Annotated in this window: 42 protein-coding genes and 4 pseudogenes; 20 read left to right on the plus strand and 26 right to left on the minus strand. The window is 44.3% G+C overall.

All coding sequences use genetic code 11. From position 1 onward, the window contains the following. Positions 1-182: 182 nt before the first annotated feature. The 4 genes from tcbA to metB form a co-directional block, all read right to left on the minus strand. A complete protein-coding gene (tcbA, locus tag BA1DRAFT_RS13630) occupies positions 183-7700 on the minus strand; it encodes an insecticidal toxin complex protein TcbA (RefSeq protein ID WP_051560790.1) in 7518 nt (2505 codons plus the stop codon). Between the two features lie 639 nt (positions 7701-8339). Continuing rightward, positions 8340-9224: a methylenetetrahydrofolate reductase gene (metF, locus tag BA1DRAFT_RS13635; protein ID WP_036780106.1), complete on the minus strand. Its 885-nt coding sequence runs from the start codon at positions 9222-9224 to the stop codon at positions 8340-8342. A gap of 341 nt (positions 9225-9565) precedes the next feature. After that, complete coding sequence (locus BA1DRAFT_RS13640) at positions 9566-12001, minus strand: bifunctional aspartate kinase/homoserine dehydrogenase II (protein WP_036780107.1); 2436 nt, start codon at positions 11999-12001, stop codon at positions 9566-9568. A gap of 2 nt (positions 12002-12003) precedes the next feature. Further along, positions 12004-13164, minus strand: coding sequence for a cystathionine gamma-synthase (metB, locus tag BA1DRAFT_RS13645; protein WP_036780110.1), 1161 nt, complete (start codon positions 13162-13164; stop codon positions 12004-12006). 298 nt (positions 13165-13462) lie between these two features. Between metB and metJ the strand changes: the two genes are divergently transcribed. Next, positions 13463-13780, plus strand: coding sequence for a met regulon transcriptional regulator MetJ (gene metJ, locus BA1DRAFT_RS13650; protein ID WP_036780112.1), 318 nt, complete (start codon positions 13463-13465; stop codon positions 13778-13780). A gap of 128 nt (positions 13781-13908) precedes the next feature. On the opposite strand, the gene rpmE is transcribed toward metJ, so the two are convergent. Then, complete coding sequence (gene rpmE, locus BA1DRAFT_RS13655; RefSeq protein ID WP_036780114.1) at positions 13909-14124, minus strand: 50S ribosomal protein L31; 216 nt, start codon at positions 14122-14124, stop codon at positions 13909-13911. A gap of 220 nt (positions 14125-14344) precedes the next feature. On the opposite strand from rpmE, the gene priA reads away from it, so the two are divergent. From priA to rraA, 7 genes are all read left to right on the plus strand, one after another. After that, on the plus strand, positions 14345-16543 hold the full coding sequence (gene priA / locus BA1DRAFT_RS13660) for a primosomal protein N' (protein ID WP_036780116.1): 2199 nt from the start codon (positions 14345-14347) through the stop codon (positions 16541-16543). A 326-nt stretch (positions 16544-16869) separates the two neighbouring features. After that, positions 16870-17898 carry a DNA-binding transcriptional regulator CytR gene (gene cytR / locus BA1DRAFT_RS13665; protein ID WP_036780118.1) on the plus strand — a complete coding sequence of 343 codons (1029 nt, stop codon included), beginning with the start codon at positions 16870-16872 and terminating at the stop codon, positions 17896-17898. Positions 17899-17967: 69 nt separating this feature from the next. Then, positions 17968-18795, plus strand: coding sequence for a cell division protein FtsN (gene ftsN / locus BA1DRAFT_RS13670; RefSeq protein ID WP_036780120.1), 828 nt, complete (start codon positions 17968-17970; stop codon positions 18793-18795). Between the two features lie 124 nt (positions 18796-18919). Beyond that, the gene (gene hslV, locus BA1DRAFT_RS13675) at positions 18920-19450 is read left to right on the plus strand and encodes an ATP-dependent protease subunit HslV (protein ID WP_036780122.1); all 531 of its coding nucleotides are present in this window, start codon (positions 18920-18922) and stop codon (positions 19448-19450) included. 11 nt (positions 19451-19461) lie between these two features. Further along, positions 19462-20793, plus strand: a complete 1332-nt coding sequence (hslU, locus tag BA1DRAFT_RS13680) for an HslU--HslV peptidase ATPase subunit (RefSeq protein ID WP_036780124.1) — start codon at positions 19462-19464, stop codon at positions 20791-20793. A gap of 95 nt (positions 20794-20888) precedes the next feature. Then, positions 20889-21806: a 1,4-dihydroxy-2-naphthoate polyprenyltransferase gene (locus BA1DRAFT_RS13685; RefSeq protein WP_036780182.1), complete on the plus strand. Its 918-nt coding sequence runs from the start codon at positions 20889-20891 to the stop codon at positions 21804-21806. Between the two features lie 150 nt (positions 21807-21956). Beyond that, complete coding sequence (gene rraA, locus BA1DRAFT_RS13690; RefSeq protein WP_036780127.1) at positions 21957-22466, plus strand: ribonuclease E activity regulator RraA; 510 nt, start codon at positions 21957-21959, stop codon at positions 22464-22466. Positions 22467-22533: 67 nt separating this feature from the next. Here the strand turns inward: rraA and zapB are convergent, their stop codons facing one another. Then, positions 22534-22776, minus strand: coding sequence for a septal ring assembly protein ZapB (zapB, locus tag BA1DRAFT_RS13695; protein ID WP_036780129.1), 243 nt, complete (start codon positions 22774-22776; stop codon positions 22534-22536). A 303-nt stretch (positions 22777-23079) separates the two neighbouring features. On the opposite strand from zapB, the gene BA1DRAFT_RS13700 reads away from it, so the two are divergent. Together BA1DRAFT_RS13700 and glpK are read left to right on the plus strand one after the other, a co-directional pair. Continuing rightward, positions 23080-23910 (plus strand): MIP/aquaporin family protein, encoded by an 831-nt coding sequence (locus tag BA1DRAFT_RS13700; RefSeq protein ID WP_036780131.1) that lies wholly within the window; start codon positions 23080-23082, stop codon positions 23908-23910. Between the two features lie 30 nt (positions 23911-23940). Beyond that, the gene (gene glpK, locus BA1DRAFT_RS13705; RefSeq protein ID WP_036780134.1) at positions 23941-25464 is read left to right on the plus strand and encodes a glycerol kinase GlpK; all 1524 of its coding nucleotides are present in this window, start codon (positions 23941-23943) and stop codon (positions 25462-25464) included. Positions 25465-25523: 59 nt separating this feature from the next. Here the strand turns inward: glpK and emrD are convergent. Next, positions 25524-25742 (minus strand): annotated as a pseudogene (gene emrD, locus BA1DRAFT_RS13710) (multidrug efflux MFS transporter EmrD); the annotation flags it as partial. A gap of 257 nt (positions 25743-25999) precedes the next feature. Here emrD and fpr point away from each other — a divergent pair. Further along, positions 26000-26746, plus strand: coding sequence for a ferredoxin--NADP(+) reductase (fpr, locus tag BA1DRAFT_RS13715; RefSeq protein ID WP_036780139.1), 747 nt, complete (start codon positions 26000-26002; stop codon positions 26744-26746). Positions 26747-26748: 2 nt separating this feature from the next. On the opposite strand, the gene BA1DRAFT_RS13720 is transcribed toward fpr, so the two are convergent. After that, positions 26749-27183, minus strand: coding sequence for a DUF805 domain-containing protein (locus BA1DRAFT_RS13720; RefSeq protein ID WP_036780140.1), 435 nt, complete (start codon positions 27181-27183; stop codon positions 26749-26751). Between the two features lie 67 nt (positions 27184-27250). Between BA1DRAFT_RS13720 and BA1DRAFT_RS13725 the strand changes: the two genes are divergently transcribed. Together BA1DRAFT_RS13725 and tpiA are read left to right on the plus strand one after the other, a co-directional pair. Continuing rightward, entirely contained in the window at positions 27251-27853 is a 603-nt protein-coding gene (locus BA1DRAFT_RS13725) for a DUF1454 family protein (RefSeq protein ID WP_200868786.1), read from the plus strand. A gap of 121 nt (positions 27854-27974) precedes the next feature. Next, on the plus strand, positions 27975-28742 hold the full coding sequence (gene tpiA / locus BA1DRAFT_RS13730) for a triose-phosphate isomerase (protein ID WP_036780146.1): 768 nt from the start codon (positions 27975-27977) through the stop codon (positions 28740-28742). 52 nt (positions 28743-28794) lie between these two features. Here tpiA and BA1DRAFT_RS13735 read toward each other — a convergent pair whose 3' ends face one another. The 7 genes from BA1DRAFT_RS13735 to BA1DRAFT_RS24670 all read right to left on the minus strand — a co-directional run bounded on the left by BA1DRAFT_RS13735 (position 28795) and on the right by BA1DRAFT_RS24670 (position 34616). Further along, complete coding sequence (locus tag BA1DRAFT_RS13735) at positions 28795-29790, minus strand: sulfate ABC transporter substrate-binding protein (RefSeq protein WP_036780148.1); 996 nt, start codon at positions 29788-29790, stop codon at positions 28795-28797. Positions 29791-29961: 171 nt separating this feature from the next. Further along, a complete protein-coding gene (pfkA, locus tag BA1DRAFT_RS13740) occupies positions 29962-30933 on the minus strand; it encodes a 6-phosphofructokinase (protein ID WP_036780151.1) in 972 nt (323 codons plus the stop codon). Between the two features lie 427 nt (positions 30934-31360). Then, a complete protein-coding gene (locus BA1DRAFT_RS13745) occupies positions 31361-32305 on the minus strand; it encodes a phosphatidate cytidylyltransferase (protein WP_181148262.1) in 945 nt (314 codons plus the stop codon). Next, entirely contained in the window at positions 32302-32943 is a 642-nt protein-coding gene (locus BA1DRAFT_RS13750; RefSeq protein WP_036780155.1) for a lysophospholipid acyltransferase family protein, read from the minus strand. Before BA1DRAFT_RS13750 ends, BA1DRAFT_RS13745 begins: the two co-directional genes overlap by 4 nt. Further along, on the minus strand, positions 32936-33610 hold the full coding sequence (locus BA1DRAFT_RS13755; RefSeq protein WP_036780157.1) for a CDP-alcohol phosphatidyltransferase family protein: 675 nt from the start codon (positions 33608-33610) through the stop codon (positions 32936-32938). Before BA1DRAFT_RS13755 ends, BA1DRAFT_RS13750 begins: the two co-directional genes overlap by 8 nt. Positions 33611-34035: 425 nt before the next feature. Then, a complete protein-coding gene (locus BA1DRAFT_RS13760) occupies positions 34036-34323 on the minus strand; it encodes a type II toxin-antitoxin system RelE/ParE family toxin (protein ID WP_036780159.1) in 288 nt (95 codons plus the stop codon). A 131-nt stretch (positions 34324-34454) separates the two neighbouring features. Continuing rightward, on the minus strand, positions 34455-34616 hold the full coding sequence (locus tag BA1DRAFT_RS24670) for a hypothetical protein (RefSeq protein ID WP_420865145.1): 162 nt from the start codon (positions 34614-34616) through the stop codon (positions 34455-34457). 593 nt (positions 34617-35209) lie between these two features. Here BA1DRAFT_RS24670 and BA1DRAFT_RS13770 point away from each other — a divergent pair. From BA1DRAFT_RS13770 to BA1DRAFT_RS13785, 4 genes and pseudogenes are all read left to right on the plus strand, one after another. Further along, entirely contained in the window at positions 35210-35452 is a 243-nt protein-coding gene (locus BA1DRAFT_RS13770; RefSeq protein WP_036780161.1) for a type II toxin-antitoxin system ParD family antitoxin, read from the plus strand. Further along, a complete protein-coding gene (locus BA1DRAFT_RS13775) occupies positions 35445-35717 on the plus strand; it encodes a type II toxin-antitoxin system RelE/ParE family toxin (protein WP_036780164.1) in 273 nt (90 codons plus the stop codon). The genes BA1DRAFT_RS13770 and BA1DRAFT_RS13775 overlap by 8 nt, the downstream gene beginning before the upstream one ends. A 628-nt stretch (positions 35718-36345) precedes the next feature. After that, positions 36346-36465 (plus strand): annotated as a pseudogene (locus BA1DRAFT_RS23790) (type II toxin-antitoxin system RelE/ParE family toxin); the annotation flags it as partial. Beyond that, positions 36465-36698: a HigA family addiction module antitoxin gene (locus BA1DRAFT_RS13785; RefSeq protein ID WP_051560791.1), complete on the plus strand. Its 234-nt coding sequence runs from the start codon at positions 36465-36467 to the stop codon at positions 36696-36698. The pseudogene BA1DRAFT_RS23790 and the gene BA1DRAFT_RS13785, both read left to right, overlap by 1 nt. 319 nt (positions 36699-37017) lie before the next feature. Here the strand turns inward: BA1DRAFT_RS13785 and BA1DRAFT_RS13790 are convergent, their stop codons facing one another. Both BA1DRAFT_RS13790 and BA1DRAFT_RS13795 read right to left on the minus strand, forming a co-directional pair. Next, positions 37018-37365 (minus strand): type II toxin-antitoxin system HicB family antitoxin, encoded by a 348-nt coding sequence (locus BA1DRAFT_RS13790; RefSeq protein ID WP_036780168.1) that lies wholly within the window; start codon positions 37363-37365, stop codon positions 37018-37020. Beyond that, the gene (locus tag BA1DRAFT_RS13795; RefSeq protein ID WP_036780170.1) at positions 37358-37636 is read right to left on the minus strand and encodes a type II toxin-antitoxin system HicA family toxin; all 279 of its coding nucleotides are present in this window, start codon (positions 37634-37636) and stop codon (positions 37358-37360) included. The genes BA1DRAFT_RS13790 and BA1DRAFT_RS13795 overlap by 8 nt, the downstream gene beginning before the upstream one ends. Before the next feature lie 139 nt (positions 37637-37775). On the opposite strand from BA1DRAFT_RS13795, the gene BA1DRAFT_RS13800 reads away from it, so the two are divergent. Continuing rightward, positions 37776-38051, plus strand: coding sequence for a helix-turn-helix domain-containing protein (locus tag BA1DRAFT_RS13800; protein WP_036780172.1), 276 nt, complete (start codon positions 37776-37778; stop codon positions 38049-38051). A gap of 145 nt (positions 38052-38196) precedes the next feature. On the opposite strand, the gene BA1DRAFT_RS22090 is transcribed toward BA1DRAFT_RS13800, so the two are convergent. The 9 genes and pseudogenes from BA1DRAFT_RS22090 to BA1DRAFT_RS13830 form a co-directional block, all read right to left on the minus strand. After that, entirely contained in the window at positions 38197-38415 is a 219-nt protein-coding gene (locus BA1DRAFT_RS22090) for an ogr/Delta-like zinc finger family protein (RefSeq protein WP_023045648.1), read from the minus strand. 115 nt (positions 38416-38530) lie between these two features. Then, a complete protein-coding gene (locus tag BA1DRAFT_RS13805; protein ID WP_420865146.1) occupies positions 38531-39337 on the minus strand; it encodes a contractile injection system protein, VgrG/Pvc8 family in 807 nt (268 codons plus the stop codon). Between the two features lie 10 nt (positions 39338-39347). Then, entirely contained in the window at positions 39348-39500 is a 153-nt protein-coding gene (locus BA1DRAFT_RS24675; RefSeq protein ID WP_420865147.1) for a hypothetical protein, read from the minus strand. Further along, on the minus strand, positions 39497-39877 hold the full coding sequence (locus BA1DRAFT_RS13810) for a phage tail protein (protein WP_036780174.1): 381 nt from the start codon (positions 39875-39877) through the stop codon (positions 39497-39499). The genes BA1DRAFT_RS24675 and BA1DRAFT_RS13810 overlap by 4 nt, the downstream gene beginning before the upstream one ends. Beyond that, entirely contained in the window at positions 39874-42285 is a 2412-nt protein-coding gene (locus BA1DRAFT_RS13815) for a phage tail tape measure protein (RefSeq protein ID WP_235201109.1), read from the minus strand. The genes BA1DRAFT_RS13810 and BA1DRAFT_RS13815 overlap by 4 nt, the downstream gene beginning before the upstream one ends. A gap of 89 nt (positions 42286-42374) precedes the next feature. After that, on the minus strand, positions 42375-42512 hold the full coding sequence (locus BA1DRAFT_RS24110; protein ID WP_235201110.1) for a hypothetical protein: 138 nt from the start codon (positions 42510-42512) through the stop codon (positions 42375-42377). After that, entirely contained in the window at positions 42505-42624 is a 120-nt protein-coding gene (locus tag BA1DRAFT_RS13820; protein WP_051560792.1) for a GpE family phage tail protein, read from the minus strand. The genes BA1DRAFT_RS24110 and BA1DRAFT_RS13820 overlap by 8 nt, the downstream gene beginning before the upstream one ends. Positions 42625-42720: 96 nt before the next feature. Continuing rightward, positions 42721-42891 (minus strand): annotated as a pseudogene (locus BA1DRAFT_RS13825) (phage major tail tube protein); the annotation flags it as partial. Positions 42892-42901: 10 nt separating this feature from the next. Further along, a pseudogene (locus BA1DRAFT_RS13830) lies at positions 42902-44073 on the minus strand (phage tail sheath protein). A gap of 236 nt (positions 44074-44309) precedes the next feature. Between BA1DRAFT_RS13830 and BA1DRAFT_RS13835 the strand changes: the two are divergent. Together BA1DRAFT_RS13835 and BA1DRAFT_RS13840 are read left to right on the plus strand one after the other, a co-directional pair. Further along, a complete protein-coding gene (locus BA1DRAFT_RS13835; protein WP_036773167.1) occupies positions 44310-44669 on the plus strand; it encodes a type II toxin-antitoxin system RelE/ParE family toxin in 360 nt (119 codons plus the stop codon). Further along, entirely contained in the window at positions 44666-45004 is a 339-nt protein-coding gene (locus BA1DRAFT_RS13840; RefSeq protein WP_036773169.1) for a helix-turn-helix domain-containing protein, read from the plus strand. The genes BA1DRAFT_RS13835 and BA1DRAFT_RS13840 overlap by 4 nt, the downstream gene beginning before the upstream one ends. Positions 45005-45344: the final 340 nt, after the last annotated feature.

Raw genomic sequence — 45344 nt, forward strand, 5'->3', positions numbered from 1 at the left:
GGCGTTTGGATAATGTGATAACGTTGTAACCGCTAAATTAACGTGACACAGAATTCTGAACGCCCTCAAATAATATAAAAACCTCAAGTTAATTTAAAAAATTATCTTCTATAAATATCTCATAAATTGCTTCTATCAGGCTCCCCCAAAAGAGAGCCTGTATTATATAATCGCGAAATTAATTAACGGATGGTATAACGAATATGCAAAATAATATCGCTCATAGTTTGCAATATTGCTTTCTGCTTGTCGGTAGCATTCGGAAATTGAAGATTCAGTGTACCCTGATCATCAAGAGCAATACCTTCAAATGGCAGGTATTTGCCGTCATTGAAATCCAACTGGAACTGACCACTATCATTGGTACCATGAGACACAGCCAACGCTGAACAACCTTTCGGCAATTGAGTACTGCCACCATAGCTGAGCATAGCCTGAACATCCTGATAAGGCCCAACCAATGCAGGTAGCGAAACACTGATTTGCTTAATACGACGAACCTTGTTGCTACCAACGATACTGTCTGGATAATCCGTTCCCAGTTTCAAGTCGGACAATTTGACCGAAGCTGACAGGATAGCATTAGCCAATGATAACCCATTTTCTTTAGTTCCTGCTGTTCCCTCCCCCTTATCCAATAATGCAGGTATTTGTTCCGCTAAATTAAAACGATCATTACCTTCCAGTGAATCATAAACCACTGCCAATGAAACCGTGCGTTCTACTTCCAAAGCGCGAGATTCCCATTTCAGATATGCCTCTTCCATTTGTGCCAGATTTTGTATCAAAGCTTCTCCACACAATAAGCCGGCGTAAGTTCCTTGCCATGCACCCGGTTTGACAAAGCTAATGGAATTATCATTAGCTTCCCATTGATAGGATTGCTCTGCCATCAGGCAACGTGATACGGCCAAGTCATAGAACTGGAAATAAATACCTGATAAACGCCCTCGTAACCAACTATATAACGCTTGATTACTGAATTTGCTTCTTAAGAAAGTAAGTTGTGCCTGCGCCTGAGCTTGCTGGGTTTTCAGGTACTCTTTTTGCATTTCAGCGGCTTCACGGCGAATAGACAGTGATTCCAGTTGCGCGTTTAACTGGTTAATCTCCGCTTGTGCGTTGTCACGCTGAATTTTCCATTCTTGACGGCGACGGCGATATATTTCCGACTGAGCAACTTTCTCCGCATCAACCATCTTGGCAGAAGCGCTCAACTCAATACCGTCAGCGATGGCATAGGCAATAGCACCATAATGCATGCCGCCATCAGCCAGGCCGAAAATATTTGGCGCCATATCAACACCCGCGCCTGCCATACGGGAAATCTGCGCTCCCTGAGACTCAATAGCAGATTCTGAGCGTAACGCCAGCGCTCGCTGCTCACCTGCGTTGATGTTCTCCTCATACAGTTGGCTATAGCTGTCAAACCGTTGTTGCACTCCAGCTAAAGAGACTTGCAAGGCGGTTTTTTCCGAATCCAGCTCTGCCAATTGGTTATCCTGCATACGAATACTGGTCAGTATTAACTCGCTGGCTTGGGTTTGCAGTAGTTGACTCATAGCTTCCGCATCCTGACGCTCACTGTACCCCAATAGTGAACTACCGAACTGTATAAGCTGGTTAACCAAGCCCCGTGCCCCTTCTAGCATTTGAGGGAAGCGGTGAATAGTCAGCGGCGCCTTCGGCAAGTCGGCTCCCCCTTGAGAAGCTGAAACCGCCGCACTCAGTAAAGCTTTTGGATCAGCCGGTTTAGCATACAGCGGCAAGGAGAGCGGCTGGCCGTCAATCGACAGATTATGACGTAAATTAAACATACGCTGCGCCAGTGTCCGCCAGTAGCCTTTGAGCTTGCTATTTTCCTGCGGCAGGAATAAAGCGGTCAGGGAATTGGCTGTTCCTAGCAACGGGGTTTTTACCCTGCTATTGAGACGCAACTGGGTAAGCACTTGCTGACGAACCTGCTGTGTGGTTTTTGAAGCAGCATTACCCAATGTTGGATTAGCCCAAGTCGTACTCAGCATCACTTGTGGCTCATCACCCAACAGATTAAGCGCCTGTGTATACCACATTTTAGCTTCAGCCAACGTATCACGCTCTAACTGGCGGTAAGCAGCATCACCACGGGCCATTAGCAGATCCAACGTCGCCATAAAGGTAGCCACCTTGTAGTGCATCGGATCATCTTGGGCTACAGCATCTGGATCGGTGGAGTCCAGTTGTTGTGCATTCCAACTGGTGTCTTCTTCCAGCGGTCGCACGTTCCAGTGGTAGATAGCAATTTTACCATCAACGATATAACCGGATGGACTCCAGACATAACGGAACCAATGGTTCGCCGCATCAAAATTCTGTTCCTGCAACAAACGATGAGCCATCATCATCGGCGTGTAATAGAACAGTTCCCAGAAATAGAGAGCATTGGCGCCAGAGAAATCCATCGGTTCACTGTCGTTCTTTAATGCCTGTGCGGAAGAGAGACCACTAAAGGTCTTGTGATCGTCGCTGAGAAACCAACCGTGCGGATCTTTCTCATCAGTACGGTCGAACAAGATCTTATCAGTCGTTTCCTTTTGGTATTTTGCACGTACCCATAAATGATTTTTATTTCCATACGCCTCTATAAAATAGGGGAGAAAAACTTTCACAACAGTTTGGCTGGTTTCACTCAATTCCCCCTGATAAATAACAAAATTATCGCCATCTTTAAATATATCAGTATATTCAATAGCAAAGCTCTTATTAGTGCCATGAATAGATTCATCATATTTATCCAGAACAAGTTGTACATACGTACCCGCTCCTAATTGAGGTTCCTGAATATTCTGAGTTTCCATACTGAGCACTGCATCAATGCCACGATTAGCACGGCTAACCAACTGTTGAGCGAATAAGGTATTCAAACGGGTACGATATGCACCAATTTGCATATATTGAACACCGTTATTTTCGCTATATAACGCAATCACGTTCTCAGTACCGAGAACTTTTTTAGTTACCGGGATAATAAAAGTTTCTGAACCCAAGAATCGGCCATCTTGTGCCGTAGCGGTGAAATCAATCTCAATATGTGCCTGATTGTCGATGAAATTTAAATTCTTACAATCTATTGTCAGGTTATTGAACTGATAAATCATCTCCTCAAAACTGGGTGCCGGTTGCTGAGGAACATAGGTACTATTATCAGCAGTAAAGATTTGATCGTCGCCACCCGCTTTTACGGTGATTTTTATTTTAGAACTATCAATGCCCGTATTGATATTAATCGGGTTGGATATTTTATAACTCGACCAATATCCACCAGTAGAGATACTAATTACATCAATCTCCTGGAGATTAAGGTAAAAATCTTTGTTACTGGTTCCAGCATCTATACATTGAGTTCCACCATTATAATCCGCTGTTTTATTGTCATCTTTCGAAGAAAAATACCACTTCTTATCTTCAGAGGAAGGGTTTTCATTATATATACAAATACTATCATCTGAGTTATCGTCTTTTCCGAATTTAAACAATGGCACCAGATTAAAACGGTTTGCATCATCAAATGATGAATCATAAATTATAAATTTATCACCTAATGAAGCGTATTGTTTCATAAGATTACATTGTATGCGGCGGGTTCCCGCATATCCATTATGAATAATACTCAATGCCATATTGGTAGATAGCCTTAAATCTTCTGCCGCCGATTCAAAAGTAATATTAGGAACACTACCACCATAAAGCATGGTTAAACTGTGATCACCCCAAGAATAATTACTGTTACTTGTCACAGAGGAAGGAATTTCATAATCCTCCGCATAACGGTTATTAACTCTTCTGGTTATGACTTTTTTATTGTCGCTATCCGGATCTGCCATCACAGTATCAAATTGCGGATAACTGTTATTCCAATAGTTAGTTGCTTGTGCATTCGTCATATTGTCTGATGACATATCAGCGAAAATATATAGCCCAGTGACCGGCGCATTATTATCGGTATAGGAGCTATAACTACTCTGCATCGAATAGAACATAACTAATAGAGTGTCTTCCCCTTGATAACCAGTACAATACAACCCTAAAGATTCAGCAGCATCAGTACTCGACGTGTAATTTTTTACCTTTTCTGTCACATCAAAAGTAAATGGTGTATTCCAACTACCGTCGTAACGAATATGAGCCAGTTTTAAGTTATATTGATAAATCGTGGTTTTACCATCATCACTTTTCTTTGATTGCTGCTCCAGCCATAGCAGATATAAGCGGGACATATAAACAACCGGACGGATGATATTTTTCCAAGGATTGACAGCACAGGTAATTTTATTCCACTCACCCCAAGCATTAGCGGCAAACTTGCCATTTTCACATTTGCTGTGATCAACACTACGCCAGTAATACGTACCCGGAGCTGCTTGGTCGATACCGATAAAATAAGTTAATCCTTGATCCACATTCACATTATCGTGGTAAGCACTAATTACTTTCAGATTTGCTACCTGCTCAAAGCTGGTCAAATAAGTTTTGAAAGCATCTTCCACCGTATCCGCATTTAGCTGGCTCTGGTTGATGGATTGCAACAGCGCATCCATCATTTTGGTTTGCCCAATGCGCTGAGTGGGATCAACATAGTTTTCTGGATAATAGACCAGTTCAGAGACACCAGCCCAAGTGCTGTAACGTTTATTGTAACGTTCCCAGTCAGTGAAGAACTGACGGGTACTAACGTCCGATGCAAGCTGACCTTCATCTCGGTTTAAAGCCCGGTTAACGTACAGTTGAATACCGGCGATAGCTTCTGCAATACGTGAAGTGATCACATCGGCAGAAACCTGATTATCAATCAGCAAATAGGTATATAAACCGTTACGATCACGTACTCCAGCAGCACTATCGACAACAGCATTAATATAATAGTTACATAGTGCCTTACTGAACGTCTCATCCAGTTTTTTCTGTGCCTGATTAGCATGATCAGCCATCAGCGCAGCCGCCGCAGCTTGCCAGGCAGCATAGTTATGATCTATCCCATATTTCAGGGCCATCATCCCTGCCAGATCCAGTGGAGAAACCGCCAAGGCCGAAGACATCTGTAACCATTGCAGAATAGCGTCAATCTGTGTCCAACTGGTCAGTTTTGTTAGATCCTGCTCCACCTGATTAGCTGCCATTTGTAGGAGAGATTCCTCCTTATTCATAGCTTGTGCTACATCGGTAACTGTCAAGGCTCCGTCTTTCAACGCCGCCAATATCAAGGAGGCATGTTGCCCCAAGCCATTAACCCAGGTATGAAAACCTTCCAAGGCCATCAGGGTTAACAGACCGTGATCCAGTATGCTTTTGCCTGCCACTAGCAGAGAAGATTGAGTCACGATCAGTGACAGTTCCGTTTCACTTAGCCCAATACGACGATAGATCAGGCTCAATTGTGCCAGCACCTGAGCAAAGGTAATCACCTTCAAGCTGGTTGGTGTTGTTTGCACTTCTTTCCAAAACCCATCAACAGTTATTTGTGCCGGTTGAATCTGGTCTATCCACAACAGCAGGTCATACGCAACTTCTTGAGAAGTCAAATGCAAAGCCGAAGTAAAGCAAGGCGCCATTGCTCTTTTCAGATCTTCCCCAATCAGACTCTCTTTACCATGCAAAGTTGAAGACAACGTAGCCGTCAGGTTGCTAATTTCTGGCGTTAAAGTAGTGCTGTAAGTGGTCGTGGTCATCAGAAACAGGTCGGTAACTGTCCATTTTTGGGCCTGCAACCATTGTGTGATCCACGACAATGTTTCTACTATTTTGGCCAGATTATCGTCGGTAATCTGATAAATGTTGGTGTCGCCATAGCCACAAATCACCAACAGAGTATTCAACTCGTCAATAGTCAGGTTATGAATCTGGGCCAACAAACTAACCAAATACAGATCAGACAAATTCTCCAAGTTATTTTTGATAACACCATTTTCTTTACGATCGGTGATCAACAACATCTGATACAACTCACTGGCGTTAACCTGAAACGCGCGTTTTAAAACAGCCTTGCGCTGATCATCACCCGCACTGTCTGGCTTAAGATCCAGATCAGGATTAGGAAGATGTTTAGAGTTGTCCTCACTGATTTCATAACGAATACCATTGAGCGGAGGATTATTAAATAGTTGTTCAAACTGGCTAAGCTGATTGCCAACAGCTTGCTGAGAGATATTAATATTAGCCAAAATAGCGGCGGTATCTTCACTGATACCATAACGATCAATGTAGAATTTTACCCGATAAACCTTGTTTAATACCTCAACTGTAATTGATTTGGTGCTATTAACACTATCAACAATACGCTCCAGCGTAGCAAAAGAGAGGCCAGTAGCTTTGAGCAACCGAATAGCCTTGTTCATCTTAAGCAGGAAAGCTTTCGGGGAGTATTGGTCAATTTTAAAATTGGCGGCGGCAAAATTATAACTGCCGCCATGCCACCTTTGTAATCCTATACTGAGTATATCGCCAGAGTCGTTACGTTTGATTGTCGCTTGTGATTCATACTCCTGATTTATGACCATATCAGGATGAGGATTATGGGCAATCTCTGTCCAATCAGCGGAGCCATCTTTATATTGCAGATAAAAATCATCCAAACCAAAACTATTACTGAGATTGTATTTGATCAAATAATTATCACCACCCTGTGGATACAGCTCAATATAATTCGTCTGACTGGTATAATTATCCGATGGTGTTCGGGTAACACGAACCACTTCCATCTTACCCGTACCATCGACCAACGGAATAACCAGAATATCACTGCTATATCCAACACGTGATAATGAAGTAGTAACATAGGCAATATCTTCCGGTGAGACGCCATAATACCGGGCCAGATAACTTGGGGACATTAACTGAGCATTAGTAATATTCCCAAAGTTTGTTTTATAAAGCGTATCAAGCGCGGCTTCATCTTTTTCCGGGATCTCCTCAATCAGCAAGTTATACAGTTCTGGCGAAATATGGGAGCTAATACCCAACAAAGTCACAGGATCGAGCTTAGCAGCAACAATGGGTGCCTGTGACAAATGACGAAATCCTGGATCACGTTCATGAACGATTTCACGAACAGTTTCATAAGCGTGATGATAAGGTGTCTCTCCACTTAAACGATAAGTTGACAACATATCCATCACTTCATCTTGTGATTTTCCTGTTTTTGTTTCGATCCCGGCAAGGCACAATTCATTAGAGAGAGCCAGCGTTGAAATTTCTTCATCCATATTTTTCTGGCTGAGCATTAAGCTTGCTAAATCCGGGCGACGTTTATCTAGGTAATAAATTGAGCTGCTGTCATGCAAGTTTTTGGCTTCACGGTACAATTCCGTCAAATAAGCCGCCGGTGAGAACATCGATGCAACCGAGCCCGGCGCGGCATAGTTATCAGCACGATTACCAAACAGATCACTATAACCTTGTATAAAACCCAACATTTGCCGGGTACCCAACCGAACAGCGTTTTTCAGCAGCGGATTAGCATAGGCAAAAATACGTTTTTCATGAAGTAGGTTTCTATCCTGTTCCGCTTGTGCAATTTCATAAATCCGTTTTGCTTCCCCCCAATTAACCATTCCCCGAGTTTTTTCCCGGAAAGTATTAAAGGGATACAAAGCAATTTCCGCCGGACAAGTTAATTGCAGTTTCTGACAAATAGTATCGATAGTGCTTGATAATGAGTTTTGCATAATTATCTCTCATTGATAATGTTATTGCAGCAGGTAAACAGAGACCAACTGCAAATGTGCAGTATTAACAGGTTAGGGATCAAAAACACGGACGAATATTATTGAAATAATATCGCCTGAAAACACCCATAGGGCTGATTCATCCTCTAATTTGGTTGGTATGAAATAGTGAATACGACAAAATGCCACATAATGATATCAGGCATAGGAAATATATTTATCAGCCCAGAAGGTAAAGCCACAAACATATTTTTTTACGTTGGAATGTTAAAAAATGATATGGTAATTGTTGATTTTTACCAAGATGCAGTATTTTATACGAGATGATAAATCTGACGGTTATAATTAGTTAATTTTATTTCCAATAAAGAGACTGAAAAAGTGATAATCATGTGAAATATATTATAAAGACGTTATAACCAGCGTCGTCATTTACTATAGTTTATTTTTAATGAGTTAATTAATAACAAAATTTTATTAATTACCATCCTAATTCTTCCATTTATTCAACTTTATAAAATATCAAAAATAAATTAACCTCAATTATCCAGATGGAAAATAAAAATTTATACTTTGTAAGAATGCAATAGATAAAAAAACACGCTCTTACCAAGGAATTTCCTTAGTAAGAGCCAATGATTAAGGACGAACACCCAAAGTATGACAAATTGCATAACTCAGTTCCGCGCGGTTCAAGGTATAAAAATGAAAATCCTTCACACCTTCGCGGCTTAAAATCTTCACCATATCCATTGCAATAGAAGCACCAACTAAATTAGCGCTTTCAGGATCATCATCCAACCCATCAAACATTCTGGTCATCCAGCTAGGAATACGCACATTGGTCATTACAGCAAAACGTTTAAGCTGACGGAAATTGGATACCGGCAAAATTCCCGGTACGATTTCTACATCAATCCCGGCAGCCACACAGCGGTCACGAAAACGCAGGTAACTTTCCACATCAAAGAAGAATTGGGTAATAGCCCGGTTCGCACCCGCATCAATTTTTCGTTTCAAGCTAATCAGATCAGCCTGAGAACTTTTTGCTTCTGGATGAACCTCTGGGTAAGCAGCAACGGAAATATCAAAATCAGCTTCTTTCTTAAGTAATTCAACCAGATCAGACCCATACATTTTGGGTTTTTCACCGTTTTCCGGTAAATCACCCCGTAAAGCCACAATATGGCGAATACCATTCTTCCAATAATCACGGGCAATTTCGCATAACTCATCACGGCTAGCATCAATACAGGTAAGGTGCGGAGCTGCTTCAAGGCCAGTTTTCTCTTTTATTCCCTTGATTATGCTATGGGTACGATCACGCTCACCAGAGTTAGCACCATAAGTTACGGAAACAAATTTAGGCTTGAGGGTGCTCAGGCGATTAATGGATTTCCACAGGGTTTTTTCCATCTCGGTTGTACGCGGTGGAAAGAATTCAAATGAAACACGGATCTGTCCTTCCAGTTCAGCCAGATTCTGATTCAGCGCCTCTCGCTGATTTGCGTGAAAAAAACTCATACCCTGCACCTCGTTAACAAGCGGAATAATTTCCCATCTCAATAATTTGCCAGTTATTCTTGTTTACACTTCTAAACACCTATACGTTTAGACGTCTAAATAAGATGAGGGATCGGCATTTTTTAGTCAACAACAAAGTTGAGTTAAATCGGTGAGGAATATTCACCCTGAATCGGAAAAAAATTCATCAAGCAATCTTTAACTTTGTTTATATCGGCTTACAGATCGATGCCTAAAGCAGTAATGAGGAAAGATGCCCTGTTCAGGACATCCACCCTCTCACTACCTCAAGTATCAAGCGAAGGAAATCATATTTGATCAATCAAGGAAGGTTATAAAACTTAAAGCCGTTGTGACAAACGGTTAAGATCAGACTGAATCGCTCCGGCGGTCACATCACGACCCGCCCCCGGCCCGCGGATCACCAACGGATTATCGCGGTACCAACGGCTCTCAATCGCAAACACGTTGTCACATGGTAGCAAGGAAGCCAAGGGGTGATCAGGACGCACCGCCTCAACACCCACTTTTGCCTTACCATTCGCGTTAAAACGAGCAACATAACGCAATACCATGCCCATTTCCTGCGCTGCGGCTAATCGTTGCACCATTTGTTCATTGATCGCACCGCTATTATCAAAGAACTGTTCAATAGAACCTGATGCTGCTTCTTTCGGAACTAGTGACTCAACACGCACCTGCTCTGGCTCAATCTCATACCCTGCTTCACGGGCAAGGATAATCAATTTGCGCATCACATCCTGACCAGACAGATCAATACGCGGATCAGGTTCTGTCAATCCCTGTTGCCACGCCTGTTCGACTAAATCACTGAATGGTACTGAACCATCAAATTGCAGAAATAGCCAAGATAATGTACCGGAGAAAATGCCGCTAATGGACAAAATGGTATCGCCACTCTCCCGTAAATCTCTCACTGTATGGTTGATCGGTAAGCCCGCGCCAACTGTCGCATTGTAAAACCAATGACGACCCGTTTTGGCAAATGCGTCGCGAATAAGGCGATAGTCGCTACTACTGGAAGCACCTGCAATTTTATTGGCGCTGATAACATGGAAACCATAGCTGGCGAAATCTCTGTAACATCGAGCTAGTTCTTCACTCGCGGTCACATCCAAGATCACCAGATCGTCATAAGGGTGCGCTCGCATCCACAGAAATAATGCATCAACATCATATTCTGTCGCTTCATCGTCAAAAAAAGCTAATGCTCGGCTAGCATCAATTCCTTGATAGTCCAGTAAGCTCCGGCGACTATCCACCACACCGGCTAGAATAAATTCAAAATCACTGCGAGCCGAAATATTTTTCTGCTCACGAGCGAATAACTCCAACCAACGGGAGCCAATATTACCCTTACCAAACAAAATCAGACCAATCCGCTTTTCAGCACGGAACAAACTCTGATGCAGCCCCTGAATCACATGTTCAGTCTGATTGGTCCGCAGCACCGCGACAAGGCTAATGCCATCCTCCGCGTGCCAGATAAATTCTACCGGCTGATCTTTAAGTTGCTGATAAAAACGGTGGCAATGTAATGGATTCTTGCATACGCCGGCCCCAACCAGCGCCACCAACGCCAGACCTTCTCTTAGGGAAAGTCTCCCCGGAAGCGCAGCATCTTCCAGCACACCCAGTGCACTATTCACCACTTCGGAAGTGTAACAGAGCTGAATCAAATTACAGTCTGGATGGATACCTGTTGCCAATGGACGAATTTGTTCCCGTTTTAATAACAGATCAATGTCTTTGTATATCTGTTTAAAATCATGATGAGCAACCAGGTGCAACTCAATCAGGCAAACATCATCATGGCTAGTAACAATTTTTGCGCCAGTTCCAGAAGCTAAAACTCTTTCAATACGCGTTGAACCTTGTTCCGGCTGGTAGCTGCAACGTAATAGCAAATCAATATCACTGATGGAAACAGGCTGTAAAGTACGGGTATGCAGCACAGGTGCGGCAAGACGGGCAAGCTCGCTGGCTTCATCCAAACGCAATAGCGGCAACAAACAGGCATCTTTAACTTTTCTCGGATCAGCACTGTAAACACCGGCAACATCACTCCAGATGGTTACTCGTCTCGCCCCTGCCAAAGCCCCGACTTGAGTTGCAGAATAGTCACTGCCATTCCGCCCCAATAAAACCGTTTCTCCATCATGATTACTGGAGATAAAACCGGTCACGACCAGTCGCTTATTTAGATTTTGAGTTAACAACTGATTTAACAACGGCTGGGAAAGGGTAACGTCGATTTGTGGTTGAGCCGCTCGCTCTGCGCGTAAAAACTGGCGGGCATCCACCCAAGCGCTAGGAATACCCTGGTCTTCAAGCACCGCTGACATCAAACGTGCGGACCAGATCTCTCCGTGTCCCACCACTTCTGCGTAAGTCACATCACTAACCGGTTTATCCAGTAATGCGCTTAACTTTTCAAGATCAGCAATAAAACGCTTCACCAACTCTTCAGCAACAGTTTCAGGTAATAAACCTCTAATCAGATCCTGCTGATAACGGCGCAGAACCTGCTGTACCTGGTGGGCAGAAATACGGTCGTTCTGGCTAAGTTTAAGCCAATTAATTAACTGATTAGTCGTGCTGCCTGCCGCGGATACTACCATTAAATCACCGGGTTGGCTGTAATTAGCCATAATCTTAGCTACCCGTTGATAACATTTCACATCCGCGAGACTGCTTCCACCAAACTTATGTAATTGGCGGCCATTTTCCGCCGTTGCAACTGCCAGTGCACTCATGGTCACTCCTTTACTACTGCTTGAAATGCATTTTCCAAATCAGCGATTAAATCCTGACTATCTTCAATACCCACAGAAACACGCAATAGTGAATCCGTAATCCCCGCTTCCGCCCTTGCCTGTGCTGACATTCCAGCATGAGTCATGGTAGCTGTATGGGAAATTAAGGTTTCCACCCCGCCCAATGATTCCGCCAAAGTAAATAACTTTAACTCAGACAGGAAACGGCGTATCGCCTGTTCATTACCATCTAATTCAAAGCTTATCATTGCGCCAAAGCCAAATTGTTGTTTACAAGCAATTTCATGCCCTGGATGATCCTTCAAAGCTGGATAAAAAAGTTTTTTCACTAACGGTTGACGTTGAAGATAATCGACAATCTCCAATGCATTCTTTTGCTGTAACAAGACCCGTGGCGATAAAGTACGCATCCCACGCAACAGCAGGTAGCTATCAAACGCGGCGCCGGTTACACCAATATTATTCGCCCACCAAGAGAGTTCCGTTGCAACCGCTTCATCCTTTGCAATAATGGCTCCGGCAATCACATCAGAATGTCCGTTAAGATATTTAGTACAGGAATGCACAACCAGATCTGCCTCCAACGCCAGAGGCTTCTGTAATACCGGACTCAGGAAAGTGTTATCAACAACAACTGTCGCACCTACCTCATGGGAAAGTTGGCATATATGGGCAATATCGACAATACGTAACAAAGGATTACTGGGCGTTTCAATCAAGACCAACTTTGGTTTTTTGGACAATACTTGCTTTAATGCCTGTTCATCACTCTGATCGACAAAAGCCACTTCATAAGCACCGCGTTGACTCAGGCTATCAAACAAGCGGTAGCTGCCGCCATAACAGTCATGAGGAGCAACCAACAGATCGCCGGGCTTAAGGAAAAACGTGCATAACAGGTGAATGGCTGACATTCCACTGCTGGTCATGATAGCACCCGCGCCCCCCTCCAGCTCAGCTAACGCTCGTTGCACCATATCACGGCCTGGATTACTCCTGCGGGAATAATCATGCGTCCTTGGCTGATTAAAATCAGTAAAATTATATGTACTGGAAAGATAAATAGGTGGAACAACACAGCCATACTGCTCATCATTATTCAGCCCATTGCGAACTGCTATTGTTGCCGGTTTGCGTGTCATATCAGCTACCACTGTCTGTCATAAATTGAATCAGGGAAGAATATCCGCTAGCACAATAGACGTCAATACATCTAGACATCCAAACTTCTTTACGGTTAGATTAAGCAATGGGATAATTATTCATCATAACTAATGCTGCTTTATTTGTTCTTTATTTATTAATAGCCATTAGTTTATCGCATATACTATAACTGTATAATTGATAAGGAAATCACGATAAAATGGCAATATGTTACAACGAAAGCTGGTGTTGTTATCTGGCTTAATTTTATGATTTTACGACTATTTAAGGTACCCCATGGCTGAGTGGAACGGTGAATATGTCAGTCCTTATGCTGAACATGGCAAAAAAAGCGAACAGGTGAAGAAAATCACAGTTTCAATTCCTTTGAAAGTGTTGAGGATCCTCACTGACGAACGCACCCGTCGCCAGGTAAACAACCTGCGTCACGCGACCAACAGTGAATTGCTGTGTGAAGCATTCCTGCACGCATTTACTGGGCAACCACTACCCGATGATGCTGATTTACGCAAAGAGCGTAATGATGAAATCCCAGAGGCTGCCAAAAAGATCATGCGGGAATTAGGTATTGATCCCGATACCTGGGAATATTGATAGTAGCGCAAAAAACTCCTGTAGAAATTCAGGGATTTTTTATATGGCTAAAATACAAAACGCCCGATGCAAAACACCGGGCGTTAGTACCAGTTGGCCTGGCATTACAGACAGACGCAATTCTGCAATTACTTGCTGACACCTGGAACGTTGAAACGTTTCTTGAAGCGATCAACACGACCACCTGTAGCAACATCACGTTGTTTACCCGTATAGAATGGGTGGCATTGGCCGCATACGTCCAAGTTCAGAGCGTGACCAACGGTAGATCTGATTTGCATTACATTACCGCAAGAGCAGGTTGCAGTAACTTCTTCATATTTAGGATGAATACCTTTTTTCATGGGATAACCTCTGTTAAGGCCGTGTCGCTATCCAGCCCTGTTGCCGCCAGACACCACACGTCGTGTTGATAAAATGAGTTTGGTATCTTCTATACCAAAGGCGGCGGATCATACAGAAGATCTGCCTATCTCGCAATGAAATCCACTCAACACCTATGGTACTCTATAATCAATTTTTGATTATATTCTAACTTACCCTTTGATTTTACGGAATAATTTTATGGTCGTCGTTCAGGTTGCTCTGCCTGTCCCTCTTACCCGCTCTTTTGACTATCTGTTGCCCCCGGAGAGTCAATTACCCGTTGCAGGAATGCGAGTAACAGTCCCTTTTGGCAAACGTAAAGCTATTGGTATCGTTACCGGGATAGCTGACAACAGTGATATTCCAGCAGAACAACTGAAAACCATAGAATCTATTCTTGATACTCGCTCCTTATTTTCAGAAAATCTTTGGCAACTATTACTCTGGGCATCCAGCTATTACCATTACCCCATCGGTGAAGTCCTATTCCATGCACTGCCGGTACTACTTCGTCAGGGAAAACCCGCGGAACCAGCCCCATTATGGCAATGGCAAATTACTCCAGCTGGTGCTGAATTACCGCTGGCTCAACTGAAACGCTCACCAAAACAGCAGCAGGTACTGGCAACTCTACGCCGTAAGGCAATATATCGCCACCAGATTACAGAACTGGAACTGAGCGAAAGCGCTTTCCAGTCGCTCAAAAAGAAGTCACTCATCGATTTATGCCCTGTGCAACCTGAATCTGAGAACTGGCGAAATCACTTCCAAATCACCGGCGAACGCCTGAAATTAAATACCGAACAAGCCACAGCAGTCGGAGCTATCCGCGCAGAAGACCAGCAATTTTCTCCCTGGTTACTGGCGGGCATCACCGGATCAGGTAAAACAGAAGTTTATCTCAGTGTGCTGGAGAATATTTTGGCACAAGGTAAACAAGCGCTGATACTTGTACCAGAAATTGGCCTGACACCCCAAACCATCCGTCGTTTCCGTGAACGTTTCAACGCACCGGTTGATGTTCTTCATTCAGCCCTGAATGACAGTGAACGCCTTGCTGTATGGCTACGGGCGCAACAGGGTGAGAACGCAATTGTCATCGGTACACGCTCAGCCCTATTTACCCCTTTCGCCGGTCTTGGCATCATCATTATCGATGAAGAACATGACAGCTCTTATAAACAACAGGAAGGCTGGCGTTATCATGCTCGTGATCTAGCGGTATTTAGAGCAAAAAAAGAGAATATCCCGGTGATCATGGGTTCTGCGACTCCAGCACTGGAAACACTTTACAATGTGCAACAAGGCAAATACCGCCCTCTGACATTATCCAAACGAGCAGGCCATGCACAACCAGCGACTCAACATCTGTTGGACTTAAAAGGTTTACCACTTAAAGTCGGGTTATCTCAACCACTAATAAAGCGTATTGAAGAGCATCTACAAGCCAATAATCAGGTCATACTTTTCCTTAACCGCCGCGGTTACTCACCTGCCTTACTCTGCCACGAATGCGGCTGGATTGCAGAATGTCAACGCTGTGACCATTATTACACACTGCATCAATACCACCGTCAGTTACGTTGCCATTATTGTGACAGCCAACGCCCCGTTCCCCGCCAGTGCCCGCAATGTGGTTCTACCCATCTCCAACCTGTCGGCCTTGGCACAGAACAGCTTGAAGACGGTATTTCAGCCCTATTTCCTGATATACCCATTACCCGCATTGACAGAGATACCACCAGCCGCAAAGGAACACTGGAACAACAACTGGCTGACATTCACACTGGAAATGCCCGTATACTGATTGGCACTCAAATGCTGGCAAAAGGACACCATTTTCCTGATGTCACACTGGTCGCTTTACTCGATGTTGATGGTGCTCTGTTTTCAGCAGACTTTCGGGCAGCGGAACGTTTTGCACAACTTTATACACAAGTTTCTGGTCGGGCTGGTCGAGCAGGTAAACGAGGAGAAGTGGTTCTTCAAACTCACCATCCTGACCATCCATTACTGCAAATTTTGCTCAATAAAGGCTACGATGCTTTCGCTATTCAAGCTATGGATGAGCGCAAAAGTGTGTTTTTGCCGCCATTTACCAGCCATATTATCTTGCGGTCAGAAGATCACGATAATCAGCAAGCACCTGCTTTTTTACAGCAATTGCGCCTACTTTTCGAACATCATCCTTTGCGGGATGATAACTTATGGATCATGGGTCCGGTTCCTGCATTACAGTCAAAAAGAAGCGGTCGTTATCGTTGGCAACTATTAATTCAACATCCATCCAGAATTTTTTTACAAAAAATCATGGCGATGGTTTATCCACAAATAACAACTTTGCCGCAAATTCGAAAAATGAAATGGAATATCGATGTTGATCCAACAGACAGTTAGCGATTAATTGCCTCTATTTTAAAACACATAACCTGAGCAGATTAAACATACTCTTATTTACTATTTAAAAAATCGCACCTGACAATCAGTAATCAATGAAAAATTATTCACTAATTTGCGAGCCATATCGAATAAATGATTTATATCACACTTTTTTACAAACTAAGGAATAAATGAATTTGCCAAACTGTTTAGAATGATCCCTTAATAACATTGTCATAACCTTAAACCGCATGTCATTACTTTTCTTAAAGTCACTGACGGTTTCCCGGCAACCAGAAATTGACAATCATTTAACTAACCCGTCAGGAAATGAGGAGTGAGTTTTGGAGCAGAAAAAGAATGGCACCTCCGCAACAATGAAAGATGTCGCTGAAGTGGCTGGCGTTTCTACCGCAACAGTATCAAGAACACTCATGAATCCAGAAAAGGTTTCTTCCCAGACCCGACAAAAAGTGGAACAAGCTGTACTGGCTGTGGGTTATTGCCCAAATAACTTATCCCGTAATCTTAAACGCGGTGAGTCAAAAACTATTTTAGTGATAGTGCCAAATATCAGCGATCCCTTTTTCACTGATGTGATTTGCGGCATTGAAGAGACAGCGGCAGAACATGGCTATCTGGTTTTAATCGGTGATTGCCAACATCAGCAAAAACAGGAACACACGTTTCTTAACCTGATTGTCACCAAACAAATTGATGGTCTGTTGTTACTGGGTTCTAATGTCCCGTTTGATGCCAGCAAAGAAGAGCAAAAAAACCTACCACCTATGGTAATGGCGAACGAATTTGCACCAGAGCTAGAGCTGCCGACTATTCATATTGATAATCTGACCGCCGCATTCAATGCCACTCATTATCTGCAAGCATTGGGACATAAACGCATTGCTTGCCTCTCCGGCCCAGAAAACATACCGATTTGCCGCTATCGCCTTCAAGGATATATCCAAGCACTGCGTCGCTCTGGCGGGACAATTCGTGAAGATTATATTGTCCAAGGTAATTTTACCCATGAAAGCGGCGCAAAATTGACTGAACAACTACTCTCTCTGTTAGATCCCCCTACAGCCATCTTCTGCCACAGCGATGTTATGGCGATTGGCGTGATGTGGCAGGCTAAAAGAATGGGCTTAAAAATACCGGAAGATTTATCCATCATTGGGTTTGACAACTTAAGTCTCGCCATGTACAGCGATCCGCCATTGACAACCGTTGGTCAACCCCGTTATCAAATTGGTCACAAGGCAATGTTACTGTTACTAGATCAAATCCAGGGCCACACAACATCTGTCGGCTCTCAGTTACTGGAATCGGAATTAATTATTCGGCAAAGCACCTGTTCGCCTAAAAGCTAGGCAAATAACCGCAGGTTAAGTAACATATCGTTTATTTTCTTTTATTTAAATTACTCAGCGAATTAGACAGTGGCACAACGAGATTATGTGAGTCGCGGGCGTTCAAACACCCGCCGTAAAAATACCGATAAGAAAAAATACCAAGCCCAAGGGCTGCCAAAAGCAACACTGGCTGTCGCGGTAGCATTAGTCATTATCTTTATTGGTGGCCTTTACTTTATTACCCACAATAAACAGAAAAGCGAATCAGAAGTAGTGCCAAAACATTCTCAGCAAAACAGTGGGTTACCGCCAAAACCGGAAGAACGCTGGCGCTATATCAAAGAATTGGAAAATCGTCCCGTTGGCATTGAGACACCACGTGAGCCTTCATCCGGAGGGCAAATCAATTCACAAACTCAGCTAACCGCCGAGCAACGGCAGTTACTTGAACAAATGCAGGCGGATATGCGCCAACCGGCGACTTCGCTGCCAGAAGTACCATACAATGGTGTTCAAGTGCCGCGTTCACAAGTGATCATCAAGCCATCAACGGAAACACAACAACCGCTGGAAACAAGACCGCAACCACAGCCTCAACAAACGTTACCGCAACAATCAATGCAGACTCAGACAGTTCAGCCACAAACGCTACCACCGGCTGAGAACAGTAAACCAAAGCCCGTAGAAAAGGCACAGCGTATGATTTTACAATGTGGTTCATTCCGCAATATGGACCAAGCTGAATCAGTACGTGCCAATCTGGCATTTGCGGGTATTGAAAGCCAGATCACAACGGGAGATGGCTGGCATCGTGTTGTTCTTGGTCCCTACAGTAAAAACACCGCAGAAAAAATGCGGGAGCGCCTGAAAGGCGTTGGCGTATCAGGTTGCATTCTCCGTGTTACTGGGGGTTGAAAAATTATAATTCTCCCCCATCTATACTGCTAAACACCGTGCACACGGTATTTTCGATAGCCGTATACACTGTCGAAAGTACCGTGCGTCACATTTATCTATTTTTGTAACCAAGGGCTTACTCGTGACTACAATCGTAAGTGTTCGCCGTAATGGCCAGGTCGTAATCGGTGGTGATGGACAGGCAACGATGGGTAATACCGTCATGAAAGGCAATGTCCGTAAAGTTCGCCGCCTCTATAATGACAAAGTAATCGCGGGTTTTGCCGGCGGTACAGCAGACGCTTTTACTCTGTTTGAACTGTTTGAACGTAAACTTGAAATGCACCAAGGGCATCTAACCAAGGCAGCGGTCGAGCTTGCTAAAGACTGGCGCACTGATCGCATGCTACGCAAACTGGAAGCACTGCTAGCAGTCGCAGATGAAAATACCTCTCTAATCATTACAGGTAACGGCGATGTCATTCAACCAGAAAATGACCTGATTGCTATTGGTTCCGGTGGACCGTACGCCCAATCCGCCGCACGGGCAATGTTGGAAAATACCGATCTCAGTGCCAGACAAATCGCAGAGAAAGCGCTAACCATTGCCGGTGATATCTGCATTTATACCAACCATAATCACAACTTCGAAGAACTTCCTTCAAAAGCGTAAGGGTAGATAGTATGTCTGAAATGACTCCACGCGAAATTGTCAGCGAACTTGACAAACACATTATTGGTCAGGATAAAGCGAAACGCGCTGTAGCTATCGCACTCCGTAACCGCTGGCGTCGTATGCAGCTAGATGAAACGCTGCGCTACGAGGTAACGCCTAAAAATATCCTGATGATTGGTCCGACTGGGGTAGGTAAAACCGAAATCGCCCGTCGCCTGGCAAAACTGGCAAATGCGCCGTTTATCAAAGTCGAAGCGACAAAATTCACCGAAGTTGGCTATGTTGGTAAAGAAGTCGACTCTATCATCCGTGATCTGACCGATGCTGCGGTTAAAATGGTTCGCCTGCAATCTATTGAACAAAACCGTTATCGGGCAGAAGAACTGGCAGAAGAGCGTATTCTTGATGTCCTGATTCCACCAGCAAAAAATAATTGGGGACAAACGGAGACGCAAGTCGAACCATCGGCCGCACGCCAAGCATTCCGTAAAAAATTACGCGAAGGTCAACTGGATGATAAAGAAATCGAGATTGATGTTGCTACCACACCGGTAGGCGTCGAGATCATGGCGCCTCCGGGCATGGAAGAGATGACAAACCAGCTGCAATCTATGTTCCAGAACCTTGCTGGTCAGAAACACAAATCTCGTAAGCTAAAAATCAAAGATGCTTTCAAACTACTGGTCGAAGAAGAAGCCTCTAAACTGGTTAACCCGGAAGAATTGAAACAACAAGCCATTGATGCCGTTGAACAACACGGTATTGTCTTCATTGATGAAATCGACAAAATTTGTAAACGTGGTCAAACTTCAGGCCCTGATGTTTCCCGTGAAGGTGTTCAGCGTGACCTGTTACCACTGGTGGAAGGCTGTACGGTATCCACTAAACACGGCATGGTAAAAACAGACCACATCCTGTTTATTGCCTCAGGTGCATTCCAGGTTGCCAGCCCTTCCGATCTAATCCCTGAATTACAAGGGCGTTTGCCAATCCGCGTGGAACTACAAGCATTAACCACAGAAGATTTTGAGCGTATTCTGACTGAACCAAGTGCATCTCTGACAGAGCAATATAAAGCTCTTATGGCAACAGAAGGAATGGACATCAGTTTCACGACTGATGGCATCAGCAAAATCGCTGAATCAGCATGGCAAGTAAATGAATCAACCGAAAATATCGGTGCTCGTCGCCTGCATACTGTGCTTGAGCGGCTGATGGAAGATATCTCCTTCGAAGCCAGCGAACGCCAAGGCCAGTCAGTTAACATTGATGCCGACTATGTTAAACAGCATCTAGATGAACTGGTTGCAGATGAAGATCTGAGCCGCTTTATCTTATAATCGGTGTATACGATTCCTGATCCACTGTAATTAATGATGGGAGGCTTGCCTCCCATTTGTTTTTTATAAATTTACAGGAGTAAGTGAACGCAGAAATGAACTCATCAACTTCCATTAGTCAAACTCAAGCATGGCTGGAAAGTTTGCGTCCTAAAACGCTGCCACTCGCCCTTGCAGCCATTATTACTGGTTCAGCCCTCGCAGCCTGGACAGGGCATTTCAAGCTACCGGTTGCCTTACTGGCGCTATTAACAGCAGCCATACTGCAAGTCCTATCCAATCTCGCCAATGATTACGGTGATGTTATCAAAGGTAGTGATACTGAAAAGCGTATCGGGCCACTACGTGGTATGCAAAAAGGCATTATTACCGCCTCACAGATGAAAAAAGCGCTGAAGATTATTGTCCTGCTAGCTTGCCTGTCTGGTGGTGCCTTGATTGCCGTTGCCTGTGAAGAACCCGGCGATATATTCGGTTTTCTGGTACTTGGCCTGCTAGCAATTATTGCCGCAATTACCTATACCGTTGGCGCAAAGCCTTATGGCTATATGGGGCTTGGCGATATTTCAGTCCTGATTTTCTTTGGCTGGTTAAGTGTTGCCGGTACTTATTATCTTCAAGCCGGTTTTTTTGACTTGGTTGTCATACTCCCGGCTACAGCCTGTGGGCTTCTCTCTACTGCTGTTTTAAATATCAATAACTTGCGTGATATTGAAGATGACAAACGGCATGGAAAAAATACCCTGGCTGTCCGCCTTGGCCCTAAAAAAGCCCGTTACTATCACAGTGGTTTAATAATCACAGCAATACTTTGCTTGGTATTATTCACCGTACAAAACCCATCTGGCTGGTCAGGCTGGCTATTCCTGCTCGCTCTGCCTTGGTTGTTCAAACATATATGGTATGTACTTAATGACCCCACACCGGAGGGAATGCGTCCAATGTTAGGACAGATGGTTAAAGCGGCATTACTGACTAATATTCTATTTTCAGTTGGTCTTATTTTTAATTAGACCGCATTTGTGCTGTTTTTCCGGGAGGTGTTGTAACTTAACCATTCTGGATACTTGTTAACAATATCAATTTAATAATTGATGATTTTGCTAACATTGGCCTGAAAGGGATATACTTACCGTTCCATACCTTAACCAGACGTAAATCCTATGAAATATGATACTTCCGAGCTTTGTGACATCTATCAAGAAGAAGTAAATGTGGTAGAACCTATGTTCTCCAATTTTGGCGGGCGTACTTCATTTGGTGGTCAAATCATCACGGTTAAATGCTTTGAAGACAACGGGTTACTTTACGACCTGCTTGAAGAGAACGGTCATGGACGCATTTTACTGGTAGATGGTGGGGGTTCTGTACGCCAAGCATTAATTGACGCTGAGCTGGCACAACTCGCTGTGCAAAATGGATGGGAAGGCATTGTTGTTTACGGTGCTGTACGTCAGGTTGACCAGCTAGCAGAGTTCGACCTCGGTATTCAAGCTATAGCCGCTATTCCTGCTGGCTGTCGTGATGAAGGAACCGGCGCAAGCGATATCCGGGTGAATTTCGGTGGTGTCACCTTCTTCTCTGGCGATTATTTGTATGCCGACAACACCGGTATCATTTTGTCCGAAGAGCCACTGGGACTTGATGAGAGTGAAGAAGATGAGATCATCTGATGGCAACGTATAATAGAATTAAGGGCGATTTTTTAGATCGCCCTTTTTATTTGTTGGAAATTTGTAATTACTGAACATCTTCCATTTTGCCCAACAAGGCACGCAAACGTTCTTGCCATACTTGTTGCTCTTGCTTTAATTGCTCATTCTCATGAGTCAGAGACTCACGGCTGCTGGTGGCATTCTGAATTTCCTGAGACAAAGATCGATTTTTTTCTTTTAATTCTTCAATTTCCATTTGTAGCAGGGTAATAGTATCAATCGCCTGCTGAACCTTGGCTTCCAGCTTTTCAAAAACTTCAAATGACATTCTCGGTTCCCCCTTATAAGCAATTGTCTGATTGTATGTAGCCAACGCGCCCCTGTCTAGCAACATCCCCAACACATGAAAAATAACTACCAAATAAAAACCCCAAAGTGTCTCACACTTTAGTTTTTAGCAAAATAGCGGATAAATGCGGATTCGCTCATTTTGTTGACACAACACACACATTTCAATTTCGCTATTTCTCGTTTCCGCGCATTAACGATAAATTTACACTTTCCTCCTTTCAATGCTGGAAGGCGACAATAATAACTACCCCTCTAAAATCTTCTTCGTAGGATAGAACATATGAGCCAAACCACTAGCACGACATTAACCGGACAATGTATCGCTGAGCTTCTTGGTACCGCACTATTGGTTTTCCTTGGCGTAGGCTGTGTTGCCGCTGCACGTATTGCCGGCGCACAATTAGGTTTATGGGAAATCAGTATTATTTGGGGCATGAGCGTTGCGTTGGCTGTTTATCTTACCGCAGGTGTTTCCGGTGCTCACCTTAACCCAGCGGTGACAATTGCCTTATGGTTGTTTGCCCGTTTTGACGGCAAAAAAGTTATCCCTTTTATTATTGCCCAGATGATTGGCGGCTTTATCGCTGCCGCTCTCATTTACATGATGTACTACAGCGTATTCCTTGATTACGAACAAGTACATAATATCGTTCGCGGCACTCCTGAAAGCTTGTTTACAGCGGGCGTATTCTCTACTTATCCAATGGCGTCACTGTCCATTTCTCAAGCTTTTATGATAGAAGTTATCATTGCCGCTATTCTGGTCTGTTTAATTCTGTCACTAACTGACGATGGTAACGGTATTCCTCGCGGTCCTCTGGCTCCGTTACTGATTGGTATTGTGGTTGCCGTTATCGGTGGCGCATTCGGTCCATTAACTGGTTTCGCGCTGAATCCGGCCCGTGACTTTGGTCCCAAACTAATTGCTTATCTAGCGGGTTGGGGAGATATTGCCCTGACAGGTGGACGTGAAATCCCTTACTGTCTGGTTACTCTGACCGCACCCATTATCGGCGGTATTGTGGGAGCATTTGGCTACCGCAAACTTATTGGTCGCCATTTACCATCTGATGTTCATAAAACTGAAGATCAGAAGAAAAAGAGAGCCTAGAGTAGAGCATTACCAGAACAGGTTATTATCATGACAACAGAAAATATGATTGAGAAAAAATATATTGTCGCCCTTGATCAAGGAACTACCAGCTCCCGAGCGATAATTCTTGATCACAACGCCAATATTATCTCAATTTCTCAAAGAGAATTTGCACAAATTTATCCTAAACCGGGTTGGGTAGAACACGATCCAATGGAGATTTGGGCAACCCAAAGCTCAACTTTGGTAGAAGTATTGGCAAAAGCGGATATTAGTTCTGATCAGATTGCCGGTATTGGGATTACTAACCAACGTGAAACGACGATTATTTGGGAAAAAGAAACCGGTAAACCTATCTACAATGCCATCGTTTGGCAATGTCGCCGTACCGCGGACGCATGTACTAAACTAAAACAAAAAGAGGGATTGGAAGAATATATTCGCCAGAATACAGGGCTGGTAGTGGACCCTTATTTCTCTGGCACCAAAATAAAATGGATCTTAGATAATGTCCCAGGCGCCCGTGAACGGGCTGAAAAAGGTGAGCTACTGTTCGGTACTGTGGATACTTGGCTGGTATGGAAAATGACCCAAGGCCGAGTTCACGTTACCGATTTCACAAACGCCTCTCGAACAATGCTGTTCAACATTCACAATCTGGAATGGGATCAGCATATTCTTGATGAGTTACAAATCCCGCGCTCCCTACTACCTACCGTTCATTCATCTTCTGAGATTTATGGTCAGACCAACATCGGCGGTAAAGGCGGCACCCGGATCCCTATAGCAGGTATCGCAGGCGACCAGCAAGCTGCTCTATATGGTCAACTTTGTGTCCAACCGGGTATGGCGAAAAACACCTATGGAACAGGCTGTTTCCTGCTAATGAATACAGGTACAGATGCTGTTCGCTCCAATCATGGATTACTGACAACCATTGCCTGTGGTCCCCGCGGTGAAGTGAACTATGCACTTGAAGGTGCGGTTTTCGTTGGTGGTGCTTCTATTCAGTGGCTACGTGATGAACTGAAACTTATTGCAGATGCTACTGATTCCGAATACTTTGCCACCAAAGTTAAAAATAGTAACGGCGTATATGTGGTTCCCGCTTTTACCGGCCTTGGCGCCCCCTACTGGGACCCCTACGCCCGCGGCTCAATCTTTGGCCTGACCCGCGGCACCAACAGTAATCACATCATTCGTGCGACGCTGGAATCCATCGCCTATCAGACCCGCGATGTCCTGGATGCTATGCAGGCTGATTCAGGCACCCGGCTGCAAGCACTGCGGGTAGATGGCGGTGCTGTTGCCAATAATTTCCTGATGCAATTCCAATCAGATATCCTTGGCACCCGTGTAGAACGCCCTGTGGTGCGTGAAAGCACCGCATTGGGCGCAGCATTCCTCGCAGGATTAGCGGTTGGTTACTGGAAAGATCTCGATGAAGTGAAAAGCAAAGCCACCATTGAAAAAGAGTTCCGTCCGGGCATTGAAACCACCGAACGAAATTACAAATACAATGGCTGGAAAAAGGCAGTTGCCCGCGCACAAGATTGGGAAGATAAAAACTAAGATTTTCTGAATAAAATGTGAAAGGGGGGCATGAATGCCCCCTTTCTTTAATTGTTTGATTAAACGACATGTCCGTGACGCTGCATCCTATGCGCTAATGGTAACCAACAAAGCAGGATCAAAATTGACGTAAAAAACATCAGCATACCCACGCTGAATTGATTATTTTGCGGCAGCATTGCAGATAACCAAGTTGCCAAGCCAGAGCCAACATTCTGCAAACCGCCGACTAGCGCCCCTGCTGCACCTGCCAGATAAGGAAATGGCCGGTATTCTCCCACCCCAACAATGTGACTAACCTCACAAATTTAAAATATTTTGCGAGATAGTGCACAATTTTATTTGTAGAAAAAATAACAGTTAATTACGCCATATCTGGCAACAAATATGTACATATAAAACTAAGTATTAATAAAATAATGGTTAATTTTTCTATAACACAGAATCGATAATGGTATTTATCTCTATAGGACTAAAATAGCGACGTAAAAACAAACGGTTCGGAGATTTCTTTCGGGATAGGAGATAAGTTCCAATGGCAAACTGGGTTACAGGAAAAGTTACACAAGTTATTCACTGGACGAATACCTTATTTAGCATCAGGATGCATGCACCGGTTGAAGAATTTACTGCGGGCCAGTTTGCAAAACTGGCGATGGAAATAGATGATGAACGGGTACAACGGGCCTACTCTTACGTTAACGCTCCGACAGATAATAATCTTGAATTCTATTTAGTGACAGTTCCTGACGGCAAACTTAGTCCACGATTAGCAGCACTGCAACCCGGTGATGATCTACTAGTGACAGAACAAGCCGCAGGTTTCTTTATTCTTGATGAAATACCTGATTGCAAAACATTATGGATGCTCTCAACGGGAACAGCCATTGGCCCTTATCTGTCAATTCTTCAACAAGGGGACTACCTGGAAAGATTTGAGAGCATCGTATTGGTGCATGCAGTCAGGCTCACACAGGATTTAAGCTATCTGCCCTTAATGCAACAACTAGTTGAGCGTCTCAATGGCAAGCTACGAATTCAAACTATTGTCAGCCGTGAACAAAACCCCGGCTCGTTGATTGGCCGTATCCCGACACTGATCGAGAACGGCGAACTTGAGGCGGCTGTCGGGCTTACGATGAACAGTGACAACAGCCATATTATGTTATGCGGTAATCCTCAAATGGTGAAAGATACCCAACAACTACTAAAAGAGCAGCGTGGAATGACAAAACACTTACGCCGCAAACCGGGGCATATTACTAGTGAGCAATATTGGTAATTTCAGTCATCTTTGGCAGAAATAAAATCCACTTTCTCTGTTGCTTCACCAAACCGATTTGGTCCATCAGTGCCACGGAATACACCGCAATCAAGCACCATCATTACAATGATCAATGTGGGGATAAAACGGCCAATCCCCCATTGCCAGAACGGTGCCATACCACCCCAGTCAACAGCAATCAACACCCCCGCCAGTAATAAAAGCAGCGACCACCCTCCCTGCTTATTTCGGTCATGCAGGCGCTTAACCATCATTGCCGTTGCAGGATACATCACCAAAACAAGGGCAAAAACAGCATAGTGCATAGCTAAAGAATTCATTCCCTGAATAGTCAGGATAACAAACATCAAGGCCAGGCAAACACCAATGCCAATCCAGAATTCACGCCGCCCAATACGTCCTTTGAATGAAAAACCCCATTGTTGTAATGTCATCTATTCTTTTCCAATCGTGTATTCTGTTTCTCAGCGCAGTTTAACCTAAGCGAGCGGCAACATGAAAATGGACCTTAATAAATTTCTAGCCATAATATTCGCGGCAAGCATCATCGGTTTGCCGTTGGTAGCCAATGCTGATGAATCCACAACCACTGGACCCACAGTGCAAGCAACCTATCTTCTACCAAATGCTCCCTCTTTTGATGAAACCATCCCGCGATTTCGCGAAAAATATAATCGCCGCAATCCAACATTGCCACTACACGAGTATCGGGTAATCATAAGTAAAAACATTTACCTGCCACTGACACGAGCTGCCAGCAGAATCAATGAAAAACTTTATTCTTCCGCCGTACTTGAGCGGGGAAGTGAAAAAATCAAAAGCCTGCAACTGACATTATTACCATCAGAAAGCGAAACAGAAACACAGAAAAACCATATTCTGGCAGAACAATACATGATAGCTCTGATGCGCCACTTTAACCCGACTATTTCACAGGAACAGAGCAAAGAGAACATTAATAACTTGCTCAGAAACAGCAAAAAATCGCCATTTTACAGCCACAACATCGGCGCCATTCGCTATATTGTGGTAAATAGTAGCGAAAAAACGCTTACTTTCGCCATTGAACCGATTAAGCTATGGTTATCTGAACCCGATAACTAATCAAATTTAGGAATAAAAAAAGCTATTGTTTGTAATGATCACTATACTGTGGAGCATTGATCTACCGAATTGATCCTAAATTCAGTTCACTACTTAAACTTCTCTGGTTGGAGGAAAAAACATGCGACATCCATTGGTGATGGGTAACTGGAAATTGAATGGCAGTACCCATATGGTAAACGAACTTATCACCGACCTGCGTAAAGAATTAAGCAGTATTACCGGCTGTGACGTCGCTATCGCGCCACCAGCACTTTATCTCTCTCAGGCTAAACAAGCGCTGGCTGGCAGTCGTATTGCTCTGGGCGCACAGGATGTTGACGTTAACCTATCTGGTGCATTTACAGGTGAAACTTCCGCCACAATGTTGAAAGACATTGGCGCAGAATACATTATCATCGGCCACTCTGAACGCCGTACTTACCACCAAGAAAGTGACGAATTCATCGCGAAAAAATTCTCCATTCTTAAACAACAAGGTCTAATCCCTGTTTTGTGCATCGGCGAAACTGAACAGGAAAATGAAGCCGGACAGACTGAAACCGTATGCGCAAGGCAAATTGATGCAGTTCTGAATACATTGGGCGCAGAAGCATTCCAAGGCGCGGTCATTGCTTACGAACCTGTTTGGGCAATTGGTACAGGCAAATCAGCAACACCGGCACAAGCTCAGGCTGTGCACAAATTCATTCGTGATCATATTGCGAAAAGAGACGAAGCAATCGCACAACAGATCATTATCCAGTACGGTGGCTCTGTGAACGCGGATAATGCCGCTGAACTATTCGCTCAGCCAGACATTGACGGCGCATTAGTTGGTGGTGCCTCTCTAAAAGCTGATGCTTTCGCTATTATTGTAAAAGCCGCTGCTGCTGCGAAAAAAGCTTAATCCATATTTCAACGATAATTGACCGCCGTATGCCTACGGCGGCTATTCATTTTCAGCGCTGAATAATCTCATCAAACACACCGCCCGTCGCAAAATGCACTTTTTGCGCTTTTCCCCAACCACCGAATACTTTATCGACAGTAAATAATTCCAACTCAGGAAAAGAAGAGCGATACTTATCGGCAACTGTTTTATCACGTGGCCGATAATAGTTTTTAGCCACTATCTCCTGTCCAACGGGAGAGTAAAGGTATTGCAGATATTCTGTTGCTAGCTCACGGCTATGACGTTTATCAACGACCTTATCAACAACAGAAACCGTCGGCTCAGCCAGAATTGAAAGGCTAGGCGTCACAATTTCGAATTTATCTTTATCAAGCGCATTAATCGCCAATAATGCCTCATTCTCCCAGGCAATTAATACATCACCGATTCCACGCTCAACAAAAGTACTAGTCGCTCCTCTTGCGCCAGAATCGAGCACTTCAACATGCTGGTAAAGGGTTTTAACAAACGCTTTCGCTTTGTCCTGATCCTGATTGTTATGAATCAACCCATAACCCCATGCGGCCAAATAATTCCAGCGTGCGCCACCTGATGTTTTTGGATTAGGCGTTACAACAGATACACCTGGACGAACCAAATCTGACCAATCTTTAATCTGTTTTGGATTACCTTTCCGCACTAAAAAAACAATGGTTGAAGTATAAGGGGCTGAATTCTCTGGCAAACGCTTGATCCATGCCTTCGCTATCCGGCCACGTTCCGCAATGGCATCCACATCATAAGCCAAAGCCAATGTCACCACATCCGCCTCAAGGCCATTAATAACAGAAGTTGCCTGCTTACCCGAGCCACCATGAGATTGCCGGATTATCACTTTATCCCCTGTCTTCTGCTGCCAATAATCACTAAAAGCTTGATTATATTGCTGATATAACTCACGGGTTGGATCATAGGAAACATTAAGAAGTTGAAGATCTTTTGCCCATACACTGCTACTGGTAACCAACAGTAACGCCAATGCTATATGCCATCTGACTCTCACTTGAATCTCTCCCACACTGTTTTTGGCTGTTATGAAATCCAAGGCTGACAGAAAGCGTTATCACTCAGAAATAATTAAAAGCATTTATTTATATGCCATAGGAATATCTAAAGACAAATCACAGCCTCCAACGAGGCTGCAACAGATTTAGATTTGCCGGTATTGACGTGATCAATATAGCTTTTTCGCGGTTTCCAACCAATCCTGTTTAAACACGCGTTTCATATTCTGCACTGCATCAATGATGTCATGATGAACAAGTTTCTCGTTCTGAATACCAACACAACGGCCACCATAACCTTCCAACAATAATTGGATGGAATACGCCCCCATACGGGAAGCCAGAATACGATCATAAGCAACCGGGGAACCACCACGCTGAACATGGCCTAAGACTGTGGCACGGGTTTCATGATGCGTCTCTTTTTCGATGTGTCTCGCCAGTTCATAGACATCACAAACATGTTCAGTAATTGCAACAATGGCATGGCGTTTGCCTTTATCGATACCCGCTTTAATTTCAGCTACAAGCTCATCACAACTAAATGAGACTTCCGGCAGAACAATAAACTCACAACCTCCCGCAATAGCGGCTGACAAAGTGAGATCACCGCAATAGCGCCCCATCACTTCAACAATGGAAATACGTTTGTGGGAAGTTGAAGTGTCACGCAGACGGTCAATAGCTTCAACCACCGTTTCCAGCGCAGTGAAATAGCCGATGGTATAGTCCGTACCCGCCACATCATTATCAATCGTGCCCGGCAAACCAATACAGGGGAAACCCGCTTCTGTCAGTTTTTTCGCGCCAAGATAGGAACCATCACCGCCAATAACGACCAGAGCATCAAGACCATTTTTTCTCATGTTCTCAATAGCGACAGTACGAACCTTCTCATCTCTGAATTCAGGGAAACGGGCTGAACCTAGAAAAGTGCCACCACGGTTAATCATGTCGGATACACTAAAGCGGTCAAGTTTCTTCATGCGGTTTTCATACAAGCCAAGATAGCCATCATAAATACCGAAAACTTCCAACCCTTCGGTTAACCCTGCACGAACCACACCACGAATAGCTGCATTCATACCTGGCGCATCACCGCCACTCGTTAAGACACCGATTCTTTTGATCCCATTGCTCATGATGACCTCTGACTTGTAGATGTAATAATTGCAAACCCACTAACGGCGGACTCTGTACGCAATCACTTTGCCTGAGAAATCTGCCTTTTTAACCTGTTACCACTTTAACCTGTTACCACCTAGCGTACTGAAACAATTAAGCTGAATTGATTCAACTTTCATATAATACGGTAAAAAACCAAGTCTGCATTCACATAAGTCTCTTTTTTGAGATCAAATTGGCTAAAAAGCCATTTAATTATGCTGCTATAGCTCTTAAGATCATCAATCAACCTCCGAGAAATCCTATCCTTATATCCTCGTTTTCTCCTTGCAAATATGCTCCCAAAAAGGAAAGTCATCAACAACACAGAAACCAGCACTGTGACAACCCATACCACAGTGCTGATTCAGCACAATCTTTATTCATTACGTTAGTGTCTTTCCATCATGTATAGAAATAACGTGTCAGGTGGAAAAATACCGGTGCTGCAAAGCATAAAGAATCGATCCTATCTAACATACCTCCGTGCCCTTCAATCATTTCACCGAAATCTTTAATGCCACTATCACGTTTTATCGCTGACATACACAAACCACCAATAAAGCCCATCAACGTAATTGCTAACGACATCAAACCTGCCTCCCACGGAGAAAATGGCGTTACCCAGTAAAGTGACATTCCTAACAAAACGGAAGCCAAGATACCACCGGCGAAACCTTCAACTGTTTTATTCGGGCTTAACTTAGGCACAATCGGATGTTTGCCAAACAATTTACCGAATACGTACTGCAAAACATCCGACATCTGCACCACAATCATTAAAAACAGCAATAATTCGACATTCTCCCCTTCATAACCTGGAATATCCAACATCAATAAAGCGGGCGCATGGCTAATACAGAATACAGCAACTAACATTCCCCACTGTATTTTAGCTGTCCGTTCCAGAAAGTTCGTTGTATCCCCAGCCAATGCAATACGAGCAGGTAAAAACAGGAAAACATAAACAGGAATGAAAATAGAAAACACGCCATACCACTCAATACCAACGGCAACGTATTGCAATGGCATGAAAATAAAGAAACACCAGAACATCGCCTCATGGTCACTTCGTCGTGTTGGTGTCAAAGTGAAAAATTCCCGTAAAGCAAAAAATGACATACTCGCAAATAATAACACTGAACCGATTGGCCCAATAATCACCGACAACACACAAATAACACACATCCCCCACCAACCACGGATGCGGGCATTCAGATTATCGATTGTCGCATTACTGTTATCCCTTGAATATTTAGAAGAGAGTATTGCACCAATAATACTGGCAATAATTAACGGCACGAACATACCACCCAACAACAAGAGTAATTTATTATTAAGCATAGTCATAATATTAACGCCTCCAATGCCTGACGAGCTCGCTGTAAAAAGTCAGCTTTTTCCTCTTTTGCACCTAATTTTTCCAAAGGTTGCCCAAATGTTGCCGAACAAATAACAGGAACAACAAGTGCCGAGCCTTTTGGCAAGACTCTGTTTAAATTTTCCAAATAAACAGGAATAAGCTCAACATCAGGATATTTCTTCGCTAAATAATACAGACCGCCTTTAAACTTATTAATTTGTTCCCCACTTCCTCGTGTCCCCTCTGGGAACAAAATTAAAGACTCACCTCGTTTTAATACATCCTCCATTGGCGTAAGAGTATTTCCCTTTAAACAATCCTCACCTCTACGATCAATCAGCACAGCCCGAAAAACTTTATTGATAAAATATTTGCGCAGATAAGTCTTACTCCAATAATCACGGGCAGCGACAGGATGCACCCGAGAACGTAATACCCGAGGAAAACCAGCCCAAATAACTAACCCATCCAAATGACTCGAATGATTAGCATAATAAATTCGAGAAGCTACCGATGGCTTACACCCAATCCAACGAATTCTTACCCCAGTTAACAAACGGCAAAGCCCAGACAGGAAAGACCCCATACCTTTACTTACCAACGTCACTTCTTGTGATTTATTCATTACAAGCATCCTTCTCTTGTAATTCACTTAATATGACTCTGGTTCGCCGAATACATGTCCAAAGACAACCTAATGTGATAACGACTAATACCGCCAATAAAAGATACTGGCTCCATAACTGCGGTAAAAAAGCGGCAACAATTGAACTAACAGTAATTAATGCCATCCGATGTTGTTTTGCCATTGGACCCAGGAAGCGTTGAGGCAAACCACAAGTACCCCCTAATAAGCGAATATAAGCCGTCAAAACAGCCAGTAATGCCGCAATACAGCCAAGAGAAACTGCAAACGGGAAAAGTGTTAAGCCATACCCTACCCCAATCAGAATAAAAGAATCAGCAATACGATCTGGAAGATCGTTAAAAACAGAACCAGCAGCCGTCTTCAATCCCCCTTCAACAGCAACCATACCATCCAATAAATTACATATTAGCCGACCTTGAATAAGCAAGGCGCCAATAATCAATAAAAGTGAAGTCAACCAAAAAGACTCGACTAAAAAACACACGGCAAAACACACGCCAGCTAATACAGCAAAAACAACGCTGGCAACAGATATGCCATTTGGTGTCGCCCCTTTACATTGCAACCATTTAGCCATCTTACTGGCCCACACTGCATTGCGTGTCTTGATCGGACGCCGATCTTTTACCTCGTTACCAGACATATCCTTTCCCTTTTTGAGCACAAATGAACAATCAAATCTACTTAAGTTAAATGAAATAAGATAAACAGGATTGGTTAGAATAACAACAATAAAAAAACCTGCCGGTGGAAGGAGGTAAAAACGGAGGTGACGTCAATCTTTCCTTGTTGATTAATTTGAAATAACAGAATTTATTTCAACAAACGCCCACATATTGACCACCAGAAAGCAGGGGGGAAAGATAGAGATAACGTTCGTTTTCACAACTCAACACTATGTAATAAAAGGATTTAAAAATAAAAATGTCCACACCGTGACCACATCGATATACAAAAAAACCCTTCACATACCGAGGGGCTTTTTTATAACTCAGTTTATTGTCAGACAAAAAATGCTCCCAGTTATCTGGCTGGAATATTTTTTAAATTCACCTCAAAGTCTTTTACTTAAAAAAGCCCGGTTATTCTTCTGGAAGTGTGCAATATTCTGAGAATTTTTATATTTTCTATATCCTCATCGTAACGATAAAGCATGATGAAAGGAAAATGAGGGACAACGAGTTTTCTATAACGCTCATCTGGACTGTTACGAGCCTTTATGCCTATGCCTGCATATGGGGTAACTTTCAGAAGTTCAGCCATTTCCGAAAATTTCGTATCAATTTTATCAGCCAATAACAGCCCAGCCTGTTCAAAGAAGTAGAGATAAATTTTCTCCCGGTCAGTTTTTCCCATGAAATACGTATCACTTTATCCCCTACTTAGCTTATTACGCAGCAGAACCATCCGGTGATAACTTTCAGAATCATCAATAAAATGAGCCAAGTCGTTTTCACATCGGTCAATTGCTTTCTCAATTTCCGCTTCTAACCAGTGAGCATGGGTATTTTTTGATACTCACGTTCTTCATTCGCCAACTCTTCGGCTTTTTGTCTCATTAACTTTGTTAAATCTGTCTGATGGCGTTTGGCAGCTAGCATGGCTAAACGCTTAGTTTCTTCATCAATACGAAAACGAATCGTCTCCATTCATCCTCCTTAGTTCACTATTGCCTCAATAGCATGTTGTCACAACAGCAAAATAACCTATAACAACAATATTGTTTTCAGAGAAAACAATCAGGTTATTAACAAATTACTGGTTTTTTATCCGGTATTTTGCCAATAATTTGCCACCTGAAAGGGGATCGGACTGACATATGGACAATTACTGTCAGAGTTAACTCTCACATCACATTCGAATTTAAAAATGGTGATGCTTACATTTCATTAAATCCTCTTAAGGGTGGATAGAAGTAGAATAAAGCTAGAGGGTGTAGCGAGCGTCCACACTCAAAAACTTTCGTATACTTTCCAACCCTTCTGTACTTTTTTATGTTATTGTTTTACAAAGAAATGTGTTGTAAGTGACTGAAAAAAAGCCCTAAAAAGGACCTGAAAGACAGGGATGGTGTTTGTTTTTCAAACATAATACATTGTAATAAAAGGATTTATTTAAGTAAGTGTCCACACCTTGACCACATCGACATAAGCCCCGATTTTTTTCGGGGCTTCAGGACATTGGTAATGCAGCCTCATTTGCTGCACACTTGATGTATTAACTATTAATACATCGGTGAGATATGAGAAAAATTACTACTGTTAGTATGGGCGAACAGCTTGACGGGTTCGTACAGCGCATGATTGAAAGTGGCCGTTATGGAAATGCCAGTGAAGTTATGCGTTCAGCGCTGCGTTTGCTGGAGCAACAAGAAGCTTACGATGAGATTGTACGCAAGGCGGTTATTGCTGGCTTGGAAAGTGGGGAAAGCTCGCTGACCCTACGGGATATAGCGGAACAACGGAAACGCAGACATAATGTATAAGCTCACGGATCAGGCTGCTGAAGATTTTGCTGGGATTTATGATTATACAGGTGAAGCTCAGGCTGACCATTATACGGAGGCACTGGAAGCATTTTTTGACACGCTAGCTGAGATGCCACATATAGGGAGGGAATACCCATCTGTCCCAAGTGTAATGCGGGTTGAGTTTCACCGCCACACGGTTTTCTATACTATCCGGGATACCGATATTCTGATTGCGCGTATCCTTCATCAACAGATGAATCACCCCCGTCATCTTCTTTGAGCGGGCGGGTGCTACGTTGTGCTGTGCATCAAGCCAGCGTAGCTGTCTCGTCCTGCGAGCTGCCATTGCTAATCGCAATGCTTTGTTGTTTTTATTTCTGGAGAACAAACATTTTATTGCAGGAGAAGTGAAAATAACGCCCTGGCGGGGGATTAGACCGGGTTAATGAGGAAAATGGAGACATTATGATTCATAACGAAAGAAGCAACCCCTTTATTTTCAACGAGGTTTGTCAGCAGTTTGAAACCCCTCATATATGTCTGAGGGGTTATAAGCCCTTTGCGGGAGAAATTTTTAACAAAGCCCTCACGGGGAATAATCATACTCTAGTCGATAAAATCCAAGAGTCAACTTTCAGATTTACCGATAAGATTTGATGCGCCAATGATTTTAGTTATTGCACGTTGTATCTTTTCAATATCTTCACACGTCAAATATTGCTGAAATCGTTCATAGTCAAAATAACGTGCTCAAGCACAAAAAATATTCGTTTTTAGTAACTAATATTCATGTCACTTCACCTTGCCAAAAAATTTATACACAAGCCATCTTTGCATAAATCAACCAGATTAAATAAAATATACAGCAATTAAATCTTTAATTATCATAAATATTCATGCCTACAAGTTACCCCCTAAAAGGGGCTCGGACTAGCATATGGTCAATTACTGTCAGAGCTAACTAGCGCATCACATTCGAATTTAAAAATGGTGATGCTTACATTTTAAACCTGGAGGATTATCACTAATGAGACAGGCTATTGTTTCTCATCCGGGCGTTATGGTATCCAACATGCTGGAGGATTTGGGGGTTGGCGTTCGCCAGTTTGCTAAAAACATCGGCGTAACTCCAGCGACGGTTTCCCGCTTTCTTTCGGGCAAAACAGCGTTAACCCCGGCGCTCGCCATCCAACTGTCTGCTGCGCTGGGGAGTAATCCGGCATTTTGGATGCGCTTACAGACGAACTACGACTTACGCTAACTGGAAGATGAAATCGACACGTCAGGTATCGTTCTATACGGCAACAATGACGAAACGCCGCAGGTCACTTCAAGGCATTAAGCAATAGTAAAAAGCCAACAAAAGTGGGGGCCTGTGTAGCCCGCATTTGTTGGCGGTTATCACAGCTACCCGGTCACTGCCCCATACTGTAGGCTTTTTCATTTATCAAGGCCGAACAGGAAAGTATCCTCGATAAGTCACTATTGCAGTATCTGTTATCGCTGGGGTGGTTGAGTAGACCCCAACAACCCCAAACAGCAATAAAAACAAGTTTTGTCACTGTCCGGCGTTATCTATTTTATTGAAGTTCCCGCTCAAGCAGCTGAACTATGAACTGGTTCTTTGAGACTGCGTGTGATATTGTCGCCGCAGTCAAGCGAGCTTCCAGCCAGCCAGGATAACGAAGCGTAAAAGATTTTAGCTTGCCCTCTTCCTTGAATGGGTTAATTCCCTCTTCCTCGCACGTTTCTATATATTCAGCCAGTGAGATTTGTCCCTCTTTTTCAAGCCCGTCAATACTGTTTGATACGAAATCACAATATCCGGTGACATCCAGAAACTTGCCGCGAAAGGCCCTAATTTCTGCTTCGTAGATAACAGAAGCGGGATGGCCGTCGATAGTCATAATGTTGTTGCTTTTAATCATGTTCGACCCCTATTACATTTTCGAACCACTCACGAAGGCCATTGACTGCGCCTTTATCCATTACGTTACCAGGATGAGGTTGATGAGTCTGATAGACTGAGCCCATGAGGATAAACTTCCGGCGTGATCCGTTGCCGTTCTTGATCTTCCCCCCCAGTTTGTTAATCAGGCTGACTACATCATCCCATTTTATGCCGGATTTCGGCGGGGTGGTCAGCACATCCGCAAGGGTCTTGCGGTGCTTTGAGCTCAGCTCTTTAACCTTAATCATCCTTCATCCCATTGACGTCATTTGATGATATCATTCTATTTTGGTCCCATTATGATGTCAAACAATGACGTCGTTTTTCGCTTCTTAAAAATGTTAAATATATCGTCAGCTACATGTCTAATAACTGACGGTTAACTTTATGATTAACAAACGTTTAAAAGCCGCTCGTTTACGTGCAAATATCACGCAAGAAAAACTCGGAATTGCGGCTGGCATAGATGAAAAGTCAGCACGAGCGAGAGTGTCACAGTATGAAAATGGAACTCATCAGCCAACCTTTGAAACAATGTGCGCGTTTTCCAAGGTGTTAAATGTCCCTGAATGCTATTTTTATATTGTAGATGATGATTTTTCTGATGTTGTTTTGGCTATTCATCAGATTTTAGTGAACCACAGAGACGTCCCTGAAAATTGAATATAGTTTGAGACGATCATGACATAAGCCTTCTTCCCATCGTTCCTAAGCTCCTCCCAAGAAAAAGATTTTTACATAAAAAAAGCGCACCACGATGAATAATGGAACGCTTTTTTTAATTATTTACTCATCGGCACCTATTCGATCAGAATACCAGCACGGTCTGCTGTCCACTATCAGGATGCGGCGGAACCGCTTCAATCAATGTCGGCTTGGTGACGAACCGAACAAAGGTTTCATGACTAACAAACGTTGAGCCACAATTAATATTCTGGCACTGGTTGTAACGTTCCTTAGTTTGGGGAGTGTGTTCAAAACTGCTACGAGTGTGTGCGGCGTGGCCGCATAAGGGGCATCTCATCATAACGCGAATACCTCAACAAACAGGTTGCCATCGCTGAAACTGGCACTAAAGCAACTATACCCTATCTGAATCAGAAATTTTCACTTCCAATTGCAAGGATGACGTTAATCCACTGTCATTCAGGGAACAGCTCCGGCCTTCCCTTCGCCAGTCGAATAGAGAATGACGCCACACCGCGCTGAATTTTCTCCCATTCTGCTTTAGCTGCACGTTCGGCATTGGCCTTGTTAGCATAGATGTGCTTCATCACAAAAACGTTACCCTCACTGCCAACCAGATAATGGTCCTGTTTTTTCTTTTCTTGCTGCGGATTAGTCTTACTTCGCTTGCGTTTGACAGTGATGTTCTCTTTTTTCCTTGGATTACGAGTATTAAGCCAACTGGCGGAAACGCCAGTATAAGCGCCCCGGTCAGCCAGTGAAAAACGGTGATCGTCTCCAGATTGCCGGGTAATGATAACCGAAGGCAGGGACTGCCCGCTGGCAGCTTTGTTCTGCCCCTGTCGGATAAAAAGCAAATAGCCACTCTTGATCGTGGCAATGGCACCCTCCTGTTTTGCTAACCGGGTTAGAAAATTGCCGTCGGATTCGTTGGTCTGGTCAATATGACTGAGAGTGATGTTGGCTAGCATTTTGTCCACTTTCGGTGTCAAATCGTTACGCACGGCAATAGTGCGCACAATATCGCTGATCGTTTTCTGGTGATAAGCCACCTCGCGATTGATATTAAGCGTCGCCCGAAAATCTGCACTGCGGGCACGGATGATTATCTTGTCCGGCGCACCACTGTATTCGATTTCATCCACAATAAATTTGCCTTTGTGGATCAGTGGTTCCCCCTGCCAGCCCAGATGCAGAGATAACTCCGTCCCACGACGAGGGAGAGATAACAGACCATCGCTATCATTCAGTTCAATATCCAACTGGTCAGCCTCAAAACCCCGATTGGTCGGTTAGATTCAGGGAAATCAACCGTGACTGAATGCGGGCATTGACATTTTTGTCACCAGCACTGAGAACATATACAGGTGTACTAGTTTTGCCGGTTATCCCATCGAGTTTTAGCATATCAGGTAAAGAAATCATGAAAATAGCCCGCCCAATTTGTGTGTGACACGGGTTTTCAAGTCAGTCATTTGGGTGCGAAGGTCGCCGAACATCTCCCCTAAATTGTCATCCACACGGCGCACCGTGACGGTAAAGTCAATTTTACGGGCGGTACCGTCGGTAAAAAATTCACTTTTGGTCTGGTCGATGCTTGCAATGATAAACATGCCGCCGGTGATTTCAGGATACAGGGCACCGGACAGGGTAATAGTATCGTTATTTGGCCCCATAAACTGGAAAGCAGGACGGGCACCTACCCGATTGTTAAATCCATAGCGCCATGATTGTTGGTGTTGCAGGCTCTGGTATGGCGTGGTTTTCAGCATAAAGACAAATAAGCCGAGTGCGGCCATCATGAATAAAAGTCCTCGCTATCAGAAAATGAGCTACGGGCGCGGGCGCGTTGTTGCTCGCGGCGATCCAGTTCACGTGCCACCGCCTGCGCAATATCCTGTGCGGATTGTGCAGGGACGGCGTGTATATGAATTTCATAAACAGATCGTCTGTTGTCCTGAATCTGGTTAGCAACTGAAACAACCGATGTCTGATACTGTGAAGCGGGCAAACTGTATGGATGCAACGGAGCATTTTGGGCGCTGACTGGCGAGACTGCCCCTACAGATAGGGCCGCGATTGTCGCCAATGCAGCCGTTTGACGGCGACTGGTGACACGGGCGGGGCCGTTAATGATCTCCGGGCCATATTCCCCCACGATACCAATCTTGCCCGTCGGGATGTAACCACCTTTATCGAACCCACCCGCCAGCATGCCGCCAATCGGACCGGTAGCTTCCTTATAAGCATTCAATGCCGCCTTTTGCTTGGGATCTTGGTTTTCTCCCTGCATAAAGTCGGGAGTCAAGGCGTCTTTAACCATCTTGCCTAGTTCGGAGAATTTCTTTTTCAAGGATTCCCATTTTTCCTCAATGCCTGCCTTAAGATTTTCGACAAATTCACAGCCAATCTTCTTAAATTCGGACGGGATTTTTTTCGTGTCAATGACCAACTCATTCCATTTGACTGATGCCCGGCGCTTGATATTTTCCCATGTGGTAGAAACATAGTTTGAAATGTTGTTCCATAAGTTCTTGAACCACGGGCCAAGTTTGTCCCAGTTCTGCCAGATCAGATAAGCTCCCAAGGCAATCAAGCCGATAACCGCTAAAATGGGGTTTGTCCACATAATATGCCCCAGCCACATCACCATTTTCCCAAGATAGGAAAACACTTTACCAAGATGTAGCATTGAACCTGCTCCCTTGATACCCAATACTGACAAGCCAAATTTAACGATTGCCAGTGGTCCCAACAGAGCAACCAATGCCAGCGTAATCGCACCAAAAACCGTCAAAATAATACCCAGCCCGGTACTCACCATCGTTAACGTTTTGGTCAGTTCAGGGTTTGCTTTCATCCATTCGCCCGTCTTGCTGATAATTTTGGTGATACGCTGGGCGATCCCACGCAGGGGACTGTCCACACCGCCAAAGATTTGAATACCGATATCTTCCCATGCCGATGACAGACTTTTCATGTCGCCATCAAGGTTATTAGTCATAGTATCGGCGACTTTTTTGGCCTCACCTTGGGCGTTCTTCAATTCTTTGATGAGTTTCTGTAATTCCCCCGTACCGGCTCTTTCAGCCAATACCGACAGAGTGGAAAAGGCTTCCTCCCCGGCAATAGCTTTAAAAATGCCGGCACGCTGGGCGTTACCCATTTTAGTAGTTTTCTTGTCCAGCTCAGTCAGAACATCCGGCAAAGCGCGGAGATTGCCCTTGGCATCCTTAGTCTGAATATTCAGCTTTGCCAACGCTTTCGCAGCGGCGGCGGGCGGTTCAGCCAGCCGTCCCAAAATAGATCTTAGGGAGGTCCCTGCCATACTGCCCTGAATCCCCGCATCACCGAGTTTTCCTGTCGCAGCGGCAGCGGTTTCAATATCGACGCCTAATCCAGCCGCCACAGGCGCGACGTACTTCATGGTATCGCCCAGCATCATCAGATTGGTGTTCGAACGGGTAAAGGCACCAACCAGTACATCACTGACCCGCCCCATTTCCCCGGACTTTAATTTAAATCCGGTCAGGATATTAGAACCAATGTCGGCGGTGGCCGCCAAATCTGTATCGCCCGCCAATGACATCGCCAATGTGCCAGGCATGGCTGACCGTATCTTATCGGGAGAAAAGCCGGCCATCGCATAGAAACTTTGTCCCTGTGCGACCTGATTCGCCGTAAATGCGGTTGTGGCGCCCAAATGCCGTGCCTGCTCCCGCAGTTTTTTCAGTTCGGGCGAATTCTTGTCCAGCCGGGTTAATGCCTGAACTTTTGACATCCCCACTTCAAAGTCGTAACCCGGCATCATCACCCGCTTGGCACTGTAGAGCGCTCCGACACCCGCCGTAGTCGCAACCACACCCGTTGCGGCCATCTGGTTACTGACGTTCCGCATTTTCTGATAACGGGATCGGGCATTCGCCAGCCGTTGTTCCCCCTGTCTCAGACGTTCAAGCTGCCGCTCCTGTTGCTGGAGTGTGCTAGTTGTACGGTTGATATCTCCATTGAGCCGCCGCTGTGCCTGTCCTAACTGATTGGTTGAGATACCATTGGCGTATAGGGCATCACGCTGGCGTTGCAGGGATTGGCTCAGGGATTGATTTTTCTCCTTAAGCCGGGCAGCAGCATTCTTTGCCTGCTGGAGCTGGTTGATTTGGGCCTGTGTCGGGTTTTGGCTGGCGTTGATTTCACGGGTCAGTGCCGCCACTTGTTCGGTGGCACTACGGTAAGCCTGCCGGGTTTCGGTCTGTTGGCGCTTGGTCTTGCGAAAACCATCAATCCGGCCAGCCTGCTGGTTTAGCTCCCTGAGCTGCTGACGCGACTGGCGAAGGGTTTCAGCCAGCCCTTTTTGGACACCTGCGCACTCTTGAACGGGCGGGTAATTTTATCAACGGCATTCAAGATAACTTGCAGGCGTAAGTTTCGGTCACTCATTATCGGCCCCACTCCGTTTCATGGCCCGGTAACGCCATGCCAACAATTCAGGCAGGCCCATCTCAGTTGTCACAGCAGGCGGCCAATGAAACACGGTGGCAATGTCTGCCACCAGTTCATCAACGGTTATTGATGCTGGAAATCGGACTTCACCGACTTCGGCAACAAAAAATTAACCACCTCAATGCAGAGGTTAATCAGATCGCCGGGCGACATCATCCAGCCCCAAGTCCACCGAGGCAGTGCCATTCATGCCACCGCCTCGATAGGCTTCAAGCTTACGGCTCAGTTTAGGAAGCGTCATTTCTTCCACAACACCGATGTAATTATTGCCATCATTGAATAAATTCAGATATTTGAGTTTACGAGGTAATGCCATGAGTAGCCCCTTAGCTGTTAATGCTGTTGGCGAAATTCATCAGGTACTGGTCAGTGATTTGCTGGCGCAACAGCAGGTTTTCCAATGGCGGGATCGGCGTGTAGTTGTAATCAATGAATAACTTGCCTGCTTTCAGGGTGTCCTTGGTGTTAGCGCTTTTGTCATACCAGCACCGGCCGTCTATCAGGTAACCATTGGCTTTTAGTTCGCGCAGCTTGGCATTGATGCCCTCGATAATATCGCGTACCAGTGAAGGCACCAGCGGCTTGTCAATCGCCCACATATGCGCATCAGCCATCGTGTCAGCCAGTACCTGCGCCGTGCGTGTGTAACTCTCGAATTGAAACGACGGATCACCCGAACAGGTGCGAGAACCCCAAAAACGAAAACCATTCTTGCGGATTAAGGTCGTAACGGCGTTCTGGTTAAGCAGGTTGGCATCGGTGGCAGCATCCTGCAAATCCCAAAAGACATCGGCAGAAATCCCTGTCACACCATTGACACCAACGTTAGACAAGGTTTTGTGCCAGCCGGTTTCCTCGTCAATTTTGGCACGCAGGCCCAGCGCACGAGCCGTTGCGTATGCGATAGACTCGTTATTTTTGACCGTATCCCAACTGAGGAAGTTCGGCCAAATCAACATCAGTTCGCGCTGGTTAAAGTTGCTGCGGTATTTGATAGCGTCGGAAATGGTCTTGCAGCCGTAAGCATTGACATAAGCCATTGCCCTCAGCTTTTGAGCGATGTCGGCAAGGGCTGTTACGACAGGTTGGGTATCATGACCGGGTACCCCAAAAATACGCGGTTTGATGCCGAGCTGACCTTGTGCCGCAAGCAGCGCCTGCATTCCCGTTTTTTGCCCTCGTCGGTAACGCCGCCAATGATATTCGACGTGGTTTCCGCTTCGGTTTCCCCTTGAACCACACGCACAACAACAGTCACAGGTTTGGACTGGTCAGCAATCGCTCGCAGAGCATGGGACAGTGTGCCCGTTTTGCCGGCCTTACTACTGGCAGTCAAAACGTCGGTTAGCAAGACTGGCGTGTTTAAGGGAAAAGTTTTGGTGTCAGCATCATCCACTGTGCAGACTAACCCGACAATAGCGGTGCTGACAGTGGTAATGGTACGCGTGCCCTCGTTGATTTCCTGCACGCGGACGCCATGATGATAATCTTGGGCCATAGCGAAAGACTCCCGTAATGGTGATTTCGCTATGGTGATCTCAGGGACAATAAAATTCAGTTGATTGGGTAAGTATCAGGAATAGCACAAAGTGGAGGGTATAAAAGGAGTATTAGAAATGTTCATCCTTGAGTAATCAAAAGACTCATGCCATGCACGATAAATGAAGCGACAATTCTTGTAACTTTGCACAGGTTTGTATAAAATTTTATACAGCCAGGTAAGGAAGGGAAACTATGACGAAAATCAGGAGCAGTACAGAGAAAGAAATTGCCTGGATTGGCTCTTCTTATGAAGATTTGTTAGCCTTCCCTACAGATGCACGTAAAGACGCAGGCTATCAGCTTCATAGAATACAGCATGGAATAGATCCTGAAGATTGGAAACCCTTTTCTGACATCGGTTCTGGCGTAAAAGAAATACGGCTAAGAGACAGTACAGGTATTTATCGTATTATGTATGTTGCTAAATTCGATGAAGCTATTTATGTATTGCATAGTTTTCAGAAAAAAACTCAACAAACGAATAAACATGATAAGGATATCGCTAAAGTACGATACAACGCAGTTATCCAGCAGCGGAGAAATATCAAATGACCACTAAAATTGACACTGAAATTCGTAGAGTAACTCCAGCCGGACATAATATATTTTCTGAGTTAGGTTTTACTGAGCAAGAGGCTCAGCAACTTCATGCAACCTCTTTACGAGAAATAGACAACACATTGCAAATCAAAGAACAGCTAATGAAAGAAATTACTTTATGGATTGCAGATAAAAAAATGAAACAAACTGAAGTAGCAACGGTGTTGCACATTTCTCGTCCAAGAGTATCTGACGTTGTGAATAAAAAGGTAAATAAATTCACCATTGACGCATTAGTTAATATGTTAACCCGTATAGGAAAACCTGTTCAGATTACGGTAGGCTAAGACCCACATATAAAGGTGTTAGAGCAATTCAAGACAAGAGGCACCTAGAATGGGGGCTTCTTGGCATTTCAAAAGATTCAACCTTTCGGTTCAATACCTCGTTCCCGTAGTTCCTTACGCAAAATCCGCTTGATCCATATAGCTGAAAAGGCTGACCTCATAAACCAGCACCCGCTCCAACCTAAATCGGAACGTTTATCTGCGCAAAAGGAGCGCAGATAGTCCCAATTGTAGTGTTAGCCAAGTAAAACGTGTATAGACACTGCCCAACATGAAGTAAAAAAAGGGAGTGTTAGAAATTCTGTGTCATTCCAGTAATATATCTCAAAAAGGAATGATA

Origin of the sequence: Photorhabdus aegyptia, assembly GCF_000612035.1 — a bacterium.
GTDB classification, from domain to species: Bacteria; Pseudomonadota; Gammaproteobacteria; order Enterobacterales; family Enterobacteriaceae; genus Photorhabdus; species Photorhabdus akhurstii.

Excerpts from the sequence above, each read along its gene's own strand:
- tcbA (WP_051560790.1), bottom strand. The coding sequence starts at position 7,700 with ATGCAAAACTCATTATCAAGCACTATCGATACTATTTGTCAGAAACTG.
- metF (WP_036780106.1), bottom strand. The coding sequence starts at position 9,224 with ATGAGTTTTTTTCACGCAAATCAGCGAGAGGCGCTGAATCAGAATCTG.
- BA1DRAFT_RS13640 (WP_036780107.1), bottom strand. The coding sequence starts at position 12,001 with ATGAGTGCACTGGCAGTTGCAACGGCGGAAAATGGCCGCCAATTACAT.
- metB (WP_036780110.1), bottom strand. The coding sequence starts at position 13,164 with ATGACACGCAAACCGGCAACAATAGCAGTTCGCAATGGGCTGAATAAT.
- metJ (WP_036780112.1), top strand. The coding sequence starts at position 13,463 with ATGGCTGAGTGGAACGGTGAATATGTCAGTCCTTATGCTGAACATGGC.
- rpmE (WP_036780114.1), bottom strand. The coding sequence starts at position 14,124 with ATGAAAAAAGGTATTCATCCTAAATATGAAGAAGTTACTGCAACCTGC.
- priA (WP_036780116.1), top strand. The coding sequence starts at position 14,345 with ATGGTCGTCGTTCAGGTTGCTCTGCCTGTCCCTCTTACCCGCTCTTTT.
- hslU (WP_036780124.1), top strand. The coding sequence starts at position 19,462 with ATGTCTGAAATGACTCCACGCGAAATTGTCAGCGAACTTGACAAACAC.
- BA1DRAFT_RS13685 (WP_036780182.1), top strand. The coding sequence starts at position 20,889 with ATGAACTCATCAACTTCCATTAGTCAAACTCAAGCATGGCTGGAAAGT.
- rraA (WP_036780127.1), top strand. The coding sequence starts at position 21,957 with ATGAAATATGATACTTCCGAGCTTTGTGACATCTATCAAGAAGAAGTA.
- zapB (WP_036780129.1), bottom strand. The coding sequence starts at position 22,776 with ATGTCATTTGAAGTTTTTGAAAAGCTGGAAGCCAAGGTTCAGCAGGCG.
- BA1DRAFT_RS13700 (WP_036780131.1), top strand. The coding sequence starts at position 23,080 with ATGAGCCAAACCACTAGCACGACATTAACCGGACAATGTATCGCTGAG.
- glpK (WP_036780134.1), top strand. The coding sequence starts at position 23,941 with ATGACAACAGAAAATATGATTGAGAAAAAATATATTGTCGCCCTTGAT.
- fpr (WP_036780139.1), top strand. The coding sequence starts at position 26,000 with ATGGCAAACTGGGTTACAGGAAAAGTTACACAAGTTATTCACTGGACG.
- BA1DRAFT_RS13720 (WP_036780140.1), bottom strand. The coding sequence starts at position 27,183 with ATGACATTACAACAATGGGGTTTTTCATTCAAAGGACGTATTGGGCGG.
- BA1DRAFT_RS13725 (WP_200868786.1), top strand. The coding sequence starts at position 27,251 with ATGGACCTTAATAAATTTCTAGCCATAATATTCGCGGCAAGCATCATC.
- tpiA (WP_036780146.1), top strand. The coding sequence starts at position 27,975 with ATGCGACATCCATTGGTGATGGGTAACTGGAAATTGAATGGCAGTACC.
- pfkA (WP_036780151.1), bottom strand. The coding sequence starts at position 30,933 with ATGAGCAATGGGATCAAAAGAATCGGTGTCTTAACGAGTGGCGGTGAT.
- BA1DRAFT_RS13745 (WP_181148262.1), bottom strand. The coding sequence starts at position 32,305 with ATGACTATGCTTAATAATAAATTACTCTTGTTGTTGGGTGGTATGTTC.
- BA1DRAFT_RS13750 (WP_036780155.1), bottom strand. The coding sequence starts at position 32,943 with ATGAATAAATCACAAGAAGTGACGTTGGTAAGTAAAGGTATGGGGTCT.
- BA1DRAFT_RS13755 (WP_036780157.1), bottom strand. The coding sequence starts at position 33,610 with ATGTCTGGTAACGAGGTAAAAGATCGGCGTCCGATCAAGACACGCAAT.
- BA1DRAFT_RS13760 (WP_036780159.1), bottom strand. The coding sequence starts at position 34,323 with ATGGGAAAAACTGACCGGGAGAAAATTTATCTCTACTTCTTTGAACAG.
- BA1DRAFT_RS24670 (WP_420865145.1), bottom strand. The coding sequence starts at position 34,616 with ATGGAGACGATTCGTTTTCGTATTGATGAAGAAACTAAGCGTTTAGCC.
- BA1DRAFT_RS13770 (WP_036780161.1), top strand. The coding sequence starts at position 35,210 with ATGAGAAAAATTACTACTGTTAGTATGGGCGAACAGCTTGACGGGTTC.
- BA1DRAFT_RS13775 (WP_036780164.1), top strand. The coding sequence starts at position 35,445 with ATGTATAAGCTCACGGATCAGGCTGCTGAAGATTTTGCTGGGATTTAT.
- BA1DRAFT_RS13785 (WP_051560791.1), top strand. The coding sequence starts at position 36,465 with ATGAGACAGGCTATTGTTTCTCATCCGGGCGTTATGGTATCCAACATG.
- BA1DRAFT_RS13790 (WP_036780168.1), bottom strand. The coding sequence starts at position 37,365 with ATGATTAAAAGCAACAACATTATGACTATCGACGGCCATCCCGCTTCT.
- BA1DRAFT_RS13795 (WP_036780170.1), bottom strand. The coding sequence starts at position 37,636 with ATGATTAAGGTTAAAGAGCTGAGCTCAAAGCACCGCAAGACCCTTGCG.
- BA1DRAFT_RS13800 (WP_036780172.1), top strand. The coding sequence starts at position 37,776 with ATGATTAACAAACGTTTAAAAGCCGCTCGTTTACGTGCAAATATCACG.
- BA1DRAFT_RS22090 (WP_023045648.1), bottom strand. The coding sequence starts at position 38,415 with ATGATGAGATGCCCCTTATGCGGCCACGCCGCACACACTCGTAGCAGT.
- BA1DRAFT_RS24675 (WP_420865147.1), bottom strand. The coding sequence starts at position 39,500 with ATGATTTCTTTACCTGATATGCTAAAACTCGATGGGATAACCGGCAAA.
- BA1DRAFT_RS13810 (WP_036780174.1), bottom strand. The coding sequence starts at position 39,877 with ATGATGGCCGCACTCGGCTTATTTGTCTTTATGCTGAAAACCACGCCA.
- BA1DRAFT_RS24110 (WP_235201110.1), bottom strand. The coding sequence starts at position 42,512 with ATGAGTGACCGAAACTTACGCCTGCAAGTTATCTTGAATGCCGTTGAT.
- BA1DRAFT_RS13835 (WP_036773167.1), top strand. The coding sequence starts at position 44,310 with ATGACGAAAATCAGGAGCAGTACAGAGAAAGAAATTGCCTGGATTGGC.
- BA1DRAFT_RS13840 (WP_036773169.1), top strand. The coding sequence starts at position 44,666 with ATGACCACTAAAATTGACACTGAAATTCGTAGAGTAACTCCAGCCGGA.